The sequence below is a fragment of the Thermodesulfovibrionia bacterium genome, from assembly GCA_030646035.1.
Classification (GTDB): Bacteria; Nitrospirota; Thermodesulfovibrionia; order UBA6902; family UBA6902; genus JACQZG01.
Genome location: JAUSMY010000046.1, coordinates 57672 through 115342, shown reverse-complemented (window position 1 = coordinate 115342; position 57671 = coordinate 57672). Strand labels below are relative to the sequence as shown.

Here is a 57671-nt window from a genome sequence, read left to right as displayed (position 1 = left end):
CTTCAGGAGGTTTAGCGCCTCAACGATCTCTGCGGTAAAAGCGGTTGTCCCAATAACATCAGGTTTCTCTTCTCTAATCCTCTTCCCGATCTCATCATATCCATGCCAGTGGCTCATGGCATCATAATAAATCGGGTCATATCCCGCAACCCTGAGGCTCCCTGCAATATAGACAAAACCAACATTCAGCCAGACACCTGCGGATTCAACAACTCCGGAGTGGTAAGGCGGAGTAATAAGCATAACTTTTCTTATCTTTTTCATAGTGTCACTATTTTAAGCAATTCAGATACCATTGAGCAAGTAAATGACCGGTGGTTTGATAATGTTTTAGGAAGATAGGAGTGCTCTACCAAAAAACCATCGTGTACTGCCAGAAAATACCGGAGCCAAAAACAACAATAAGGATAACGTGTTTTATGATCAGCAGCCTTCTTCTTGCCTTTTCCGCATCCTTGCCGTAGACATTATCAACATAGGTAAAAGATCTGCCCGTGCCTGTGGCAAAAACTATAACAACACATGCTATCCCTGCCCAGAAGAGCTGCTTTTTCAGTTCAAACATTATGCCGCTGACTTCAACCGGAAAGGAATGACTGCTTAGCCAATATATCGCAAGAACAGTCGCTGCCCAGCAGCCGGCAGCAAAGTCATGCACAAAACCGATAATTATGGTCAATGTTTTTTTCATAGTTCAATAAAGACCAAATACATTATCCTAAACCTCCCCTGCCCTGCTTAAAGCACCTACTGTTGGCCCCTTGGATAAGAGGGGATTTACAATTCGCCCCTTTACAAGGGGAGATACAGAGGGGTGTCTTTTCTTTATTCTTTATTCTTTGCCTTATTCTTCGAAGCGTCTTTCTCATGCTTCTCAGACTTTAGACCGGCAGGATGGTCTGCAAGCACCTGCTTCTTCTCCTCATCAGCATACCAGTCCAGAGGACGCTCGGTCTGATCCTTAAATGCGCCCAGAGATCTGTCCCTGAGTTCGGCTGCCTCGGCATCAGCCTGCGCTACAAGTATCTCGTCAACAACCTGCGGGCATGACGCGACAGAACCGGGCCTCGCCTCTATCTCCTCACGCACGCTCGGTTCAACCTTAGGGTCCTTTGCCATCTGCATCTTAAGGTCGATCGTGAAATGCACATACTTCTCAAGCATACGGAAGATGGCCGAATCTCCCATCGGGCTTGCGGCCTCCTCATCAGGCAGCGGAGATACCTTACCTCCCTCGATCTTCGCGCGGCCCACCATCTCGCAGCCGCGGCCGTCATCTGTCGTATAGCCGAGGTTATCAGTGATCACTGCCAGAACAGTAGGAACATTTGCAAGATCCCAATGCGCAAAGAGGCCGACCTCACCATCCGGCAGAGGGCTGAGGTCGTCAATACTCATTGCCCGGACACGCGCCCATGGCGGCACAGGCCTCGTGCGCTTGCGCGGCGGAAGTCCCTTTATGTGGCGGCGCAAAGCATCGTCAAAAAGGTTGGTCGCAGTCTCAGCTTCACCTAAAACATTTACACAATGGGATTCCGGTATGTTAAGTATCTCCTGCACCATCCCGTAATAATCCTCACGGCTAACAGGCCCGAATCTGCCGCGGTATCCTCCCCCGTCGCATATGCGGCTTCCGGGCGGCAGGCAGAACTTCATCTTCTTTCTGCGGCATGCCTGAAAAAAGTACACATATGCAGATGTCGCTCCTATCAGCGCAACCGGCACTCCGCTCGCTTCAGACTCCCGCAGGGCCTTTAAAAGTTCATTGATATGTATCCCTGACTTGCCTAACAAAAACATACTGTCAGGCGTTCCGAAAGCTCTGCGCGTCTGGTCCATGCCTATCGCCATTCCCATTGACGGAGCAAGCTCCGGGCTCGGTGCAAGGATAAGGATACGGCAGCGCTTCCCATCTTCGAAATCAGGAAACAGATAAGAACCGGTCATCATCTTGTTTGCCGCAAATACGAGGCGCTTGCCATCCTCATCCCGGAAGATGCGTCCACGCTGGGTAAGGCTTGTTGTCCCTCCTGTAAGACAGGACATAACAGACTGCTCCAGAGGAAATGAGGCAACAAGATGCGTCTTGAACATATCGTTATAGACCATGGGAACATCTTCCCATCGGCTGATGTCGCCAGGCTTGACCTTCTTCACGTCGCAGAACTCACGGAATATTTTATTGCTCTCATAGTGCATGGCGAACATCCTCATGCAGTAATCATTAAAATCCGGAATATCGGCATCAACCCCGGCTTCTATAAATCTGAGGACATCTTCTGTCAGGCGATGACGTTCATTCTCCATATCTTTATTGGTCATAATAGGTTCTCCTTTAATTCCCAAGGCAATAAATTCAGTTAGAACACAAACCTGTCATACATAACAACAAAATTGTTACATAATTGTAAGCCAATTCCTACTATCTGTAACTAAATCTCTTTTTATTTACAGATTCTTTTGAATCTTTCCATTTATTATACGCAATCTTCATGCCATGCCGTACAGGTATTTGGGACATGAGTGAAAGGATGTGGGCATGAGGAAAGCCGGCCAATGGAACCTTGAACATATGGCGCAACACCCTCGGCAGGCTCAAAATTTCAAGCGCGCTTTCATAGAACTTTTGCTCACGCACCTCAGGCGTCATAGCGGGGTCAGGATGCTCGAAAAGCGCGTATGCGCCGGTATAATATTCCCAGCCAAGCTCCTTATAAAGATAAGGTTCATACTGCTCACGAAGTTTTGTCCCGGGATAAGGCACAACCAATGACGGATGCATGCTTACTCCGAGCCGGTCTGCAACCTCTATGGAACGCTTGAAATCATCAAGAGAATCCTCACGCGACCCAAGCATGTAAAACAGCGACACATCAATTCCATGATCCCTGAGAGTGCGCAGCGCTGCCTCGCGGTCAACACCGATCTTGCCGTCGGCTGCATATCCCTTCAACCCTTCGTCTGAGATGGAATCCCAACCGACCCACAGAGATAGCATGCCACTCTCACGGGCCGCGTTCAGCATTCGCTTCCCCGCAGGCGACTGCACAGGGCGGAGACTGCCGAAGCCCATCCACTTCTTGCCGCTTCCCTTGAGCGCTGTGAAGAGGTCTATCGCCCTCTGCTCCTTGCCTGCCCACCAGATGTTCTCGTCACCGTTTATATACATCTTCTCAGGAATAGCAGCCACATCGCGCACCACATGTTCAATGGGACGGAAACGTATCTTTGAGCCGTAGAAGGGTTTGACCGAGCAAAAGGTGCAGTTGTACGGACAGCCCCGGGATGTATTCACTATCCTGAATTGATGTTTGCGGCTACCTTGCAAAAGCCCGTAAAGAGGTGTGGGCAGGTCATCAAGAGAGATCTGTTCACCACGGTAAAACGGCTTCATCTTACCGGCGCGGAAATCACGCAGCACCTCAGGCCAGACAGATTCTGCCTCGCCTATCACCACCGCATCTCCATGATGCTTGGCCTCCTCAGGCATGGCAGAAGCGTGCATATTGCCGAAGACAACTTTAATTCCACGCGCCCGAAGCTTCTCAGCGATTCGATAACCCGGCACTGCCGTAGGAGTCAGGATGCTGATGGCTGCGAGGTCACACTCAAGCTTGTCAAAGGCATCAGGAGTGGCGCTGGCGCTGATCAGCTCGATCTCAATACTCGGATCAGCTCTACGTGTAAGCGCTGCCAGATATTCAAGTATCGGAGGCGCCACAGGCGTCCAGCCGAAAGGCAACGGAGGGAAGATAATCGCTAATTTCATTAGCAGCTATTAGCCATCAGCTTTTCATTTAATATCATTAACATTATTATTAACCTCCCCTACCCTGCTTAAAGCACCTACTGTTGGCCCCTTGGTAAAGAGGGGATTTACAATTCGCCCCTTTACAAGGGGAGATACAGAGGGGTTATCAGTTATGTCTGTTTTTTAGTGTTCAATACGGAACCCTGCATGAAACGTCTCCACAGTGAATGGAATTCCCCAGTAACTGATGATCATCGCTGCCAGCGCGATAAGCGCATACCACGCCAGCTTCCTGCCGCGCCAGCCGAAGGTCGCCCGCAAATGGAGATATATCCCGTACGTAAGCCAGGAGATAAGAGACCAGACCTCAACCGGGTCCCAGTTCCAGTAACTGCCCTTCACCGTATTCGACCAGAAGGCGCCGGATACTATCATGAGACCATACATGATAAAACCTCCGGCAACAAACCTGTAACTAAGATTTTCAATTATCTGAGTCTCCGGCAGTTGTTCATATATGCCGCCGGAATATTTATCTTTGAGCAGATACATCAAGCCCAAGCCCGCTGCTGCCAGAACTGAACCGAAGCCTGTTGCCGCGCCTATTATATGTACCCAGATCCACCAACTCTGAAGCGCAGGCACAAGATTTGTTGCCGCGTCTTTGATAAGTGTCCCTGCCCATCCCATGAGGACAAATGCTACCGGCATGATAAGCACGCCGAGAGGCCGTATTTTTTTTGTAGTGAATTGAAATATCAGGAAGATAAGCACCGCCACGAAGATTCCGAAGGTGATCGACTCGGATATCGTAATAAACGGTTCAACCCCTGTCTCCATCCAACGGCGTCCGATGGAAACAAGATGAGGGACAAACCCGGCAAGGGCGCTATACAGGCCGAATGTGAAGAGTTTCTCCTGCTTTGCAATAAGACCGAAGATATAACTGCATGCGCTAACGCCGTAGAGTCCCACAGCGATCCAAAAATACATGTATTCGAGCTTCATTTGATCACCTCAAAAAGATAACTTATTTAATTTCTTATTAAACCACAAATAAGCACACTAAGACAATTCCAAGACAGGCTGAAGCGTTCACTGGCAATTTTGACACAAGCCTATCAGGCATACCGGCAGCTCAAATGGCGGGTTGTGCCAAACATCATGATTATGATAATGTCAAGTATGCAAAACAATTTTCAGTACTCATGAACTGCCTGATACTCAACCCGCCTAGGCGAGACAATATAGTCATGGTAAAGGAAGGGCGTTGCATGCAGCGCAAAGGTGCCTGGGGCTATATCATGGCGCCTGTCACCATGGTCACCATAGCGACCTTGCTGCGAGAACGGGGACACACAGTCAATGTTATGGACTGCCCGGCGACATCAGACACGGTTCACACCATGCTGACAAATGTCCGTTCATTTGATCCGCACATTGTCTTTATTAACACGTCCACCCCCACAATTGAGGACGATATATATGCCGCGGCATGCATAAAAGAAGAGAGCCCTAACTCCATAGCTACTGTTCTCTTCGGCATCCATCCCTCATGCCAATATAAAGAAATTCTGCAAGCAGAAAACGGCGTGGACTACTGCATCATCGGAGAACCTGAATTCGCCGCCCGTGACCTTGTTGAAGCACTTGCTGGCGGAGACAAACTTCACAGCACACCAGGTATAGCCTTTCTTGACGATAAAGAGCAGCTGGTGGTAACGGCACCTCGTGAACCGATTAAGGATCTTGACGACCTGCCGGTTCCAGATTGGTCTTTCATCAATACTGAAAACTACCGTCTCCCCCTGAATAACGATAAGTTCCTGCTCGTCAACACAAACCGGGGTTGCCCCTACCGCTGTATCTTCTGTAATGCCTACGTTTACTACGGCCGCACTCCCCGCCGGCACAGTGCAGGTCGCATCATGCAGGAACTGCATAACAATGTAACACGATTCGGGATCACGAACTTCATGTTCTGGGCTGAGGAATTCATCCTTGACAAGAATTTTGTCAGGGAGCTCTGTCAGGCTATCATCAGATCGGGCTTGCAAATCAAATGGGTCTGCAATAGCCGGGTTGATGCCGTTGATGCCGAAACACTAAAGGCTATAAAAGATGCAGGCTGCTGGAACATCGCCTTCGGGATAGAATCAGGCGATCAAAACATTCTCAACCAGATCAACAAACAGACATCTCTTGAACAGATCAGCCACGCTGTCACCCTGGCAAAAAAAGCGGGATTGCAAGTAACAGGACATGTCATAATCGGCTTTCCTGCTGACACATATGCGACAATTGCAACTACCTCTAAATTCATTAATTCCCTTAATCTCGACTTTGTGCAATACTATTGTGCAATGCCGTATCCCGGGACGCAGCTTTATAATGATGCCGTACAAAACAGTTGGCTATCCGCAGCAGATTGGAGTCAATGGGAACACAACAGCTCTGTTCTTGACTATCCGCAGCTGACTGCCAGGGAGATCATGAAACTCCGCCGCAGACTCATGCTGCGCTGGTATTTCACCCCGAAAAGAATTATTAACACTCTGAAGAACCATATTAAACGCCCTTCCGACATCTGGGCGCTGATCTCAAAACTTTATGGATTCATACGATGGATGTAACAACTATAAGCAACCGTAGCGCGTGGAAGGTCACTGTCATTGTGCCTGCCCTGAATGAAGAGGCTACTATCAGACAGGTGCTGAACGACGTCAGGAACTACGCCGATGAACTATTGGTAATAGACGGCAACTCCATCGACCAGACAAGACAGATCGCTGAGGATATGGGAGTAACCGTTATCTGTGATAATGGCAGAGGAAAAGGCGCGGCTCTACGCCAAGGTCTTCAGGTTGCCTCCCATCCGATCGTGGTCTTTATCGATGCAGACGGGTCCCACGAGGCATCCGACATACCAAAATTAATTGAACCGATACGTAACGGTCAGGCAGACATCGTCATCGGTTGTCGCATGACCGGCGGCAGCGACGAACTATTTTCAGATGCCAAAGAATTTATCCGCCTGACCGGCAGCATGATCATTAACCTTGCCATCAATTATCGATGGAAATCGCGTTTGAGTGATACCCAGAACGGCTTTCGCGCGGTGGTTCGTGATATAGGGCAAGCCCTCAATATGAGAGAGGACAGCACCACCATAGAGCAGGAGATGACGATGAAGGCGCTGGCAAGAGGCTACCGTGTCATCAATGTCGCCAGCCACGAATACCGCCGTAAGGGAGGAGAGACTAAAGTGCGCGTAACCAGAGTATGGTTACGGTATGTAATAAATATTTTAAAACACATCATAAAGCCGGATGTAAAAAACAGCGGCACTGCATCTGAACAATGAATAAAGCACTCTCGAACGATTCACTATTTGTAAACAGTTGGAAACTTGCCCTGCTGATCCTGATCCTGGCTGCTGTTTTAAGATTGTGGGGGGCTTTTGAACTGAACGAATATATCGAAGATGAGGCCATCCACGTGCCGAATGCGATAAGCCTGGGCACATATGGCACAACCGACAACTGGAACTGGCAGCACCCCCAGTTGAGCGGCCTGATCATGTATGGCACCATTCTAATTTTTGGCGATAACCCTGTCGGTTGGCGGAGCAGCAATATATTCTTCGGGACAGCCTCTGTTGCCTTGATCTTTCTGATTGGGAGCCTGCTATATCCCGGCAGCGCAGTTCCACTCATCTCCACCGCACTGCTTGCGTTTGATCCGTACCATATCTATCTTTCCCGCACTACGTTCATGGAAATACCGGTTACTTTTTTCTTTTTGCTCTATCTGTATCTACTGCTTGAATATACTGAAAACAAACGGCCAGTCCTGCCGCTGGCAGGTATCGCCATGGGACTGACTATGGCTCTTAAGGCCTATTTTGTCTTTGCGATCCCGCTGGTGGTGATGTACGCATTGTATAGAATTCGCCAACGTGGAGAACTGACCCGCCCGGTCATTACAGATTTTACAGTTTCGCTCCTGTTATTGCCTTTTGCCGTCTACCTCCTGTCCTACTCCCAGTGGTTTGGCCGTGGCTATACGTTTTTTGAATTCATTCAGATGAAGATGGATGCAGTCTGGGGATTGCAGCGTATGAGCACTTTTGTCAACAATGCCTTTCTGGAGGCCGGAGGTAAACCGTGGGAATGGTTCATCAAGCCGATGTTTTGGGGGCACCAGAGGCTGCTGAACAATGAGGAAGGGGTCTTTCTGCTGCAATCCAATAATCCACCGTTTCGCTTGCTCGTCCTGCCGTCATTATTCGCCGCATCCGTCTATGCGTGGAAAAAACATTTGTCACGGGAACTGCTTACGCCATTGCTGTTTGGTAGTTGCTATCTGCTGGTACTCGTGGCGCAGCGTCCTATGTTCAGTTATTCTTCTATAGCTTTGCTTCCCTTTGCCTATCTTGCACTTGCCCGGGCAGTGACACTATGCGCCATAAAGATGAAAAAAGAAATCGTGGTCTACACATGTTTCCTCTCAGCCACACTCATCTGGGGAGTATACATGTTCCCCCTTGTTTCGGCGCGGCTCGTTCCCCTTGTCCCCTTTCGTCCCATACTTTCCATGGTCAGATATATGGGTAACTTCTGATGCCTTTTCGAAACTTGAGCATAACGGCAATTATGCTGTTCTTCTTCTGCGTGCTTGTATGGACTTTTACATATGGGCCAGCTAAAAGGTCATTTATCATTCCTGACAAGACGGTTGCGGTCAAATCAGCAGAGGATATTGACAGTATTTGGCACTCATCCGGTGTTCATGGCAGAGTAGCGGTTCTCTTTACCCGTCACCTGAACAGGCAATTTTCAGGCATTGCTATTCCGGAAACGGACTACCTTGACAGAGCCATGCGTCATGGCATCGTGAGAACAGCCTACCATATCGTTCCAGATATATTTTGGTCTGAAGTTGTATTAGAGATAATGGCAAGGCAAGAGTTAATTGTACCGCTTATTGCTACTGATACCGGATATATTTTTTTACATGAGGGAGGACGCGTACACGTCATGCCTCTCTCAAAATATATCCCCGGGCAGGAGAAGGCACTGGTGGTTATTGAGCCGGGAGTGTGGACTCAAAAAGAAGATTCCAGGATAGACGGCTTCATAAAGTCCGGGCAGCTGTCAACGGATCTCGTGTTGATCATCAACGGGAAGTGACCGGGCCTTTTCTCCGCACCATCCTGCCGACAGTCGTAATTATCATCCCTGCCAAAGCAACCCAGAGGGATGTCAGCACGATCGGCTTGCCCGGTTCATAGCTTACCTTCATACCAACCCAGTAACGCACCTCTTTGACTGTCAGAAAATACTCTCCGGCAGCAAATGATTCGCCGATAGCTGCCATGCCTTCTGCTAACGGCTTGTCAAGATTAGGAAGGCCTACTTCATTAAGTGGATATAGAAGGTAGTGAACATCCCCTGCACGCTCTTTGACCTTCGATGGAATATACTCGGTCTTCAAGGCAAAGATCGTTTCCGGAGGAGCAGGAAACGGGATAACATCCTTCTTGACCTTACCTTCAACTTTGAAGCCGGTAGAATACTCAAACATGTCTTTCCCTAACACTATGCTCTGCAGTGGGACATGCGCTCCATACAGATCCTGCCCCCTTTTGTCAGAGAGCATTATTAGTAAAGAATATCCTTCTTTATCGTTAAAATAATCGAAACCTCGATGGGTCAATTTATGAGTTATGTAAATAATTCCCTGCTTTTTGTTGTTCTCTTCTCCAACTGATATTTCATAGGCAGCGCGTTTATCGTTTCCCGAAACTTTATAATCAGCGTGCATTTTAATAAGAGATGTTTCTCCACGGAGTTGCGAAAAATTGAAAAAAAGCCCTTTTTCGACACTATCATAACTTTGCAAGTCACCGCTGGGGATTGATTCGCCTTCAGTTAACCTGATGTCCCCACGAAAACAGAACAGGGTATTGTAGACAATAGCAAGGAACATACAGACAAAGCTTAAGTGAAACAGGATCATCCCGAAGGAAATGACCGTCACCCGCCGTCCCCAGATCCTGCCAAAAAAGCAGCAGGCTACATTGATAACCAGCAGAAACAGAAGTCCGTTAAACCAGAGCGAATTAAATATCAGCATCCATGCTTCAGCGCCGCGCCATATCGTAACCCCTGACAGGCAGCAGGCAAGAATAATGACCAGAAGCGCCATAGCCAGCTTATAGGATGAGAGGAATTTATATATATTGTTTAGTATGGTCATGCCGTCATTCCTGCGAAAGCAGGAATCCAGTTATAATAAAATGTTTTCATATAAATCATTCCATTCAGGATTCTCTTTTTCAATAAGTTCCAATTTCCAGATCCTTTTCCATTTCTTTATCTGCTTTTCTCTGGTGATAGCTGCTTCTGGTGATTTATGGTTTTCATACCATATTAATCGGTGAATATTATGTTTTTTGGTAAATCCATCAACAAGATTATTCTTATGCTCATAAACTCGTTTAATAAGGTCAGAAGTTATACCTGTATACAATGTGCCATTTCTCTTATTGGAAAGAATATATACATAGAAATCCTTCATATAATATTCTGGATTCCTGCTCAAAAGACCGCAGGAATGACAAAACTACATTAGGTAACCAGCCTACAACTTTTCAACTTTCCACCAGAACTCATTGCCATCAAGGACAATATAGGCTACAGATTTTCCGTCATCAACAAAAATCGGTTGAAAAACCATGTCGTAATACCGATGCTGGCGTATAATTTTCCCGTTCAGGTCAGATATGACAATAAACCGCTTTCCCGATTGTCTCGCGCGATACACAAGAAATTTACCATCAGGGCTGAAGACCGGTGAAACTATCTTGTCAAACTTTATGCCTTCATTCCCATCCACAACAATATACTGCCGCTCTTCATTATGATTAACCGCAATAAACGCATAATGACGCCTGTCTTTGCTGCTGACAAAATCTGATGTGTAGCCGTAACCTTTTCCATCTTTATTCTGCTTCTGAAATGCGCGATGGAGGCGTGCCTCAAAAACATCGCCGATAATGACGCCGACAGATTCCGGATCAGACAATACTAACGGCTCTGATAAAAATTCATCTCCCACCGGGATCTGTTCTTCCCTGCCATTGCAGACAATGTATCTCTGTTTTTCGCTTTTGAAATAGGTATATGCCCACGAACGATTATCCGGGGAAAACCTCAAATGAGTTATAGTCCCATCATATTTGCTGTCAGAAATAACGGTGCGATTCAAAAAATCTATTACCTTAACGCTGCCTTTACCACCTTCGGAACAAACAACCGCAAGCAGTGAGGTGTCATCATTAGGAACGATATACTCTCCGCAGGAATCGAATACCTTCTTATTCTTTAATTCAATATCTGTGATGATAAGTTGTTTACTGTTGCCATCAGGAGACTTGATGGAAAAAGCAAGGGCGCTGGAATCAGGGCTTATGACAAGACCTTGCTCCATTCGATAATCATGGTTGACCTTATTGTCAATGACAATATATCTGTTATCGCCTTCAGTAACAGTTGACAGATGATGCTTACCGTCAGGAGTAAACCAGTGGTTGTCATTTGCACCAAATGGAAGTCCCTCCTTACTATCAATAACCATCTTGTAGGTACTATCAGAAATGCGTGCAACGTAAGCAACCCGCTTTCCGTCACTGCTGATGCTCAACTCACTAATGGCAAGATACGGATTGCCGGTTTTGCCGTTATGAACTACACGGAATTTATCCTTAACAGGTTCAATATAAACAACTCCTGAACCGTCCTTTGTAAATTCGATCGTAGAATTATGCGTCTCTTGGCGCGCCTGCTCCATTTCCGGGGATAAAAATGCTGCTGAAACAACCGACAGCTTTCTTGATACTGTCGTATCAATGGGCTTGCGCGATTTTTCGGGCGGCTGTGTGGAAGTATTACAGCCTGAAACAAACAATACCGTAACAGCAATAATAAATGTAAATATCAGCCTCATGTAACCCATACAATAACCTCTCGAAATATTATTTGAGACTCTTGCAAATGTCTTAGTTTGTCATTCCCGAGTTCCTTTATCGGGAATCCAGTTTCTTTGAAAAACAAAGACTTCTGGATACCCGCCTTCGCCAACAGTAGGTGTCTTAAGCACGGGTATGACGACAAAACAACTTCTTCTATTATACGTTTCATTACCAGAAAAAAAGCCCCACCTGCATTGAGGTGGGGCTTTTACAACTTACAAAACTACATCAGTAATATGATCAGTATGAACCACCCGGTGAGTATGGGGTATGCTTACCTGTCTGACCAGAACAAGAGCCATTAGTAAGATCGCCTGTTCCGGCACAAGAGGATTGACCTCCGGCAAGGGTAAACTGGCCCGGGCCTGCAAGTGTCGCACTATAAGGACGAGGTGATGCAGTTGCAAAATTAGCTACGTTACGCATAAATGCAACCGGCCGCATACCAGATATAGTACCCCATGCCCATGCTGCGCCTGTTGTCTGCATCCCATTGAAGCCGTGAATATCCTGAGCCTTGATAGGTCTGACCGGTGTTGTTAAAGCGCTAAAGTGGCAGTATCCGCAATTACTTATAAAACTATTGACTCTGGTCGTGCCGACCGCATAGGCTGAGCCGGGATTGTGATCTCCGTTGGTGGTATCGATCTGTGCAGTTGTTGTATTTGGAGTAGTAGTCCCACCATGACATGACAGACACAACACAGGAGTCGCAACCATAAATGTACCACGCACGTTATCTGTTTGAGCAGTACCGTGTGCCGTAATAGTACGATTCGTTAAGCTCGGCAACGAGCCTGCGGCAGTAGTTACGGTATGGCAATCATCACAGACGAGAACAACGCTGTTTGCCGCGACACGTGGCGTTGCGGTATTGCCAACTTGTGTATTAGCATCCCTTGTTGTTCCAATATTATTATATGGAGAAGCGAGCCGTGTTGAATATGGATACCTCCTCGAGTTCGGAGCGCCTACAGGATGCCGTGAAGAGTTGGCTGCGGCAAACTGGGTGCTTACATCGATGAGCCCATTAACGGCTGCAGCGCCGTTAATTACGGAATATCCGGTGCTTATGCCGCCAAACGGCTGTGTAGCAGTACCGGTACCGCCGTTGTTCGATCGTGCGGTTGTATTGGTAGCGCCATTACTGTCATGACATTTCATACAGAACTTAACCGTGATAACTTCAGGAATTGTGTTACCCAAGGTCGTCGTACGGGAGCCGGCAGCATATGATATCGAGTACTTAGTGAAGGTAAATGCACCGCCGCTATTATTTGTGATCGCAGTCTCACCAGCCCCGTCAGGATCACGCAGGTCTATGTTGCCATTAGGAGCTCCGGAATGATAGGCTGTCTTCGCGACTGCTGAACCTACGCCGGAAGTATACGCACCTTCAAGATGACAGACGATACAATCAGCATCGGTCACAGTTCCACGTGCGGATTTCTTATGTCCCCATGCCAAACCGAATTCACCAGAAGCGCCGGTGATAATACTACGAGTTCCCTGTGCCGAGGCATGGCAGTCAACGCAGCCGAGTGAGGTGCCCCAGGTTGATGAACCGTGGCAGCCGGGTGTTGAGCATGTGCCTGTAGCCTGCGTATATCCAAATGTCCCAGACAGGTTATATACCCCGTTGTTATGTGTTGCAGGATCAACTGTATATGAACCTGCAGTCCCTGATACACCTGTATGGCACGTTGTACATGCAGTAGCTTTGTGTGTAACGCCATAGCTTGCGCCATCACCGTGCGTATTACGTTTAGGGCTATTGTTTGTGTAATTAGGCCTGCCATCATCTAAGGCCGTGCCATGACAACTGCCGCATGTAGCGGTTGTTCCCCATGTTATCGATGTGTTGGACGGAATTGTGCCGGAGAGAACACCTACTCCGCTGCTATGGCAATAAGTGTTGGTACATCCCGTATAAGCAGCAGGTATGGTTGTCTGTGTCCAGCTTGTGCCTTTAACATATACAGCCCCGGATGTTCCGTTAATAGAGCCAGACATCTCAATGGTGTTGTTACGGTGTGTATAATTCGCGCCTGTTTCAGTTGCTGGCACAGCATGGCATACTGAACATGCCTTGCCATAAGTATTTACATGTTTATTATGAGAACCGGGGAACTTGCCATCCGGAACATTACGCGCTGTGCCATCTGTAAGTGTGGCTCCATAGCCATGACAGCCGGCGCATGATGTAATAGTTGACGGGTCAGCGCTTAGTGTGATCGCATTTGAGTTCAATGTAAGGCCTGTCTGTCCGGCATCAGGGCTGACAGCGCCTACAGATGTGATACTTGACTGAACGGTCTGGGTCGCGCCTGCCGGCAGATCATAGACAATATATATGTACCTCGGAGTTGCGTTAGTTACTGTTCTGTCACCTGCGGTTCCCTGATTCAGGGTTATCGTTGTGGGAGCGCCTGTCCATGAAGAGAGAGTCCCGATGAGCACCGCTGTTCCGGGAAGCGTTGCAGAGCTTGTTGTATCAATATACGCCTTTGCGGTCCTGGCTCCGGTTGCAGTGCCGAGGTCGTCAATGCCGAGAGAGTTAAGCTCAAGCTGATTGTCCTGCGCGCCTGCGCTGCTGGTTGCGCTCGAAACCTGAAAACGCTGCATCAGAATGCCTGTTCCGCCTTCAAGCTGAGGACTTGCAGCTATTGCTGTATTTGATGCCGTACCTGCATCTTCATGCGGCAGATCAATAATGGTAAGCCTTGTTGGATTGGATGCGTCTGATATAGTGCCCTGCACATCAGGAGACGTAACCGTAACAGCGGTTACAGAGGTATCAATTGTCTGCGCCAAAGTAGCGCCGCCTGCGATATCAACTAAAATCAGGTAGTTTGCCGCTGTTGTTGTAAGGTTTTCAGTAAAGCCCGTAAAGCTTACTGATGCACCGGGTGTTCCGGTCGAAAGCAGCGTATCAGTCCCGGGCTCATATGTCCCTGCAACCCCGTTATCTTTATATAGCCTGACGCCCGAGATGTTTGCACTGTTTGTAAAGCTTGAAGTAACACCGGTTACATCTGCCAGGCCATCCAGGGTATTGACTGCGACCATCGTAAAGCTGTCAGCTATATTATTTGTACTGCCGCGGCCTGCGTTAGCATTCGCTGGGTCAGTACCATCTGCGACATTCACTGAATCACCTAGTACCCCGCCGATGGCCCAATAGATTAAGTTACGGGCCGTGGCGTCTGAGGTGGTCCAGTTTATCGTAAATCCGTCTGTGTTGAAGGACGTAAACGTGGCCTCGCCGTAGTTAGTTACAGTGGCGTTAGTATTTATGCCCATCTTCATAATATTCGTGTTATATGTAAATGTGTTGGTGTCTGTTGTGGCGATTGACCGATAGTGCATCCATGTCGAACCGGATGTTGTGCCGTCTGTGGCGCCGATGGAGAGGTTTGAGGCCGGGTTGGCACTGGCGCGGGCCGTGGCCGCTGCCACGTTGTCGCTCTCGCTTAAAAGCATCAGGCCGCTGGGCTGGAATCCTAAGCCGGTGACGCTCTGCGCGCCTGCCGCTGTGTTTTTATTGAACGTGCCCATTTTAAAAAGTCCGCCCTTGAGGGCCAAATAAATATAATTAGAAGCACCGCCTGTTTGTGTGAAGTTTAAGGTGAATCCGTCAGCGTCCATGGAGGTGAAGGCTGCCTGTTGGTCAAGGGCGTTACGCCTGAGCCCTGTAATGGCCTGCGCCCCGGACCATGCATGAGCGTTTGATAGCGCGGTCTGAGCATCTCTGGCAGACCAGCCTATTGACGCTTGTGATGTGGCAGACGACATGAAGCCTATCGTCTGCGCGCCCTCAGCGACAATTGTGTCCCATGTAACTCCGGTCCTATTGCCCGCAACAAACAACACCGCGTCCGGTTGAAAGCCAACCCCTGTGACCGCTGCTGAGCCTGCTACAGCAGGTCCGGCAAAGGTGCCAACCCTGGCATCCGTTATATCCGCGCCTCCGATAGCCATATAGTGTATCTGGTTGGCCTGCGCCTCGTTGGTTTGCCAGTTAAGGGTGAAGCCGTCAGCTCCGAATGCAGTGACCGAGGCCCTGGCAACCATCGGCGTGCCCGTAGCGCCGGGATTAAGTATAACGATAGAGTATGTGATTGACTCCATGAAATTGTTGTCAGTTGTCGCCAGATTATCCCTTGCCGCTGCGGCAACTGATCCCTGAGTGATTGTCGGCAAGGCAGCGGCATAGCCGTAACCTGTGGAAATGCCGGCGTTGTTCGCGTTAAATGTGTTCTGCCTCGTCCACCAGAACACCACAGCCTTGGGCTGGAACCCCACTCCGGTGACAGCCTGCGCGCCGGTGGCCGTGTTCTTTACAATAGTGCCCTTCTTTACCAGCGGCATCGCATCTGCAGATTTCAAGCCGATCCAGCCCTGAAGCATAAAGATACTTAATATTATAGTGAAGATCAGCACGAGACTGATCTTGGGCTTCCTCAAGTTCATGCCTCCGGTCTTTTTATCTTTTGTCCCTCTCATGTTGATCTCCCTCACTTTTATAATTTTCATATTCTACCCCTCACTCTAAAATGCTTCCCATACCGGGGTTGTGCTGTAATGACAACTAATGTTCGAGCAGGTCTTCGGATTCACCAATGAAGACGTCGCGCTCACACCGTTATAAGTCGGGTTGGTTGAGCTCATCAAGGCGATGCTGGTGCCTGAAGCTCCGCCGTATTTATATGTTCCGTCGCCAAAGTTAATAGAACGTACTGTGCTGCCGCCTGTTGAATGGTTGCCGCCCGTGTTAGTATGACAGGTTCCGCAAACATTGGCAGGCTCGCCTGTACCAAAGGTCTGGTTTGATGTTGAAAGAACATATGTGATAGCAAGCCTTGTCTTAATATGATTTATATGCTCTGCGTGCGCGCCCCATCCTTCATTTGTCGGGTCGTCCCTATGGGGAAGTTTGCCCCAGGTGCCGCCTGTCCAGACACCGCCGGCATAGTTTGATCCGGCATTATCATAATCATGGCATCCGCCGCATCCGCCGCCGGCAGCGTCAACTAAACCATTGATATGCAGAGAAGGATCCAGGAAGGTTCCGTCATTATTCAAATGTGTATGACAGCCGATACAATCAGCTATCACCATACCGCCGGCATGGCTCGATGGAGGTGACGCATGACACTTATTACAGTCACCGGCAAGGCTTGGCGTGCCGCTGAGATAAGCTGTATTTATCCATGAGACTGCTGCATTGGCAGTAGTAGGACTATAGCCGCCCCATGATTTACCATAATGGCAATATGTATTTGTACAGCTCGGACTTGCATAGTTCGGAGCTGTGGTTGAACCCACGTTAGTTGAGGCAAGTGTGCCAAAGGTCAATTCAGCAGGAAGAGTTGAGTCTATATGCCCTGATGCATTGACTGATGCAGGAACCGCATGGCACTCATTACAGGCTATATCACTACTGTAATTGCTTACTGAGTTAAGATGCGAATTATGCGCTCCTACCTGACTGTCAGTATCAGAGGCTTCGCCATTAGTGTCAAGCCCTGTGCCGTTAAAGCCGGGCGCTGCTGTAGCTGTCATCGAAGCATACTGGACTGATGTCGTGCCGACAACACCATGACACTTCACACATGTAGCGTCAGTTGTCTGTGTACCCCACTTCACAGTCTTTGTCCCATGGCATTTTGTCGTACATGTGCCGCCGTCAGATACATATGAATATGTAGTCACACTTGCGCCTGAAACATCATAAGCCTTGTTAAGATGCTTTGAAGTATCAGAGATAGTGTTAGAGCCGGTGACCGTGCCGCTATGGCAGTCAACGCAGACATAGCCAGAAGTGGTCACATGCTGTGCGTGCGTATTGGTCTTAGGTGAATTGTTTGTATAGCTCGGTCCTGTTGATATGCCGCCTGTATGACAACCAGCGCAATCCTTGGTACCGCTCCATGATATTGCCGAATGTGTTGCTGAAGCAACTGTGAATGTTGTGCCAGCGCTGTGACAATAGGTATTGGAGCACTGAGTGCTTGCCCATGAGCCGCCTACTGAAGAAGCGTCAAAGTCAACATTCCTTGTGCCGTTCACATGTGTTGTTGTATAGGTGCCGTTAAGAGTAGCTGATGTTGTTGAATCCGCTGTTACAGCTACATTAGTATGACACTTGTAGCAGGCGTACTTGTAATTCGCCGCTGTGCCGACATGCTTGGTATGCGGCGTAGACGCAGGCGGTGTAGCCGCTGCGACTCCATGACATGTGCCGCAGGCTGCTGTGCCGCCCCATGCGGGATTCGTATAAGTAGATGGTGTTGCCTTGCCGTCGCTGTGACAGTTATTGGTAGAACAGCTTCCATATCCGCCGCCCGAAGCATGGTCACCCGGTGTGGTGCCTCCGGAATAGGTGCCAGAAGCTAATGTGACATTTATAGTGTTGTTTGCATGTACAGAAGCGTTTGTTGTGCTTGCTGTATAGCCGGTGTGGCAATTCGAACATGTCATACCATATGAATTTGCATGTTTAATATGGCTTGCGGTGCCAGATGCGCTTGTCATATCAACATGACAGCCTGCACAGCCAAGCGTTCCTGCGCCCCATAATGGCGACTTATATGATGAAGGAACTCCGACCCCGCTTGCGCCCTGTGCATTACTGTGGCAATAAAGTGTCGTACATGTCTGATACGATGAACTCGGAGCCAAGTTGTTCTTAGTACCGGATGCTGCTGAGTTGTATTGTGCGCTCGTTCCAAATAGCGCGCTTGAAGTATTCAAACCCCATTGTACTGTTCCGCCAACATGTCCGCCACCGCCTGCGCCGTTAGCTCCGTGACAATCTGAACAGGCTATATTCACCTGAGTGCTGCCCGCATGACGTGCATGGTTGCCAAGTGTAGGCGTATTAGCTGCTGTTGCCTTATGGCAATTACCGCATGCGACCGTCCCATTCCACTGAGCAGTGGTTGAAGTGCCGTCAAGTGTTGCTCCGTGACAATATAAGGCTGAGCAGTTAAGGCCTCCGGTACCTGCAACATCATTATAGCTTACACCTGTCTGGCCGCTGTATGTTCCAGATGTTGAGCCAAAAGCGCTAAATCCGATATTAATATCTCCCTGTCCCGGCAAAGCAGTACTCTCATGAGGCATTACAGAGCCGGTATGGCAAGTATAACATCCATATCCAAGTGTGGTGTAATGAGTATTATGCGCTCCAACAGTCACAGAACCTGTTGTATTTGGACTGCTGGCAAGCGAACCCGCGGGAGTACCTGCTCCCGGAGGATTACCATGACAGCTTCCGCAGTCAGGAGGCATAAATCCGACTTTATGCTTGTGACAGGCTATGCAGTCAGTTGCATTTGCGTTCTGATGATTATTGGTTACAGATTCTGAAACATAGGTCACCTGATCATACGCATGAACTACAACACCATTCACTCCAGAGACATCATATGTATGGCACACCTCACAGATCCTGTTTGAACTCGTTCTCGTAGCATCTGAATCATCACCTAACACTCCGGATGTTCCTGAGACTGCGCTGATTGTAGTAAAAACAATAGACTGACCGTCACCGGGCAATGTTCCTGATGCCGGATTAGGCGTTGTAATGGAACTGCTGATCTTCTTTATGTTAGTCGCGTCAGATGTAGTATGGCATGTCGTGCAGTCAAACTCACCGTATCTGCCGCCCGGAACACCCCATCCGCCGGATGATGACCACTTGGTTGAGCCTGTATTTATTGAGTTATGCAGGATACGGTTACCCACTGTTGTTGTTGCAGTTGCGTCAGCAGGAGATGTATGACCGGTAGCTGTCACACCTATCGTAGTGATATTGATCTCATCAAGTACAGCTCCAATCTTTGAGGTTACTGTAATTGTAACACTGCCTTTCTGTCCCGGAGAGAGAGTCTTGCTCGGAAGACTTAGTGTTGAAGGGAGAATAAAGTTAGCTGAATTTGTTTCACTGTCTATATTTATATTATATATTACTGCTGAACACCCTGACCCGGTGTCAGTATTCTGCACTGTAACAGTATATTGAATGTCTCCACCGATTGCCACATTACCTGAGTCAGGCCCAATGATAAGATATGGCACATTTGCATTGCAATCTACAACATTTATGAATGTCGTAACATTATTGGAATTAACAACATTCAGATGATTTGGATCAATACCGTCATAGTTTACATACGTCAGGCTCTGCCCTGTTGTCTTGCCGGCAGTAGCTGTAACAGTAACTGTCCTGATAGTCTGCGCCCCCGGCGCAAGAGTAGCAATTAAAGAACTCAATATGGGAGCATCAAAGTTATTGCCACCATCAGTATCTGTTACAGTGAAATCAAAAGTTGTATCTCCGCATCCACCGTTATCATTATTAATAACCGTTAATATGTAATCTTTTGTGCCGCCGTTAGTAGTGATAAACCCTTGAACAGCTCCTGTGTCAGTTTCCAGTGTTAAAGTCGGGTCATTGCGCGTACAAGACGCCAGAGTTGAAAAACTTCTTGGCGTTGTCCATGCGGTTGCATTTCCAATGACATCCCGTGCCTTTACGCGCCAGAAATATGTCGGGCCGCTTGCAAGAGTTGGCGCATAGCTTGTGCCTGCCTGCCACCCGCCTGTCTGAGGAGCGGAAAAGCCCGGATCTGTATCAACTTCAAAATAATATTCAATAGAACCGCTTCCGTTATCTGTTGCTGTTGTAGAATCGACTGTAGTGCTGGTCGGCAGATCTAATGCCTCATCAGCAGGGCTTGAAGCGGCAAGTCCAGCAGGAGCCGCTCTGTCAACCAATACCTGAAAAGCGGATGTCACAGTAGACTCAGTCCAATTGAGATTGTCCTTGGAATAATACCTAACATCAAGCCAACATTCATTGCCGGCTCCGCAGGCAGACGTCATAGTGTTCCCGCCAAGAACAACCGGTGTACAGCCTGTGCCGAAACATCCATATATGCCTGTTGCCGCAGTAACGCCAGAACCGCCATCAACCGGGTATAGTGTTACAGTATCTTCTGTTGAAACCCAATTAAATGACACCAAACTATCAGTTGTTATTGGAACAGCAACATCCACTGTCCTTGCCTGTGATACGCCGGTGCCATAGCCAGGTGCTGAAGATGTCCCGCGTATATTAAGTGTAAGAGAACCGGTAAGACCAGTCGGGCTTCCGGTGCAGGTCCATGGTGAGCTTGAGCCTGTAAGTACACCCGTAACCCATGTTGAGCCGTTCGTTGTATATTCACACCCTGTCACTGTTGATTCAGCATCCGTAAGTATTGCCGTGATAACAGGTGCGCTCGTTGTGTATGATGTGGGGCCATTAGTATATGTCGGATCCACATTCACAGTGCTGACATTCGGAGGTGTGGAATCGACAGGGGCAACTTGAATGCTCATTGCTGTCATTGAATCGAATGCGGCAGCATTGCTCTCTGTATGCTGGGAGCCGTCATTAGCGGTAGTCAGCAGATTTCTGTCTCTAATATACATTGTTGCTGTTGGACCACTCGTAACAATACTCGCAGGAGCAACTCCTGCAGTAGTCCAGCCTGTAGCCCATGTGGTAATTGTGCGGGCAGTTACGTTTGCAGTACTTCTGGCAAGGTTAACGATCTCTATCGCCTGGTCATTTACATTTATTGTCAGGGTCGGACTAAAAGGGCCTACAGCTGTTGAGGCTGCAACGCTATTAAAATTTTTGGCATCAGTATAAGGTGTGCCTGTCTGATCCACGCCTGCATAAACCGCTGCATAAACCCAGTTATAGTAAGATGTGCCGCCTGAGATGGTGACATTAAGAGCTGTGCCTGAAGCGGCCTGTATACCGGCCTCATTCAGGTAATAGAGATATGTATGGTTCCAGGTAACAGTAGAAGACCCGTCACCGGCCGCTAATGTAAGAGGCTGTCCGCCATAAGTGATGCTGCTCACTGTCTGCGCAGTGCCGACCGCGGTTTGTGTGGATGATATAGCCACAACCAGCAGGCGGTTAGTGCCAGCGGCTACCGTGTAAGCGGCATTTATTGTGCCGGCAGGATATGCGACAGCGGCATACTGTGATGCCCAGTTAGACGGTTTCGATATAGCAGCCTGAACGATTTTTGGACTATACCAACCTTGAATGCTGAAAAACATAGTGAAGACCAGCACGAGACTGATCTTTGCCATCCAGTTCATGCTACTGACCTTATTTGATATTATCCTTCCCATACTGATCTCTCCTCACTTTGTATTCTATTTTCAATTATTATCATTCGCATATTCGTCATAAACCTACTGTGCCAGCCCCTTATGGCATGCATTACAGGAGAGCGGACCGGCCTGCTCCCATTCCATCGGGGTGCCATTATGGCAGGCAGTTGTCAGACATGTGCCCGCACTGTAATTCGGAGTACTCTTACTGGCTTCAGTAGTATCATATGAATTAGACGCCTTGTACCCGTTAGTCCTGGTCCAGTTGTTATTGATCTCGGTAACTGTCGTAATGTAGTCGCGTACCTGCGCCCTTGACTTTATAGTAGTGGCGCTTGCAAATGATACGTTAACTGTTCCGTTAATGTGCGATTGATTATCCAGCTTAACGTACATAGTACCCTCTGGAGAAGCAGTATGACAGGTTGAACAAATCGTGTTCTTGTCATTAAACCCGTCTGAAACCGTATTGCTATGGCATATATTACAGTTAATTGTTGTTGAGGACAATGGATCTCCGTGTGCCGCGCCTGACGAGCCGGTTGCGCTCATCTCACCGGTAGTGCCGGAGTATAGATCCTTGTAATGTACGCCCACAACATGCTTTGCGTGAGCTGTCGAGCCCTCGGTCCCTCCGGTGTTAGGAGAGTTGCCGTGGCACTGAGCACACCTGTCAACAGAACTCCATGGCTCAGAAGTAACTGTACCGCTTGCAGTAATTGTGACATCGTACCAGTCAGGAGTCTCCTTAAAAGCATAAGTACCTGAAGTCACATATCCATTGCTGTGGCAATATATACCATTACATATAACACTCACTCCAGTAGTCCGCTGGAACCACTCGCCAGTGCTGCTCATCGGCGGGTACGGGCCAATCGGAGCGTTCTTCGTTTTAACTGTCCCTGCTGCTGCATGTGACGGATCCAGGTCAAGCTCAACTATGCCGTTATTACGTATTGTAGGATCATCCATAGGATGACATGTGCCGCAGGCATATTTCGGGAAGCCATTCTTGTACGATATGCTATATATCCATGACGGATCACCATAATCTCCAGCAGTCAACAGCTTGGCAGCGCGTACTTCATAAGTGTTGCCATTTGCGATACTGAAAGGCAATGCCGCAGCAATTGTTATTGTTGTAGCTGTATTTGCAGTGATTTTAGCCTGGTCATAGATATTTGAACCGCTATTTAGTCTGACATACTTTCCAACCAAAATATTAACAACCCAACTCTGCGAAGTGTCTTCGAGTGTAGTTGTAGTTCCGCCTGTAGCAGTTCCGGAGAATTGGAAAGTGGAAAGCATATAATCCGGATCAGTGTGCAATACATGCGCGCCGATCAGCGGCCTGCTGCTCTCAAAGGAATGACAATCTATACACGCGTCAACATCCCATTCCAGAGAGCCGTTCAAATGCTTGGTCTTATCAGTAAATCCAATGTTATTACCTGCCACATGTGTATGGCAAGCAGTACAGTTTGCTGAATAATTCTCATGCGGATATGCAGGAGGATTTCCATGACATTTACCGCAACCTGAGCCGCCAAGATAAGCAGGGTCTCCCCATACAGGACTCGGCCCAGATCCATCAGGCCCGAGGTCGTCACCGCCATCATTAGTTGCACGAACTCCTGCATGACAATAAGTATTTGAACACTGCCTTGTCGGACTTCCAGAGTATGTCGGCGCCATTGCAGATGTATATACTGTTCCAACCAATCTATTATGCGTTGCCATGCTGGCAAAAGTGAGTTCGGCAGGCACTGCCGTATCATTGTGACCAGCATCAGACGGGTTTGTCGGCGTAATATGACACTTATCACATGTAATAGGTATTGAATAGTTATGTATACCTACAATATGCGATACGTGTGTGCCGGCATATACACTTCCTGTGCTGCCGGCAGTATCCTTGAATGCTAAGGTTGCTGATGCTGTATCTGCTGAACCATGGCACTTCTCACATGTCGGAGATTCTGTGGAAAAACCCCAGTTCTTAGTCCCGCGGCCATGGCAATTACTTGTTGAACAGGTGCCGTAACCATTGCCCGGAGGATTTGATCCTACCTGAGAGTAGTATGTCCCTGAGGCCTGGCCTGTGAATGACAGGTCAATATTGTTATTAACATGAGGCGGATAAGTTACAGTAGCTGACGAGTATCCGATCCCATGGCACATAGAACATGCAAATTGCGCGACACCCGGTGTATTTGTATGCCTCTTATGTGTGCCGAGAGTAAGGTCTTCCGTTGTGGACATATCTGTATGACAGCTTGAACAGGACAAAGCGCCTGAGCCCCATGTAGGCGTTGCGAATATTGTAGCGCCTGAAGCTCCACCCGGAGCCTGTACATTGCTGTGGCAGTATATAGAAGAGCATGATGAATATCCTGAGCCTGCAGCATGTTTTGCGACATTTGATGCATAGTTATTTGTTACATCAATGTTGCCGTCAATATGCGCTGTACCGCCGCTTGTATCCTTTACAGAGCCATTATGGCAGTTACCGCATAATGCGCTGGATGCGAGATGTTTATCATGACTTCCGGTAGCAGGCGCGCCATTGACATCTATTGTATGACAGGTTCCACAAGTGGAGGTCGTTCCCCATATTTCCGTGGTTATCATACCGGTACCGTATGCGCTTACATGGCAACTTGCGTTTGTACATGCTGAATATCCAGAACCCGAAGTATGCTTTGCTACATTGGCCGGATAGCCAAGGTCACCGTCAACTACATCCTTTACGTCAACATTACCGTCAAGATGGTCGGGGGACGAAGGCGGTGACACTGACTGTACCGCATCTTTATGACAATTTCCGCAGACTATACTGCTGCCATTAACTGTTGTAGTAAGGTGAGCCGTATGGCTGCCTGTTGCCGGTGCAGCGCCATGACATTGTGAACACATCGGTGTAATGTTTCCCCATGTAGGAGAACTTAGAGAATTAGTTGTGCCATCATTATGACAGGCCGCTTCAGCGCATGTTCCATAGCCATTGCCTCGGGCGCCGCCTGCAGAATATGAGTTAGCTACGTCAATTAAAAAGTTAACATGTGTTGAAGAAGCATATGATGAAGCATCATTTGACGCTCCTGTATGACAGTCTCCGCAACCATTTACTCCACTTATTGTTAGATGTTGAACATGACTGCCTGTATCGATCATTTCATATGGAGCATTAGTTTTATGACAGCCGCCGCAAACTACATTACTGTCCCATACAGGAGCCGCATAAAATGCAGGCTCAGTTGAGCTTCCATCAGCAGACTGAACAGAACTATGACAGTAAACTGTGCATGTCTTAGCGCCGGTTGCAGGTGTAGTTACGGTAGTTGGAGCACTTGTGGTTAAAGCGTCATATCCTACGCCTGACTGGCCATTATAATTTCCACCCTGAATACTGCCGCTTGCAATATAAAATCCAATAGATATATCTCGTGAACCGCCATTATTATGCTCAACAGAGGAAATATTATTATAGTGACAGGTGTCACAAATATATGACTTGGTGTTTACGTGTAAATTATGCGCTCCGGCAATAGCTGAGCCTGTTGTCCCTGGTATACTTACCATTGTGTTGATTGTGTCTGACATAATAGGAGGCTGTCCGTGACATGTATCACATGCTACCTTATAACCTACTGAATGACGGTGACACTCATTGCAATCCTGCCCCGCGAGATGCCCGTCAGATGAATTATAGGAGTAGTGATCATGATTTGCATTGTCATGACAAACATTACAGACTCCAGTCCAACCGCCGGTAGAGCTTGCGTCTCCTGTATCAGCGTACGTACCAGTTGCTGACGTGAAGATTATAGATCCTGTATTTATACTGCCGTTCGGCCATGTATCCGAGGCATTAGGCGAAGTGATGGTTTGCTTTACCATCTTTATATTTGTTGTTGAGCCTGATTTTGTATGGCATGTCGCGCAGACAAACTCACCATATTTCCCACCGTCAACACCCCATGCCCCATATGATGCATTACCGAGATTAGCGCTGTTATGCAATATACGGTTAGAAGAGATTGTAACATCAGGGTTTGTAGCTCCAAACTGAACCCAGGCACTTGTGCCTGTGCCGTCATTTGCCCTTACCTGCCATTTATATGACGTTCCCACTTGAAGGCCGGTGCAGGATGCGGTTGCGACCTCTTCATTTAAAACAAAACTGCTGGCGCAGTTCGGCGTATTAGTATATGAGGCTGAACTATCTATTATCTCAACCTGGATTTGAACATTATTAAGATCCGGGTCGGAGACGGAAGCCTTTATCCTGATAGTGCTCTCGTCGGTTGTCCCCCCCTGAGTTATTGCTATATCGCCTTTACTTACGTACTGTTCAGGACCTACGGGGAGATCTGGATTTGCAGCAAAAGCCGCACCGGTAATGAAAACAGCCAAAACCATTGAAAGAACAATGAATAGCACCGGCCCTGTATTATTGAATCTTTTTGTCTTCATCATTTTACCGTTTCCCTTAGATCTATTATTTATTTTAATCATCTCAGATCACCTAATTTAAGTTTGGGATATCTGTGTGACAGTTATTACAGCTTATGCCTGTATCGCCCCATTTAACCGAGTTGCCATTATGACAGGCGACTGTTGAACATGTGCTGCTTACCCTGTCAAACATTATGGCAGTATTAAGAGCGTTATTCGCAAGGTCATATGACCCAGGCACCTTATAAGCGCCAGACCTGACCCATGTCTCATCAAGATCAGTAATAATTTGCGTGTTATCTCTAAGCTGAGCCTTTGACTTAACATTGATCGCATTGAACGCTATATCCGGCGTCCCGTTAATATGGGTTGTGGCGGAAGCGTATATAACAGCGAACTCGTTGCCGGTTGCCGGTGAATTAGTATCAGTGTGGCATATTGTACAAGTATTGTTTCCGGCATTTGCAGTCTGTGTCACGGTGCTGTTGTGACATGTGCTGCAGCTTATTGTTGTTGAGTATGATGAACTTCCGTGAGCGTTTGTATTACCTGATCCGGCAGATGCGAGACCTGTTGAACCTGTGTAAACACCTTCATAATGTATGCCAACAACATGGCTGTCGTGTGAATTACTGGCCGGTGAGTTGCCGTGACAGTCATCACACTTATCACCGACAAAGTTACCTAGAAACCATTCAGGAGATGTCTGATATCCATAACCAGGATTTGCGTAACCGTCACTATGACAGTACACGCTCGAGCAGGTTACGCTTGTACGCTCTGTTTGAGCATAGGTTGAGGAAGCATCATTCTTAAACTTCAATGTGGCAGAAGCCCCTGTGTCTGATGGATCAAAGTTCAGGTTAACAACTCCGTTATTATGTGTAGCGTCTGACTGCGGATGACAGAATCCGCAACCCATATCAGGAGTTCCGCCTGTATTGCTATATGCGTACCAGTCATTGCCGGTATAGTCACCGTATGAACTTGCAGTAATTGCTCCAATATATGCTGTCTGAACATGGAAACCATGACCCCTGTCGCTGCCTGAAGGCCCGCCAAGGTTAGAGTGACAGTCTTCACATGCGTCACCCATCTGTCCCCATGTTCTTGTTGCGCCGCCACCGTGGCAGGAGACCGTTGAACATGATCCATAACCATATCCGGGTGCATGATTGCCGGAACCGTTGCCATCATAACCGAAGGTTACAACTCCGCCCTGCGCAACGTTGATTACATTATTAATATGAAGAGGTGAATTAAGATCAGGCTCTGTTGTGTTATCTCCATAAACATCATGACACTGCACACATGTGCCTCCTGTGCGTGTTATATGTGTTGTATGATTTGCCGTTGTGGGCTGCATTGAACCGTTGAAGTCATGGCATGTTGTACATGTGGCTGGTGTTCCCCATGTTGCCGTTACCTTCTGCGTAATTGTTGTGCCAGAAGCATCCTGGCCGTTTGTATGACAGTATGCCGTTGAACAGGTTGTGGGTGCGCTGCCCTTAGCCTTGTTGTCTGTGTAGCCTAAGCTGGCTGATGTGTCTATGTCTCCGTCAGCATGCTCTGTTGACGGCTTGGTTGCTGAGGTCGTGCCTGCGTTATGGCAGTTGACGCAGACGATGCTGCTGCCGTTAACCTTTACAGTTGCAGACATGTGTGCGCTGTGGCTGCCTGTTGCCGGGCCTGTTGGGTCTATCGCTGGTGTATGACATGCTGAACATCCGTTGCCTGTGCTGCCCCATATCGGTGTTGGTATTGTTCCTGATGCGTAGACATTTGCATGGCAGCTTGCTGTTGAACATGTTGTGTATATGCTGCCTTTGGCCTTATTGTCTGAATAACCGACATTGTTTGTGTCTATGTCTCCATCCGCATGTTCAGTTGACGGCATGGTTGCTGAAGTTGTGCCTGCATTATGGCAGAGCGTACAGGTTGTCTCGGCGTGTAACGCATGGCCGCCTGTTGCCGGGCCTGTTGCATCTATCACTGTGGTATGACATGCCGAACATCCGTTGTCTGTGCTGCCCCATACCGGTGTCGCTATTGTGCCTGAGGTATATACATTGGAATGACAGCTTGCTGCTGAACATGTGCCGTATCCGTTACCCGGAGCGCCTGCGGCACCATATGTGTTTGCAACATCTATTAATCTATTTACGTGATTAGCTGAATTATATGTAGATGCGTCGTTTGCCGCTCCGGTATGACAGTCAGCACAGCCGTTGACTCCTGCTGTTCCAAGATGCGCTCCGTGAGATCCGCTGGTAAGACCTTCTCCTTCAGCTTTCGCATGACAGGTGCCGCAGACTGCGGTTCCATTCCATGCCGGTGCAGCATAAGATGAAGGAATAGGAGAAGCCCCGTTTGAAGACTGCCCCGTACTATGACAATATAAATTTGAACACTGCAAAGTCCCTAATGTTGTAACCGTTGTAGACGCTGAACCGACATAATTAAATACTGTTCTTGATGCAGTACCGTCATAATTACCGCCCAGATTACTATTAAGATAAAAACCTATGTTAATGAGGTCATCACCCTGAGAAGCACCGCCAATCATGCCTCCGGTGTGACAGTTGGTACATTCAAATTTGGTGTTATGCGCAATATGCGCGCCAGGGCCCTGAGAATCGCTTGTAGCAGATGCTCCTGTTTTATCCAATGAGATCAATGAGCCTGTATCTACTGGATAGCCATGACAGGAACTGCATCCTGACGGCTGGAACCCGTCACTTGACACATGACAAGCACCGGTACAATTTTGACCGGGGATGCCTGAGCCTAAAAGAGTATGATTTTGATCCGGAGCAGAACCGGAATTTCTGAAGTGTGAAGTCTGATTATGACAAACCTCACATATACCATCATATGTTGTATCTCCGTCTGCAAATGATTTCGTGCCGGAAGCATTAAAGAACCTGACAGTCATTCTGCCTGTTTGTGAAACCTCTTGATTGACAATATCATTAAGCTTTATCTGGTTCCTGATAAGCTTTCCACGAAATATTGCAAATGTTTTACCGGGTAATCCTGTAGCAGGGTTAAGCGGCCCTTTTACTGTTAAAGTATCTGATGTATTGGCTGTAATTTTATATGAAACAGGGTACTTTGTATTGACATCAGGTATAACATGCATACCAACATATGCATTAGTAGCCCAAGCAGGATTAACCGATGCCTGAATGGTTGAAGAAGTGGCAGATGAAATAACTGTCCCTACAATCAATTTGACCTTCCAGTATGTATCGCCTGTCTTAATGTATGCCTTGGCCTGATCTTGGTAATGAGGGTTATGACAGGTGGAGCATCTAACCTGCCAGCCTCCATAGGGGCTTGCGGTAGATGATGAATATCCAACTCCGAGATAGGAATGCGTATCATGCGCAGGGGCGGATCCGCCTCCGTAATGACAGCTTCTGCATAGGTGATTTAATGGGGTGTCATCATCATCTTGCATCGTATATCCACCAGTCCAGTCAGTCATAAGATAAGGATTAGAACTGGAGAAATCATGACAAGTCGCACAATCCTGCAGGTTTGCAGGTGAGTGCGGAGCGTCAAGAGAATATGCAAAAGATGATATTAATGCCAAACAAATTACAAGTAATAGTATTGCCCTTTTTTTGATGTTTTTTATCATAGTTATATCCTCATATTACCTGAGATTATCTGGCTTGAATATTAAGGAGGTTAAAACTGCCTCCCTCAAAATGAAGTACAGATTCAGAATAGGGAGCGTAAATCGTATCTCCGACTGATGGCGCTGTGATACTCACACCACTTCCAGAGTAAAGAGTATCTGTAGATGCCTGCCATACGCTGATATAAAGAATTTCACCTTCTTGGGCACCTTCATCATCAGAGCTTGCTGAATAATCGCCTGAGATATTCATATCACCGTATGCGCCTTCATCATCCACAACAAACAACCCCAGAACCTTTCCACTGTTGTCTAAGATGGCAACTTCATCACCAAAAGCTGCCGCATTCCCATTTATTGTTAATGAACCGGCAATATGCATGCTTATAACAGAAGAGACAGGACTGCCAAAACTGCCGGCATAAATAGGGCTGGCCATAAAGAGCAATACTGATGCTATTAATAATGATATTTTCATGCTCTTTTTCATAATATTATCTCCTAGCAATTTATTTTAAGGACAATCATACGTCAACGTCCCTGTTGTCGTCATATAGATGAAGTAACCCTGCCCCTGGTGCAGTGAAGTTAAATTGTTATATGGGAATCCCTTAATAAACAGCTTGCCCTTCCCGCTTACAACAATATTGTAATTACCTTCAATACATCTTAACGCATCTGCAGGATTCAATCCCTCATCACCCCTGTAACCAACCTGCACCCAGCCTGCTGCAAGTGTGCTCGTAGCAGCCTTTGAAATCTTATTACCAGGAAGAGTTATTAATATATCCTGATTTGCATATATCCAGTAAGCCCTGTCAGGAAGCAGCTTTTTAAGCGTATTAAATGGAGATCCCGGTATATGAACCTTTCCTTCAGGCCCGATAATTAGCAGATAATCTGCTGAAGACAACCCTATGTCAGTCATTGCAGCATCAATATTTGCCACGGAATTCATTGTTGCACCTGAAGCATATTCTGTGACCAGAGGCTGCGAGCCAGCCTTATAATAACCGATATCGCTTACCCATCCCACAAGATTCCATCCGGCATTAAGGGAAATATCAATCCCGGGTACTACAACTACTGCAGCGGTAACAGTAATATGTGCTGTATCTATACCAACACCGCCGTCATCATCTGTAACCCTAAGCCCAACTGTATAATTACCGACAGTGTTATATGTTATCTGCACATCCTTGCCGGATGTTTCATATGAACCATCGCCATTAAGATCCCATGCATAACCAAGAACATCAGCACTGCCGGAATCTGCAGATGAACCTGTAAGAACAACAGCAGTACCTGTTAAGCCGGAATAAGGCCCTCCGGCATCTGCCGCAGGAGGAACATTGTTTATCATTATAGTGGTACTGTCTGTGCCTGTAGCACCGAGATTATCAGTAACCTTAAGACCTATTGTAAACGGCCCAAGGGGACCATCAATCGAAGCTGCATCAAATCCCATAGGGTTGCCAATCGTTTCATAAACTCCGTCGTTGTCAAGGTCCCATGAATATGTGCCTATTGAACCATCAGCATCAGATGAACCTGAGGCATCAAGCAGTGCAGTTGTTCCCTCATTAACATTATAAGGCCCGCCTGCATCAGCTACAGGAGACTGATTTGGCGCCGCAACACCGTTGCCGCTCAGAGTAACCACAAGTGGGCTTGAAGGGTCATTGGAGAATATATTAATTTCAGCACTCTTCGATGCAACTGAAACAGGCGACATGGCAACTATTACATCGCATGTACCTGCAGGAACAAGATTATTTCCATTACATGAATCAATCTGAATAATAAAATCGCCCGCATCTGCACCGGCAAGCACAACAGACCCTAATTGCAAATCTCCATTACCTATATTATATACCGTGAATTTCTGGGTAGTTGAAGAACTGCCAACATATGCACTACCAAAATCATGAGACTGAGGAACAACAGTTGCGTAAGCAGGCTTGTCATCTGTGATTCTATAAACCTCTACACCGTAAGTATAAAATGATGCAACATAAATTTTATTGCTATTGCTGATCGTTATATCAACAGGCGTCCTCATAGGATTAGCAGAGTCATAAAGCGCGCCAAGATGAGTACCATCATTATTATATACCTGAACTACATTCTGGAATACATCTGTCACATATACCCTTCCTTCTTCATCAACAGCCACACCGGAAGGCCTGAACAGCTTACTTGCTCCAATACCGTAATCGCCAAAACTGCGCTTGTGGTTCCCACTCATGTCAAAAACCTGAATCCTTGCACCTTCAAAGGTACCTGCTGCTGATGATATTACCTGAAGGTCAGTTACTATAATCTCACCGGCTGATGCATTAATAGCCATTGCAGTAGGATAGTGGAAGAGTCCGTTAGTATTGCCGGAGCCGCCGAATGAAAAACTGGAAGTGCCATCAGAATTGTATACATAAACCATATCTCTTTCAGAATCCACAACATAAATCTTTCCCGCAGCATCAACTGCTATAGATGAAGGCTTTAAGAAATTGCCGATACTATTTATATAGTTACGGTTTTTATCATAAACCTTCACTGTTCCGCTGCCGCTATCTCCTACATAAATAATGCCATTCCCAACTGCGACACTAATGGGTTCATTAAAACCATGAATAGTGTCAATATATGTTCCGTCACTGCTGTAGATTACAAGCTTATTGCTTTTAGAATCAGTCACATATAAATTATCATAAGCATCAAGAGCTACACCTGAAGGTGCCTGAAGCTTGTTGCTTATCGACTGCAGCCTGGCATAATCAGGCATGGCCGCTGCTTGGGTTTTAGCGGCAAAAGAAAGGGTTGACAATAAAATTAGTGCAGAAATTGTAAAAATGTTTTGTATTTTATGTTTATATGTGGTCTTCATGTAATATAATAAAGCAAAAATGATACCAAAAAGGATAACCTAATAAAAACAACAAGTTAAACTCAACAAGCATATCAGAAAAAGTCTTAAATAGCCCCCACATGGGTGTTTTCACACACTAATGACAATAAATTGAAATTATGGCCGATTTTTTCTGGATTTCATTTCTTCCAGCCTTGCTTTAGAGGTAATACCGTCACCGAAATTAGGAAACAGCCTGATAACGGCATTATACCCGGCTTCAGCTTCTTTTAAATTGTTAAGATTGTAGTTTGATTCTGCATACATAAATAAGAGTGTCGGGCTTCCTGCAGAACCGGACTTGGAGTAATCATCGAATGCATCTCTGGCCAACACTGAAAGTTTTTCCCACTGCCCGCTTTTAAGGTAATACGTGCCTAATGTTGTATCAATCAGATATTTAAATTTTGATCTGGGATATCTTTTTAAAAAATCATTATAATGCGACTCAGCCTTTACAAATTCAGGCGGGTAGTAATCAGTTAATAAAATATTGATCAGCCTGTAATAACTTTCCTGAGCAAGCGGCGCATCCGGATAATTATTTATGATCTCAAGATACTTCTTCTGCATCTCAAGAAGCACATCATCCCTGTCATCTGCCGATGCTGACATATCAAGCAGTTCACGAAAAACATTAATAGACTTTGTCTCCTGCTCCTCCTGCGGTATCGGTGACTTTCTGGCAGCACCGCCCTCCGGCACTGGCATCTCTTTTACCGGTGAAGTCGCGCATCCATACAAAAGAAAAACAAAAGCAATTAAACTGATAACTATTTTTTTCATCAATATCGTTTTCGGTTGTATTATTGTTTTTTCAAAGAAACTGATTGGTTAGTATTGATATTTTACACTGTCTGATAAATATTTTCATATGGAATAAATACAAGCACATTTTTAACGGGTTAAGCCAATGTTATGCTGAATCTGCCCCAGCCATTCTATTAACCCGATTAATCTGTTGCTTATGTTTGTGCTGAAAGATTATAATTTCACGTATTTTTTAGACCCCTTCAGAATAAATTGATTTAATTTTATCAAATACCATTTCCGACAATTTGGAGGATTTAATGAACTTAACCGGACAGATAACCGATGTAAACAAGCTTGACAATATCGCCAGAGAGGTGCGTATCGATATACTGAAGATGCTCACATCTGCCGGCTCAGGCCATACCGGCGGGTCACTCTCTGCTACTGATATTGCGGTTGCAATATATTTCTCAAAAATGAGATTCAACCCTCATGATCCTTTATGGAATGAGAGAGACAGGTTCATAATGTCCAAGGGCCACGCAGCACCATTGCTGTACGCCGTCCTTGCAAAGGCAGGGTACTTTTCAAAAGATATCCTCGATGACCTGAGGAAGATCGAGTCTCCGCTTCAGGGACACCCATGCTGCAAGAGCCTCGCAGGAGTTGAGGTATCCACCGGTTCTCTCGGCCAGGGGCTTTCTGTCTCCAATGGCATGGCGCTGGGACTGAAGCTGGATAAAAATCCGGCAAGGATCTACTGCATTATGGGTGACGGCGAGGTACAGGAAGGCCAGGTATGGGAAGCTGCCATGACATCCGCACATTATCACCTCGACAATCTGTGTGCGGTCATTGACAGGAACGGCCTCCAGATCGACGGTCCTGTTGAGAAGGTAATGGGGATTGAACCGCTTACTGACAAGTGGGCTGCTTTCGGCTGGCATGTCATTAATATCGATGGGCATGACATAAAAGCGATACTCGGCGCTCTTAATGAAGCAGAGAAGACCAGGGGAAAACCCACAATGATCATCGCCAATACGGTTAAGGGCAAAGGCGTGTCATTCTTTGAAGGCAAGGTCGAGTACCACGGCACTACCCCGTCTGTTGAGCAATTAGATAAAGCAATTAAGGAGATAAACAATGTCTGATACCATAAAAAAACCTAAGGCAACGAGAGATGCATACGGCGAAGCGCTTCTGGAGCTTGGAAGAAAAAGGACTGACATAGTCGCACTTGACGCAGACCTCTCGGGTTCTACAAAAACAAACAAGTTTGCTAAAGAATTCCCTGAAAGGTTCTTTAACATGGGTATAGCCGAGCAGGATATGATAGGGACTGCCGCAGGCCTCTCCCTTACCGGTAAGGTTCCCTTTGCTTCAACATTTGCAGTCTTTGCAACAGGACGGGCTTGGGACCAGATAAGGCTTACACTATGTTATTCACGCACAAACGTAAAGATCGTCGCAACTCATGGAGGCATTACCGTAGGAGAGGACGGCGCATCACATCAGGCGCTTGAGGATATTGCCATTATGAGGGCGCTTCCCAATATGAACGTTGTAGTTCCTGCGGATGCCGCAGAGACCACCTCAGCGATTAACGCCGTAGCAGCCATGAAAGGGCCTGTCTATGTAAGGCTCGGCAGGTCCAATGTGCCGTATGTGATGCCTGATGATTACAGCTTCACTCTCGGCAAGGCATATGTCTTTCATATGGGAAAAGATGCAAATATTATAGCCTGCGGCATCATGGTCGACCTTGCGCTCAAGGCGGCTGACATTCTAAGGAAAGACGGAATAGATGCAGGTGTCATCAATATGTCAACGATCAAACCTCTTGATGCGGCTGTACTTCTTGAGGCCGCAAAGAGCTCTAAAATAATTGTTACAGCGGAAGAGCATTCTGTTATCGGAGGGCTGGGCGGCGCTGTTGCTGAGTTCATTTCGGAAAATCATCCTGTAACAGTTAAACGCATAGGTATCCAGGATACATTCGGATGTTCAGGACTTCCTTCAGAACTCCTTACGTACCATGGCCTTACAGTTGAAAAGATCGTCGAAACAGTAAAGACGTATCTGGGATAATGATCCGTTTCTCGAACGTTTCAAAATATTTCGGCAAAGAAGCTGTACTCACTGATATATCATTCACTATAACTGTATGAGGACGCTGCTGAATCCATATGATACCGCTCTTCAGAATCTCTGGCGTGAAAAGTGGATAAACCTCCTTGCCGCTCTCTCAATAAGCACGGTTATGCTGATACTCGCCGCATTCCTTATATTAACAGCCAACATCGAATCATTTATCAACAAATGGTTTAATGATTTCCGCATTATTGTCTATATGGATGAAGGCATCGGCAAAGATGAAGAAGAGGCGATCAAAACATTGTTCCGGCAAGACAGCGACATATCAAGTGTAAAGTATATATCAAAGGAAGATGCCTTAGCAGAGCTGCAGAAGGCCCTGGGCACGGACAACTCACTCCTTGAATCTGTTGACAGCAATCCGCTGCCCTCCTCTTTTGAGCTTAAACTGAAACGTATGGCGTTAAACCCTGCCTTTGTTAAACGAAAAGCAGCTGCAATACTTCAAATCCCCGGCGTGGATGATGTTCAGTCAGGAGAAAAATGGCTCACATCCTTTATCAGGATCACCAGGGCATTAAGGGCATTTGCATTGATAATCGGCTCAGCATTATTGACCGCGGTCATCTTTATATCATTCAGTACAATAAAGATACTCTTTTCCAGAAGAGAGGAAGAGGTCAATAACCTGAAGACGCTTGGCGCAACAAGAGGGTCTATAAGGCTGACGTTTCTGATCGAAGGCATTGTCATAGGAGCGCTCGGAGGCGCTGTCTGCTCATCTGTCATCTTGTTTTCCTATCCTTTAATTACCTCAAAATTAATTGAACTTTTGCCGGAAATAGGGGCATCCCTCTTCCATCTGCCTTTAGATATGTTATTGTTTGGCCCCATTGCCGGTGCATTGCTAAGCCTTACAGGCAGTTTCATTGCGGTCGAAAAGATTAAATACTGACAAATGGGAATAAGAGAAGCAAAGACATTCCTTCTTATAGTTTCTATCTCACTGTTGGCCTTCTGTTTTTCACTTCTTCATGCAGCAGCCCCTGAAAAAGAACTTACCGATATCAGCAAAAAAATTGAAGAAAGAAAAGAAAAGGTTAAAAAGACCAAAGCGGAAGAAAAGTCATTGGCCACAAATCTCAAGACGATAGGCTTCTCAATAAAAAAGAATGCCGATGATATCCGTAAATACAATCAGATGATATCTGAAAAATCAGCCAATATAGATTCTGTTAATCAAAGCACCGGTTCACTGCAGGCCGGCCTGGCAAAGAGGAAGGAGTATCTTTATGAACGCCTTAGAACAATATATAAGTTCAGGCAAAATGAAATAGCATTGTTTTTTGTATCTGCGGCAGACTATCAGGACTTTGGAAGAAAAAGAAAATATCTGGAATATATTGCCGGGTACGACCGAAGATTGATCGAAGATATCAGAGCCGGCCTTGTTAAGCTTGACGTTAACAAACAGGAGCTTGAGACCCTTAAGAACAGCCTTGAGTCAGACAGGAAGATTCTTAGTAAAAAGACGAAAGAATTAGAGGCGCAGAAACGCAAAAAAAACAGCCTGCTCACATCAGTGAAAGAGAGGCGCAGCAATTACGAAAAAGAGCTTGAGGAGCTGACAAAGGCATCAAAGAGGCTGCGAGCAATGATGAAGAGAATTTCAAGAATGGGAAGTTCAAAGCCTTCTGTAGATAAAGGCTTCAGCTCCATGAAAGGCAGACTCCCGTGGCCTGTAAACGGCAGTATTGTTCTTCCTTTTGGCAAATACATCGACCCTGAGCTTAAGATCCCTGTTTATAAGAACGGGGTGGAGATCAAGACAAGCCTGGGGAGTCCGGTAGAGGCGATAATGGGCGGCAAGATAGTATTCGCTGACAAGTTCAAGGGGTATGGGCTGCTGGTAATTATTGATCACGGCGGAGGATATCACTCTCTCTACGGGCAGCTGTCAGAGATTTTTCATGAAACAGGTGCTATAATAAAAAAGGGTTCAGTCATTGGTAAAGCAGGCATGTCAAAGTCACTGGGAATTCCCACTCTTTATTTTGAGATTAGAGATAAAGGAAAGCCTGTTGACCCAGTTAATTGGCTGATGAAAAACCGAATTGATAAGACTTCAAAAAAATAAAATCATTTAATGTAATTATGAGGGGAAATGCTGAAAAATAAATCTTATTTCTGGTGGGCACTTATACTTCTTCTAATGATGACGCCTCTTGTGCTGAGCAAATGGGGGGCTGTTGAAACTGTGAGCGCTTATGAGGGGGAAGCATATAAAAGGATCAAGACCTTTGTAGAGGTGCTGTCGCTTGTAAAACAGAATTATGTTGAAGAAGTAGATGACAAGGAACTGGTATACGGCGCTATAAGAGGAATGCTGAGTTCCCTTGACCCGCACTCATCCTTCATGACCCCTGATTCCTATCATGAGATGCAGATAGAGACCAAGGGAGAGTTCGGAGGGCTCGGCATACAGATCGGCATGAAAGACAATATGCTTACCGTTATAGCACCTATTGAGGACACCCCGGCCTTTGTCGCAGGAGTCAAGGCAGGCGACTTTATTATAAAGATAAATAATGAGACTACAAAAGACCTGACACTTATGGAAGCAGTTAATAAGCTCAGGGGAGAGAAAGGCACCTCTGTAACTATTACAATAGTCAGAGCCGGCCTTGATAAACCGATAGATTTCACCATCATAAGAGACATAATAAAGACAAAGAGCGTGAAGCATAAAATAATAGATAATGAAATAGGATATGTAAGGCTCATGCAGTTTCAGGAGCAGTCAGCTGCTGACCTTGAGACTGCTTTAGTGGAAATATCCAAGACTAAAGGCATCACCGGGCTTGTTCTTGACCTGAGAAATAACCCCGGCGGACTTCTTAACAGCGCAGTTGATGTATCAAGCAAGTTCCTCCCGGCAAACAAGCTTGTCGTCTATATTAAGGGAAGGGTCGGAGAAAAGACTGAATACAAAACTAAAAACGGCAATAAACCTTATGACTATCCAATGATAGTACTCGTTAACGAAGGAAGCGCCAGCGCTTCCGAGATAGTTGCAGGCGCTCTGCAAGACTGGGGACGTGCCGTAATCCTGGGTACCAAGACATTCGGAAAGGGTTCAGTGCAGACTGTTATGGAACTAAGTGACGGTTCAGGCCTTAGGCTGACAACCGCTCGTTATTACACACCCAAGGACAGGTCGATCCAGACCACAGGTATTGAGCCTGATATCGCAGTAAAGTCTGAGAACGGATCAGGTACCCACCCTATTGTAAGAGAAAAGGACCTTGCAAGGCACCTTGAAAACGATTTAATAAAAACTAAAGACAAAGAAGTGAAGAAAGATGAAGCAGCAGACAATCCAGTCATTACCGAAGAAGACGCTCCTGAAGCAGTTGTTAAAGATGAAAAAGCTGAAGATATTCAGCTTCAGCGTGCGGTTGACCTTCTTAAGGGATGGCAGGTATTTAAAGACTTGAAAAAGGCATCATAGCAATACGCATCAAGTTAAACACCGCAAAAGACTCAATGACATTCGGTCATTGAGTCTTTTTTTTATTCTTAATCTAATGGATCCTTTAAGGATTCTGATTCAATATTAATAGCGGCTGCTCCTTCAGTTTCCTGGGGAGAATCTTTAACGCTGCTCTTCCGTTTCAGTCTCTTCTCATCCTGCTTTTTCTTCCGATCCAGTTCTTTTCTCCTCTTATTGGCACCATACATGCCCGCGCGTACCGCCATAGTCGCCTCTCCTTTTAATCCAGAAAATATTTAAAAAAGTTAAATGAAACCGTCAAACTAAATATGTAAATTTCACTGCGGAACAGCTAATGTGATGAGTGCTTAACTTTATTATTGTACTTGATATTTATCTTATAGGAGATCCCGACATCGCCTGAGATATATGAATCTTTACTTACCTTGAATACTTCCCTGCCAGTTCCGTTCTTTTTATGTTCTTTAACCATAGAACTGATCAATGGGGTCAGGTTAAGATTTCCATAAACACAATCCTTAATAATGCAGTTTATATCAAAATAGGCATAACTGGATTGAGAAAAATTAAGAGTGCGTTCAAGAGAAAAAGAACTCGATGTCTTCCGGTCATACGTCATATGGATCACAATATCCAAAACATCAGGAAAACATTTGGAAACAAGGCCTACTGCTTTCATCTTTTCATCCATCTGAACCTTTTTTGCCATATAGCTTTGATTTTTCATCTACCCATCCTTTTAGAATGTATTTTTTACTGATGAAAACTTTTTTGCTTATCTATTATACGCCCTTCATCGTTTTAATTCTTTTTTTGACTGATTATCTTTTTCCCCTCTATCAAGAGGGGTGCAGGGGTGTGTATCAAGAGGACTTAGAAAGTTATGTTATAGAACTAAACTCTATGTTTCTGAAGAAGTTCGATCCTTGTCGGGCAATGACAGCTGAAAGAAGATCCATAACAGAGGATGTATGGGCAATGCTGTTTAAGCGCCTCATTTTCCTTAAGAAAAATGCCGTTCCCTAATAAATAACGGTCTATAGAGCAGGAACAGTTTTCAAAATTACCGTCTAAACAAGCAAAATCATGGTCACATTTTTTTGTTTTCCTGACTGTTTCTTCACTTATCGGATAACGCATTGTTGCTCCTATAAGTAAACAGTATGAAATTTCTACAAAAAATACAAGAAGAAAATGCCGGGGCGGTATTGAGAATTATAATTGGATAATAAAAAAGGCTGAGAAGTATCTTTTATTTATGATAGACTCGATAAATTTCAACTCTTACAGGACAGGTACAAATGAGGCCGTCACCCATTGTTTTCATATATGGGCATTCCTCCAGCGTTCTTCGGGCAATATGAAGAAAACCGGAACGAGGTTTATCAATAACACAGAGGCAGGGATCTTCGGAATCCTCACACATGAAATCATGCGGACATTCAAAAGCCCGCTCAAAAAATATTTTATCGATATCAAAAGACATTGGATTATATTTCCTTGCGATAAGCTTAACATTTTCATTGAAGGGCTATCTACTTGGACAGAAGTTAAATTACTTCTTGTCCCCGGGCATACAGATCCACAACACCACATACAGCAATAATCCAGCACCGAAAGCCAGCATAGAGAATAAAAACCCGGCTCTCCACATCCAGGATGGGATTGGTGTCGCTTCACCCAATCCTCCGCACACGCCGCCGATCAAACGATCCGTAGAAGACCTCTTCGCCATCTTTAAATTCTCCCAGACGCCCATATCTTCCTCCTATGTGCTGCCCAGACTACTTTCTTTTTAGCTGCTTTTTAACTACCTTAACTGCTTTCGCTACTTTCTTCTCAGCTACCTTCACTACCTTAGCTGTTTTCTTCTCAACTACCTTTGCCACTTTAGCCACCTTCTTCTCAGTTGCCTTAACTGCCTTAGCCGTTTTCTTCTCAACTGCCTTTGCTACTTTAGCTACTTTCTTCTTGATAGACATTTAGCCTCCTGTGAAAAATTAAGATGTTTACGATTTATGTGCTTGTTAATGTTGCCATACCGGCGAACGTTATGATTTATATATGGTTAAAATGCAAATAAAAACCATTAATTGATGTATTATTTTTCCTTAATACAAGAAAATGGTGTTCCATCTTGAGTGTTACCTGTAGCCTCTGTTCCCTGTGCATTAAGCATAACTTTGTAATCATGTCCACTTGAATAGCTTTGAAGATGGATATATGCACGCCCTGCACCGTTGTATCTGTAATCCGCAAGTCCTTCGGCACGGCAGCTCCATTTTGCTCCATTTCCAGTTGTAGCACAGCCAACCACTGCGAACAGCAAAGACAAACAAAGTATCATGTTTTTCATAACATCCTCCTATTGTGATTAAATATTTATTAGCCTCTATCTGGGCTTGTTAATAGTGCCATATCATAAGACACAATGTAAACAAATGATAAATTTGTCAATACATTTTTTATGAATATTGGCAAGCAGAGAGGTGTATGAAGAAGGGCAGATGACATGGTTAAAACCTGAAAAAATATGGTGCCCCCTGCAAGAATCGAACTTGCGACACCAGGTTTAGGAAACCTGTGCTCTATCCGACTGAGCTAAGGGGGCTGCCATAAAACATACTATTAATGGTCGGGGCGAGAGGATTCGAACCTCCGGCCTCACGGTCCCGAACCGTGCGCGCTACCAGGCTGCGCTACGCCCCGTGACAGAAATAATACCATATACGCAGGAAGAAATTCTAAGGGAGATACTAAACTTCAAACGCATCCCTGATAAGCTCGATCTCAGGCTTCATATTCTCATAGCAGATGCTGACAATGTCAAACCTGCACGGCGGGGTCTCTTTAAGCTTCTTCAGGTAAAGAAGCGCGACATTTGCTATCTTGCGCCTTTTTGTCTTGTTCACCGCTTCAAACGGCTGGCCGTATAAAAGACTTTCTCTCGTCTTGACCTCAATAAATACGAGCGTCTCACCGTCCTGCGCTATGATGTCTATCTCTCCAAGAAAGGTCTTGAAGTTCTGCTCTAATATTTTATAACCGCTCTTCTGAAGAAAAGTTACGGCAACGCCCTCGCCCTTCTCGCCTAACTTCACTATTGGCCGCCGCTCCCATCAACATCTATACTCCTGTAAAAGCATGTTCTATTTCCCGTGTGGCAGGCTCCCTTTCCTACCTGCTCCACCTTGATAAGCAGAGTGTCCTCATCACAGTCATAGAGTATCTCCTTCACAAGCTGAACATTTCCCGATGTCTCGCCCTTCATCCAGTACTTCTGGCGCGAGCGGCTCCAGAAATGCGTCTTGCCTGTATCAACTGTTTTTCTAAGAGATGTTTCATTCATATAAGCAAGCATAAGAACTGCGTTGTCGCTGACATCCTGGATAATGACAGGTATCAGACCGTTTTCTTTGTATTTCAGTTCAGGTATCATCCGTTCTCCTTAACTCTCAACTTTTAACTTTTCACTTTTTTGTGTATCTTATAATCTCAATGTTATTTCGTATATATAATATAGATATGAAGAAAAGCCTTTTTGTTTTTGCAGCAACCATTCTGTTGGCGCTCGCGCCCTCTTTTGTTAATGCCGCTTCAATGAAGATCATAGGCCCGGACGCAATGATAAAAGAGAATGATATCATTGTAACCACCGGGGTAGTTAATGTCAAAGACCTTGAAAAGAGCGTTAACTCAGGCATTGAGAAGGAGGTCATCTTTACCGTTGAGCTCTTCCGCGTATGGGCATTCTGGCCTGACGAGTTCGTATCAGCCAAAAAGATAAAGATGATGATCAGATATGATAATCTCCGGGACCAGTACTGGGCATCCTCCTCTGACAATAAAGATATGGAGACTAAAAGGTTTAAGGATTTTGAATCAATACAAAACTGGTTATCCTCAATAAGCCCTATATCATTGGGAAATGTAAAAGGCTTTGACAAGGGCGAATATTATGTCAGGGTCGTTATTGAATCAAAGAGCAGGGAGTATCCTCTATTTATCGGCATGCTGATGCACCTCATACCTGAGACCGAGATGAGCCTTGCAAAAGAGTCCGGAACATTCATTGTCGGAGAGGCTAAGTGAAGAACCTTAAGATAGTCCTCGGCCTTCTCGGAATGAGCATCTTAGGAATATTCATCACCGGAATAGTGCTCAATTATCTCGGGATCGAGCACGGCCCGCTGCTTATAAAAATAGGGCTGGTCTTTATCTCTGTAAATATAATCCTCTTCCTGTTTCTCCTGATATTCTTCGTAGCGCGCAACCTATACCATCTTTACTCAGAGAAGAAGCAGAAGACCATCGGATCAAAGTTCAGGATAAAACTTGTAAGCTCCTTTATGGGGTTGACACTTGTCCCTTCCATACTGCTTTTCATACTCTCCCATGAACTGATTAAAAGCTCTATTGACACATGGTTCTCGATAGAGGTGCAGAAACCTATATACGACACTATGGACATAGCCAAGACTTTCTATCTTAAAGAACGGCAGCACGCTGTTATCTATGCCGAACTCATAGCATCCAACAAGGGTATTATCCTGACTGACGGAAAAACTAATTATCATACCGATAAGTTCAGCACTCAACTGATCAAGGGGATGGACGACTCAGATTCAGACCTTGTAAGAGAAGCATTTAAGGGAAAGTCTGATACTGAGGTAATATCTAACGAAAACGGCGATACGATTAGGGCGGCGGTGCCGGTCTATGATAACGGAAAGGTCACCTCAGTTGTGATCGTTGAAACCCTGATCTCAAAAAATATAGTTAACAAAATGGAGTCTATCAAGAAAGCATACAATGAGTATGTGCAGATAAGCGCCCAGCAGAATCCCGTAAGGTTTATCTATTTCATGATGCTGACCGTGGCGACACTGATCATCATCTTCCTCGCCCTCTGGATATCACTCAGGATAGCAAAGAGCATAACGGTTCCTATCCGTTCACTTGCAGAAGCGACAAGCACTGTTGCGCACGGCGACCTTGACTTCAGGATCGACCTTAAGAGAGACGATGAGATAGGCATGCTGATAAACTCCTTTAATCAGATGCTTGATGAGATAAAGGAGGGGAAACTCTCACTTGAAACCGCATACAAGGAGTCAGACCGCAGAAGGCTCAGCATGGAGGCTATCCTTGAGACTATCAACACAGGTGTCATAGTCTTTAATCGGCCGGGGAGGATAATAACCCTGAACAAGGCAGCCTCGTTAATGCTGGACATCGATAAAGACAAATTCTCAGATAAGGGCTACCGGGAACTCCTTGATAAGCTTAATTCTGAAGAGATCGACTCAATGGTAAAGCGCCTTGGTGAAAAGGGCTTCGGTTCGGTAGAGAAAGAGATACATCTGTATATCAACGGCAGGCCTATGGATCTTCGCGTATATATTGCGGCGTTGAAAGATTCTGCCGATAACTTCTTGGGCACCCTCGTGGTTTTTGATAACCTCACTGAGACGATATTGGCCCAGAGAGCGCTTGCATGGCAGGAGGTTGCAAAGAGGATAGCCCACGAGATAAAGAACCCCCTTACCCCTATCCGCCTTTCCGCTGAGAGGCTGCTCAAGAAATGGAACAGCAAGTCCGAAGATTTTGACGATGTTCTCAGAAGATCGACAAAGACGATAGTGAAAGAGGTGAACAGCCTGAGATCTCTGGTTGACGAGTTCTCAAGGTTCGGTAAGATGCCGAAGATAAATCTGGAGTCATCAAATATAAAAGAGATACTGGACGAAGTCGTTGAGCTCTACAGCAATCTCAGGGATATAAAGATCATAACCTCAATTAAAGAGATGCCTGATATAGAGATCGACAGGGAGCAGATAAAGAGGGCATTGATTAATCTGATAGACAACGCCGTCCAGGCGCAAACAAACAGCATATGGCTGAATGCCTATCACAACACGTCTCTTGACCTTATAAGAATCGAGGTGATTGACGACGGCACGGGAATTAAAGAGTCTGACAAGGATAAGCTCTTCTTCCCTTACTTCTCTACAAAGAAAGAAGGCACAGGGCTCGGGCTTGCCATAGTGAACAGTATCATCTCAAAACACAGGGGATATATCAGAGTTCAGGACAACGCGCCCAAAGGCACTCAGTTCATCATTGAACTGCCTGTAGGATAACAAAACTTTCAGGTCAGGATGTATAATTAATAAACCTCATTATATAAAAAACGATATGGCGAACTTTCCAAAAGCAAAGATACTTGTAGTAGATGACGAAGAGAGCATACTGGAGACCGTTTCCGGAATTCTTGAAGATGAAGGCTATGAAGTCGCCACAGCCGCTTCAGGAAAAGAGGGCATAAGGCAATTCAAGGAAACCTCGCCTGATGTCGTGCTGCTCGATGTCTGGCTGCCTGACACCGACGGTCTGGAGGTCTTAAGAAGCATTAAGGAAGATGCTGACGCTGTATCAGTGATAATGATATCAGGCCACAGCAACATTGAAAAAGCGGTCGAGGCGATCAAGCTGGGCGCATACGACTTTCTTGAAAAGCCGTTGTCTCTCGATAAAGTGATAATCCCCATAAAAAATGCGCTTGAAAAGCAGAGGCTTGAGAGGGAGAACATAGAGCTAAGAAACACTATCTCAAAAAAATGGGAGATCATCGGCGAAGGCCCTGCCATGAAAACTATTAAACATGAGATAGCAACAGCCGGCGCCTCTCAAAGCAGGGTCATAATATACGGCGAGAGCGGGACCGGCAAGGAACTGGTTGCCCGTTCGCTTCATGAGGCGAGCGACAGAAAGGACAGGGATTTCATCGAGGTTAATTGCGCAGCCATACCGCAGGAACTGATCGAAAGCGAACTCTTCGGGCATGAGAAAGGCTCTTTCACCGGAGCTTCTGACAGGAAAAAAGGCAAGTTCGAGCTTGCAAACAGAGGCACCCTCTTCCTCGATGAGATCGGGGACATGTCAATGACAACACAGGCAAAGGTGCTCAGGATAATAGAGACCCAGGAGTTCCAGAGCGTAGGCGGGAGCAAAAATATCAAGGTGGATGTGAGGATAATCGCTGCTACAAACAAAGACCTTCTTAAAGAGATCAAGAACGCAAATTTCAGGGAAGACCTTTATTTTAGGCTGAATGTCATACCCATACATATGCCGCCTCTCAGGGAGAGGAAAGAGGATATACCACTGCTTGTCGATCATTTTCTCGCCAGCCTTGCAAGGCAGTACGGGCAGAAGAAGAAGGTAATTAGCAAGCCGACGCTGAACTCGCTCATGGGCTATGACTGGCCGGGAAATGTAAGAGAGCTCAAAAACACCATCGAGCGTTTTGTCATAATGAATCCTACCGAGATCATCGATGTTGTTGACATCCCTTCGGCAAAAAGCTCCGGTATCGACATGTCAGGCGACAGGACATTAAAAGACGCCAGGGAAGAATTTGAAAAAGAGTTCATCCTGAAAAAACTGCAGGAGAACAACTGGAACATCTCAAAGACCGCCGAGATACTTGAGATTGAAAGAAGCAACCTTCACAGAAAGATGAAGGCGTTAGGAATAGAGACCCCATAGGATCATTTAATAACGTTGGGGTCTTCCTCAGAGTCCTCCGCACGCGTCGGAGTCTCTACCTTAGGTATTAGCTTACGATCCATAGTATCTCCCACACGTGTCGGAGTCTCTATCTTAGTATTTGGGTCAGGCATTATCTTACGCTCCCTTATAGTCGAAGTCGGGATTGTAGTCTTAGTTGCGCCCTTATCATCTCTCAGCTTTATTTCTATCGTCTCGTCACCCCTTAACAGGACGACCCCTTCCTCATGTATATCTTTTATCACAAAGTCTCCTATCGTATCATTGATAAAGTAGCGCTTTGTGTTCTTTGTCTCAGGGTCCTTAAGCATGGCGGACTTACTGCTGCCTATGATCAAAGTACCGAAGAGCTTTGGAACCTCGCTTGATACCGCCTGCCCTAAGACATTGTCAGTTTTTTTGACCGGCAATGCCCTTGTAGGGCTGAATATGTTCCTGTCTGATATCACCTGAAAAACCGGCTCCCCGGGAAATCCGATCTTAGGTGCTATCGGCACGCTTTCCTGTTTAACTTCCGCAGGCCTGGCCTCTAAAGGCAGATCAACAGAGACCCTGAGTGCATTAAAAGCCTTTAAGCCGAGAAAGCTTATCAATATAAGCAGCACAAGATTTATAAGAAAATAATTTCGGAATATCATTTCTCTTTTTTAACCGCCTCTTCATCTGCAGGCTTCTTGATAAAGCCGGTTATCACCAATGTAATATATGTATCTTCAGGATTATTTGCATTAGTCACCCTTGCTTTCAGATCTGTGACATTAAGCAGAAGCGCAGACACTCTGAGCCTGTAAAGAAAGCCCTTCAGCTTTTCCGTATCCGAAATAAAACCTATCTCAACCGGAACACCAAGATAATAGCCGGCGTCAACAGCCGCAAGTGTGCGTTCAGACTTCATATCGATCTGCAGGGAAGTGAGCATATCCTTCAGAATGCTCTGAAGTTCGGCAGCCGCGACCGGCGGCTTATTACCATTCAGCAGGGACTTCTGCCCTGTTGAGGCGCTCTGCTTTATATTGTCCAATTTCTCCTGAAGAAGTCCCATGTCAGACAGGTTCTTCATCTGCTTTTGAAGCATCATCTGCTTCGCATCGGTCAGGTCGGCCATCTCCGTTTTGATATCCCCGTACCATCCCGTGATCCAATAAATAATTATCAGAACGGCCAAGACCGTACCTGTAATAAAAACCCTCTTCTCCCTTGCGCTGACTCTAAATGGCAGGTTCATTATTTGTCTCCACTACAGGTTTTACAATGTCAGATTCATCATTTGCCGCCACAACGGGTTTAATAACAGAGGCTTTTATCTTGAATCCCTCTTTATCCTTCGTCTTGTTTATAGACCCTACAAACTGGACATTCTCAAACATTGGAGAAGCCTCTAACAAAGATATAAGTTTTGAAGCTGAATCCGAATACCCGCCGATAATAAGCTCACCCGGGGCATTTTCCTTGTCACTGTGAATGGCCTTGCCATACTGCAGGTTGGATATCCATGTATCATCCGGCAATATTTTTGAAAGCTCAGCCAGCACTTCGATAGTTAAATCGCTTCCCTCAACAGCAGCCAGAAAATCGTCCTGTTTCCTGTAGGATTCCAGCTCGGCGGAAAGCGCCCTGTATTGGATGATCATAGGCTCATTCTTCTTTATTTCTTCGTCTATCCTTTTAAGCAATCCCCTCAGCTTCAAAAACTCCGATGCCCCAATAAGAACAACAAGGGATATTGCAATACATGCTAATATCTTTGCCGCAAAGGAGGCACCCCTGTTCTTCTCATAGTCAAGCTTATGAGGAAGTATATTTATCCTGTATCTTCCTATGCCGAGCTCGCCGAAACAGCCGCCCACGGATGGGGCAAGATCCTTTGCATCTTTAGAACCCGATGCGCCTGAAAAACGCGGAAGCGCTTTAACCGCGACCGTAACTGCTCCAATCCTGGAGGAGAGGTCACCGGCAAGCCTGGGGAATACAGAGTCATCACCTGAAACGATCAGCTTTTTATATCCTTCAAGGTCAAGCTCGGTCTTTATCTCAGAAAGATAGCTGTCGATATCGCCGGATAAAACATCTGAAGCATCACCTGAACCGCAGGGGAATGACCTGACACGCAAAGCGTAACCATTTCTGATAACAGCAAGGCTGGCCCCTGCTTTATCAATATAAAGAGAGACATTTGTTTCGCCCTTCTGCGCCAGATGCCCGGCTCCAGGCTTGATACCTATGACGCTCTTCCAGCCGCCTGCATGAATACCGCCAAGTTCAACAGAATTAAGCACGGCAAATGAAGAGACAGTTATGCCTTGCGGCTCCAGGGAAAGCTTCTTGAGAAATTCACGCACCTTTTCAGCCCTGTTCTTCTGTACGGTCACAAAAACAACAGTACAGGTTGAATCTGTCTCTTCGACTACCTGGAAATCATAGAGCACAGTATCCATATCAAAGGGTATGTGGCGCTCGATCTCATACTTCATCATATTGGGAAGCGCCTTTCTGCCCCTGCCTTTTGTAGACGGTACATCTGCGAACTTGATAAGCGCCCATCTGTCAGGGATAGTGACAAAGACCCTGCCTGCTCCGGCGGCGTTCTTCTTAACATATCCCCTGATGGCGGCTATCGTTATATCATCATCCTTAAAAGGAAATGATGATGAAGACAGCAGCCTCATGCCGGATAACCCGTTCTTCAGTATTGATACTGTAAGCGAGTCATCCCTGAACTCTACTCCTGTAAAGACACCGAAAAGCTTATCCAGCATAGTTATCATTCCAGTATAATGTCTCCAGCCCTTTAGCTGTCTTCTGCGCGGTCACCTTTATGCTCCTCTTTATCGTGCTGTCCCTGTTAAAGCCTGTCGAAATGATCGTAAAGTAATTCGATGTCACCTTGCCCCCTGGAACTGCACTCGGTATTAAACCTGCATTCAGCTGACTTTTTATATTATTCGCAGTATCAAATCCAAAGACAGCCTCAAGCACCCCGGATACTGAAGTGCTGAGAGTTATCTCGTTCGAGCCCCATACAGTGAAATAGTCCTTGATCCCTTGATATTCGTTCTCTCCGCCTGTTGCGCCTGAGCCGTAATATATCTCCGGGGTGACCCCTTTCACAAGCAGCAGCTCCTCAACAGCATCAAAGTTATCATCCTTGCAGCTGTAAGGAAGAGGCAATGACCGGTAATATTCTTCCTCTGCCCCGTTTATCATATGCAGGCTGTTAGGGTCGCGCCAATCAATGATAGAGTCAACAACGATATCCGTTATTTCTGTCTCAACACCTGTGTTCTCAATTATATACCTCAACTGGGTTACAGAAGCTGTATTAAGATTAAGTTTTCCGCTCTCATCAATAATAGTATATTTAAAACTTCCTTTGCCAAGCTGGACATCCCTCTTAAAGATGAAACCCTCGTCAGCGCCGTTATTTAAATCCCCGCCCTGTTTTTCGAAAGAGAGAACCCCGTCCCCGTCAAAATATACATAAGCATCACCCGGCACAGACATTATCTCAACCTTCGCCTGTTCAAAGCCGGCAAGCGCCAGCTGGTAAGCCTCCTCCTCCTCTTTGAAGTTGCTGGTGATCTTCAGCTCGGTCCTCATGGTGTTGGAGAACTCGGCAACAATAACAAGCAGCATGACGACTATCCATATCACAAGTATGAATGCCGCGCCGCCCTTCTCATTCAGAAGAGGATTGATTTCAGCCTTCTCAATCTTATCACACATTACAGGAACCATCATCATTTAAGCCTTAATGAGGCAGGCATCGTAATTATAAACGGCTCGAACGGGTCTATCTCAACCCGTACAGCTTCAGGGAAGCCCTCCCATGACTCCCATGACTGAAGCCACTCCTCCTCTTCAGGGGAGAAGTAAGAGAAAGTGACCTTACCTATCTCAGGGTCAAACACCTCTTCATCACCTGATATCTTGTCATGAAACTCCTTGTCCGGAAGAGGCCCCTCCTTATAGTAAAGCACGCCGTCCTTATAAAAATATCTCACCCATTTAAAGCCTGAAGAGGATGCGTCAGTAAGGGCGGTGACAAACATTAAAGAGTCGCTCTCTCCTTCAAATATCACTGCCCTCTCATCTTCAAACATCATCCAGTAAGGATAAGCTGACTTTATCTGCTGTGAGATCAGGCCGGATAATATCCTAAGCTTCTGTGTCTGGGCTGTCTCGGATTCTCCCCTTTCCCAGGCATTCATCCCAAGCCTGAAAACACTGCCCACTACCAGAGTAACAATGCTCATTATCGTCATGGCAAGCAGGATCTCAACCAGCGTAAATCCGTTACAGTTTAATCTCCCTGCATTATGTCGCCTCATCATTGGTCAATGCCTTTAAGCTGACAAGCTCTATTGAACTCTCCTTTGTAACCGCTGTTGTCCATGATATCTTTACCTTCAGCTGCCATAAGTTATACCTTGCCTCTTCAGAAAACATATAAGGGACAAGCTCCGCCTCCCACTTGAAACCGTCATCAAAATCCCCGCTGCCTGCTTCAGGCTTAAAAGAAAGCTCTTCCATCTTTTCCTTTGCATGAACCATAGCCCTCGTATAGTCACACGATGACCTGCTTGCCCGCAGCCCTGCGGAAAAGAGGCGCATCACCATTACAAGGCATATCGACATGATCGCTACCGAAACGATCACCTCGATAAGGGTGAACCCCCTGCTTCTACAGTTTCGGATTGTCAACATTGACCCTCCCGGTGAGCCTGCTGACCGATATAACATATCTCCTGCTGTCATTCATGATCTCTATCACCCCTGCTGATGAACTGCCCTGGGGAGTAAATTCTATCTGAAAGAGGTTCGGCACTATTTTGTTATACGTGATCCGCCGCAGATCCTTGGGCAGATCCTTTTTAAGGCGCAAGTTCTCAAGGTCTTCCTTTTTGTCGATCCCGGCATCATACAGTCCGTATGTCATGGTCACATTATTTACTATAAAAAAATAAGATCTCTTCTCTGATATCGCACGGCTTCTTGCAAATCTCAGAGACGCTGATATCTCTCTCGCTGCCTTCTTGATCTCAGCGCCGCCGGACTTCTTGCCCACCACTATACCGGTGACACCCGCCGCTATACCCATGATCAGCATTACAATAACAAGCTCAACAAGTGTGAAGCCGCTTCGGGAGGGATCAGGTCTCATATTACAGGCCTAATTGGCCTTCCAGCTGACTATGTCGGCATTATCCCCTTCGCCGCCTTCTGTAGCATCTGCGCCGTAAGAATAGATATCATAGTCGCCATGGCTTCCGGGTGATACATAATGATATGGGTTCTTCCACGGATCAGTGGGGACTTCTGACTTCTTAAGATACGGGCCGTTCCATTCAGGAACACCTCCGGGCGAGGTGATCAAAGCAGCAAGCCCCTCTGAGGTAGTTGGATAATGCCCTACATCAAGGTAGAAGGAATCAAGCGCTATCTCAAAATAGCTGATCTGTGTAGCTGCCGCCTTATTCTTGGCCTGCCCTATCTTCCCCATGAACCTCGGCAGAACAATAGCTCCCAAAAGGCCTAATATCACCATAACCACCATCAGTTCAAGAAGGGTAAACCCTTTTGTCTTCTCTGATCTTTGCTTTGATATATTCTCCATAATAACCTCCGATATTTATTTTATATAAGCCTTGATAGAATTCATCTCAAACCTAAAACGGCAATTCATTAATGGTCAGCATTGCAAGAAGTATGGAGATCAGTATAAAAGTAACTATGACTCCCATAGCAAGTATCAGGATCGGGCCGAAAAGCGTAAGCAGCCGCTTCGTAGTTATCTTGACCTCTATATCAAAGCGTTCGGCTATCTTGATGAGCATATGGTCGAGCTTGCCGGTATCCTCTCCTATGGTAACCATGTGAACCGCCAGCGTGGGGAATATATCGTTGTTTCTCAGAGGCTCGGATATGCCCCTCCCTTTTCTAACAGACTCCCTTACTGATGCTATTATACTGGACATCTTTTCGCTCCCAAGCGCTCCGCCGACTATCTGCAGCGAGTTCAAGATCGGTACGCCGCTTGCCAGCAAAGTCCCAAGTGTCCTTGCAAAACGTGAGACTATGATCTCCTTGAAAAGCTTGCCTATAACGGGCAGCTTGAACCTGAAAGAATCCCACCACCTCTTCCCAGGCTCGCTCTTCAGATAAGCCCTTGCTGTCACAAAAGCTGCTGAAAGGAGCAGCAGAAATGCCCACCAGTAATTCCTGAACCAGTTGCTGACAACAAGCAGTATCTTGGTAGGCAGCGGAAGCGTTGCTTCCATATCGGCAAATATCTGCGTGAACATCGGCACTACGAATGTAAGCAGGATTATGATAGTCCCGCTTCCAACCACAACAAGTATTGCAGGATAAATAAGAGCAGACTGCACATCATCTTTCATCGTCTGAGTACTCTCAAGGTATGATGTCATCTTTGATATGGTATCTTCAAGAAATCCTCCGGCCTCTCCGGCCCTTACCATATTGACGTAAAATGCAGGGAAAACCAGGGGGAACCTTGAAAGCGCGTCTGAAAAGGACTTCCCGTTCCTGACATGGTTGAGTATCTCGTCAACTATATCTTTTAATGCCTTCTTCTCTGTAAGTTCCGACTGGATGGAGAGAGACTTCTCGAGGGGGAAACCAGCTTCAAGAAGTACACCGAGCTGGTATGTGAAGTTCATCAGGTCCTTACTGCCGACACCTGATGTTACAGGAGTTAAAAGTTTTGATAGAATTCCTTGTGTTCCTTCTTTAGCTTTATCAACCTTTAAAGGGAAATAGCCCATCTCCTGGATGCGCTGTACAGCAGTGCGTTCATCATCAGCCTCGATCGTGCCTGTGATGTCCCTGCCGTCTTTTGTGGTCGCGTCGTAAGAGTAAGTCCCCACTAACTACCCTCCTGCGTCACCCTCATGACCTCTTCTATGGTAGTGATCCCTTCCCTGACCTTCTGCCATCCGTTCTGAGAAAGGGTCTGCATACCTCCTGCTATCGCCTTATCTCTTATAACATCAGAGCTTGCCTTATCAAGTATCATCCTTCTAATCGCCTCATTCACTTTCATCAGTTCAAAGATACCTATCCTGCCTCTGTATCCGGTCTGCCTGCACTCTCCGCAGCCCGCGCCATGATAGGCAGGTGCATCGCCAATATTGGGCCTGACCTTATCCATAAGCTGGACAGGAGGGGTAAAGACCTCTTTGCATGCAGGACAGATGACCCTGACAAGCCTCTGCGCAAGAACACCTATAAGAGATGACGAGACCAGAAACCCCTCTATGCCCATGTCAAGAAGCCTTGTTACAGCGCCGGATGCGTCATTAGTGTGTAGTGTACTGAATACAAGATGACCGGTCAGCGCGGAATGGATGGATATCTCAGCTGTCTCTATATCCCTTATCTCACCGACCATGATAACATCAGGGTCCTGACGCACAATATGCCTGAGCCCGTTGGCAAAGGTGAGCCCTATCTTCGGGTTGACCTGTATCTGGTTTATGCCGTCGGTCTGGTACTCGATAGGGTCCTCTATCGTTATTATCTTTTTGTCTTCGGAATTGATCTTGCTCAATGACGCGTAAAGAGTGGTCGTCTTGCCGCTTCCGGTAGGGCCGGTGACGAGTATCATTCCGTAGGGAGTTGTGATCATGCTCATGTAGTCCTGGAGCGTCTTTTCAGGAAAACCGAGATACCTGAGGTCTATCAAAGAGGCTCCGCTGTCAAGTATCCTCATGACTATGCTCTCGCCATGCGCCGTTGGCATGGTCGATACCCTGAGGTCTATCTCCCTGCCTGATACCCTGAGCTTTATCCTTCCGTCCTGCGGAAGCCGCACCTCGGCGATATTAAGCCTCGACATTATCTTTATCCTTGAGATGACCGCTGCCTGTATTCTTTTCGGCAGCAGCTCCACCTCGCTCAATGCGCCGTCTATCCTGTATCTGACCTTTACATTATTCTCAAAAGGCTCTATATGAATATCACTCACCCTGCTCTCAACAGCGCGGGTCAGGACCATATTGACAAGCTTTACTATCGGCGCCTCAAACGCCATATCCCTTAAGTGATGGACATCTTCATGCATCTCAACAGCATCTGTCTCTACATCTTCCTCCCGCATCCCCTCCATAATGCTGGTCATATGCACGTCTGTGCCAAAGTACTGCTCTATCGCTTCCATGATATCCTTCCCGCTGCTGAGCACTATCTCCAGCTTTTTGTCGGAAAAGCTCATTATGGAACTGAGAGCATACTCATCAAGAGGATCAGCCATAGCGAACCTGATTGAATCAGCGCCTGAACCTATAGGAACAAGATTGTACTCCTTCATGAACTTTACGGTAGGGTAATTATCTTCAGGAAGCATCTTGGGGAATTGGGTGAACTTGATAAACTGCAGGCCAAGCTGGGAAGCAAGCGCCAGCAGCATGTCATCCTCAGCAATAAACCCGAGACTAATGAGAATCTCGCCGATGCGGCGGTGGTTCTTGCCGAGGGAAGACTGCTCCTTCAATGCTATACTCAGCTTCTCCGGAGTTATAAGATTTTTTTCGACAAGTGTTTCGCCCAGCAGGCTGTCACTCTTTTTTATTAATGAATTTCTGAGTGCCATGAAGTGGAGTTATCCGGCTATTCCCGGGTGTAAGGTTTGAATATATCTGAACTGATATCTTCCTTCTTAACCGACTTCTTAAGGTTTTTAAGCTGACTCACAAAATCACTGGTAACCATATCCGCTTCAGTGCTGTTCGTCACAACATGAGGGGTCAGGAAGATAACAAGTTCGGTCTTGCTCTTTGTCATGGTAGTATAGCGGAAGAGGCTTCCGAGATAAGGTATTGCACTCAGGAGCGGAATGCCCTGGTACCCCTTTTCATTCCTCTCCTTTATTATCCCTCCTATTAAGATGCCCTTGTTATCCGGCACAACTACAGATGTCTTTGTAAGCCTTGTTGAGAAAGAAGGGTATGTATAACCTTCTGGTCCGATAGATTGGTCAGCCCCGGTATCAGAGACCTCCTGCTCAACATTGAGAACGACCGTCTTTTCATCATTAATACTCGGCTTTATCTTGAGCTTTATGCCGACAGTCTTATACTCGATATTCTGTGTAGCTGTAGTTGTCCCGCTTATCGAGGTGGTGCTTGTGGCTATGGGTATGTCACTGCCGACCTCTATGCTCGCCTCCTCCTTGTCTCTGACCAGAAGCCTCGGGCTTGAGAGAATATTGAGCTTTGTCGTGCTTGCAAGCGCGTGTATCATCGCTGTGATCCGGCCCGGATCAAAGAGTATTAACGAAAGGCCGCTGTTCCCGGCAGCCCCCAATGTTGGCAATGCCGTTCCTAATGGAGGAATTTTTGCACTGTTCTGCACAAGCCCTTGAGCATCCGGAGATGTAATGCCTTCGATATTAATATTGCGCAATAAAGACCACTGAATCCCAAACTGGTTATCATCATCAAGATTGACCTCGGCTATGACAACCTCAATAAGAACCTGTTTCGGATACATATCAAGCTTCTTGATCGTATCGCTGATCTCCTTGTATACTCCCGGCGAGGCGAGTATGACAAGCGAGTTTGTCGACTCAAAAGTATCAATCTCTACCCTGCCGGATGATTCGACTGTCGACTGTGACAATGATTGTGCCGTGCCGGATTTGGTGGTTGGAGTTGCATCTTTTTTTATCTCTTTTGGGGGGGCGGATTCCCCTACTGTGGGTATCGAAGCGCTTTTCTCATATATCGTCTTCAGGACAGCGGCTATCTTTTTTGCATCGACGTTCTGCACATTGTAAACAAATATGTTCTGGCCTGTAGTGACCTCGTCATCAAGCTTATGTATCCATGCCTCAATCGTCTTTAAAAGTCCCGGGCCTGAGGAGAAGACAACAAGGCTGTTGAGCCTTTCAATAGGTATAATGGAAAGGCCTTCCCTGCCTATATTCAGCGCGTTTATGATATCGAGCAGTTCTTTGGAAAGGGTGGCGACATCAGAGTTCTTGAGCCTGTAGAACGACATCCTCGTATCCTTGAAAGCATCGACATCAACCTCATCTATGATCCTAAGGACATTCTTTAAGTTTGATGCAAGGTCGTTTATGATGAGCATGTTAAGCCTCGGGTGCGGAGTGATAGACCCTACCTTTGAAATCATATCCTTGAGCAGTCCTGACATATCCTTAATAGGGATATGTTCCAGATATATAAGCTGTGTTATCAGCCTGTCACCGTAAGGGACTGTCTTCGCATCTTTGTACTGAAATATCTCAAGCGGGTTCTGCCTCGCCTCAGAGCTCGGGAGCACCTTGAAGAAACTGCCTGACTTCACAAGCGACAAATTGTTGACCTGAAGGATAGTTTCAAAGACCGAGAAGACCTCGCTGACAGGTATCTTCTCTGCAGAATGGATAGTTATCTTGCCGGAGACATTTGTACCGAGAATAAAGTTAACTTTGGTTATCGCGCTTACAGTCGCAAGGATATCCTTGATGTCAGCGTCATCGAAATTCAGGATCATGAATTCTTCCTCTTCAGCCTTCTCGCCTGGCTTTGTGAAGAATGACCTGACCTGATCGGGAGTCATGTTTGAAGGAGGAAGAATAGGCGGCAAGGCCGGCCTTTCGTTCAGGAGCTGTTCCTGCTCAGTAAGTACCTCTTCAGTAACTACATCCTGTGTTATGGCCTTATCTTTTAATATCTGGCCTTCAGTTTCTGAAGCAACCTGAACTTCTGCAACAGGCTCCTGTGCAAA

General features: G+C 46.2%; 45 protein-coding genes and 2 tRNA genes (2 of these 47 cut by a window edge). 13 read left to right on the top strand and 34 right to left on the bottom strand.

What is annotated here, in order from left to right:
- From Q7U10_07435 to ccsA, 5 genes are all read right to left on the bottom strand, one after another.
- Positions 1-264 carry the 5' portion of a radical SAM protein gene (locus Q7U10_07435; GenBank protein ID MDO8282439.1) on the bottom strand. Its footprint begins 1197 nt before the window's first position, so 264 of the gene's 1461 nt are visible here — the first part of the coding sequence; it begins with the start codon at positions 262-264; the stop codon falls past the left edge of the window.
- 85 nt (positions 265-349) lie between these two features.
- A complete protein-coding gene (locus tag Q7U10_07430) occupies positions 350-691 on the bottom strand; it encodes a hypothetical protein (GenBank protein ID MDO8282438.1) in 342 nt (113 codons plus the stop codon).
- Positions 692-825: 134 nt separating this feature from the next.
- Complete coding sequence (locus Q7U10_07425) at positions 826-2322, bottom strand: acyl-protein synthetase (GenBank protein ID MDO8282437.1); 1497 nt, start codon at positions 2320-2322, stop codon at positions 826-828.
- A 100-nt stretch (positions 2323-2422) separates the two neighbouring features.
- Positions 2423-3769, bottom strand: coding sequence for a radical SAM protein (locus Q7U10_07420; GenBank protein ID MDO8282436.1), 1347 nt, complete (start codon positions 3767-3769; stop codon positions 2423-2425).
- A 165-nt stretch (positions 3770-3934) separates the two neighbouring features.
- A complete protein-coding gene (ccsA, locus tag Q7U10_07415) occupies positions 3935-4759 on the bottom strand; it encodes a cytochrome c biogenesis protein CcsA (protein MDO8282435.1) in 825 nt (274 codons plus the stop codon).
- Between the two features lie 134 nt (positions 4760-4893).
- Here ccsA and Q7U10_07410 point away from each other — a divergent pair, with 134 nt between their 5' ends.
- From Q7U10_07410 to Q7U10_07395, 4 genes are read left to right on the top strand one after another with little or no spacing between them, the layout of a single operon-like run.
- Positions 4894-6384 carry a radical SAM protein gene (locus Q7U10_07410; GenBank protein ID MDO8282434.1) on the top strand — a complete coding sequence of 497 codons (1491 nt, stop codon included), beginning with the start codon at positions 4894-4896 and terminating at the stop codon, positions 6382-6384.
- Positions 6375-7115 (top strand): glycosyltransferase family 2 protein, encoded by a 741-nt coding sequence (locus tag Q7U10_07405; GenBank protein ID MDO8282433.1) that lies wholly within the window; start codon positions 6375-6377, stop codon positions 7113-7115. The genes Q7U10_07410 and Q7U10_07405 overlap by 10 nt, the downstream gene beginning before the upstream one ends.
- On the top strand, positions 7112-8374 hold the full coding sequence (locus Q7U10_07400) for a phospholipid carrier-dependent glycosyltransferase (protein MDO8282432.1): 1263 nt from the start codon (positions 7112-7114) through the stop codon (positions 8372-8374). Before Q7U10_07405 ends, Q7U10_07400 begins: the two co-directional genes overlap by 4 nt.
- A 14-nt stretch (positions 8375-8388) precedes the next feature.
- On the top strand, positions 8389-8943 hold the full coding sequence (locus tag Q7U10_07395; GenBank protein MDO8282431.1) for a hypothetical protein: 555 nt from the start codon (positions 8389-8391) through the stop codon (positions 8941-8943).
- On the opposite strand, the gene Q7U10_07390 is transcribed toward Q7U10_07395, so the two are convergent.
- The 10 genes from Q7U10_07390 to Q7U10_07345 form a co-directional block, all read right to left on the bottom strand.
- A complete protein-coding gene (locus Q7U10_07390; GenBank protein ID MDO8282430.1) occupies positions 8930-10012 on the bottom strand; it encodes a hypothetical protein in 1083 nt (360 codons plus the stop codon). The genes Q7U10_07395 and Q7U10_07390 overlap by 14 nt on opposite strands.
- Before the next feature lie 30 nt (positions 10013-10042).
- Positions 10043-10333, bottom strand: a complete 291-nt coding sequence (locus Q7U10_07385; GenBank protein ID MDO8282429.1) for a GIY-YIG nuclease family protein — start codon at positions 10331-10333, stop codon at positions 10043-10045.
- 63 nt (positions 10334-10396) lie between these two features.
- Positions 10397-11770: a hypothetical protein gene (locus tag Q7U10_07380; GenBank protein MDO8282428.1), complete on the bottom strand. Its 1374-nt coding sequence runs from the start codon at positions 11768-11770 to the stop codon at positions 10397-10399.
- Between the two features lie 256 nt (positions 11771-12026).
- Positions 12027-16322, bottom strand: a complete 4296-nt coding sequence (locus Q7U10_07375) for a CxxxxCH/CxxCH domain-containing protein (GenBank protein MDO8282427.1) — start codon at positions 16320-16322, stop codon at positions 12027-12029.
- A 15-nt stretch (positions 16323-16337) separates the two neighbouring features.
- Positions 16338-21989 (bottom strand): CxxxxCH/CxxCH domain-containing protein, encoded by a 5652-nt coding sequence (locus Q7U10_07370; protein MDO8282426.1) that lies wholly within the window; start codon positions 21987-21989, stop codon positions 16338-16340.
- 63 nt (positions 21990-22052) lie between these two features.
- Positions 22053-26450 (bottom strand): CxxxxCH/CxxCH domain-containing protein, encoded by a 4398-nt coding sequence (locus Q7U10_07365; protein MDO8282425.1) that lies wholly within the window; start codon positions 26448-26450, stop codon positions 22053-22055.
- A gap of 49 nt (positions 26451-26499) precedes the next feature.
- On the bottom strand, positions 26500-30075 hold the full coding sequence (locus tag Q7U10_07360; GenBank protein MDO8282424.1) for a CxxxxCH/CxxCH domain-containing protein: 3576 nt from the start codon (positions 30073-30075) through the stop codon (positions 26500-26502).
- A gap of 25 nt (positions 30076-30100) precedes the next feature.
- A complete protein-coding gene (locus Q7U10_07355; protein ID MDO8282423.1) occupies positions 30101-30565 on the bottom strand; it encodes a hypothetical protein in 465 nt (154 codons plus the stop codon).
- 24 nt (positions 30566-30589) lie between these two features.
- Positions 30590-32860 carry a PKD domain-containing protein gene (locus Q7U10_07350; GenBank protein MDO8282422.1) on the bottom strand — a complete coding sequence of 757 codons (2271 nt, stop codon included), beginning with the start codon at positions 32858-32860 and terminating at the stop codon, positions 30590-30592.
- A gap of 240 nt (positions 32861-33100) precedes the next feature.
- A complete protein-coding gene (locus tag Q7U10_07345; GenBank protein MDO8282421.1) occupies positions 33101-33769 on the bottom strand; it encodes a hypothetical protein in 669 nt (222 codons plus the stop codon).
- Positions 33770-34053: 284 nt separating this feature from the next.
- Between Q7U10_07345 and Q7U10_07340 the strand changes: the two genes are divergently transcribed.
- The 5 genes from Q7U10_07340 (at position 34054) to Q7U10_07320 (ending at position 39344) form a co-directional block, all read left to right on the top strand.
- A complete protein-coding gene (locus Q7U10_07340) occupies positions 34054-34890 on the top strand; it encodes a transketolase (protein MDO8282420.1) in 837 nt (278 codons plus the stop codon).
- Positions 34883-35827 (top strand): transketolase family protein, encoded by a 945-nt coding sequence (locus Q7U10_07335; protein ID MDO8282419.1) that lies wholly within the window; start codon positions 34883-34885, stop codon positions 35825-35827. Before Q7U10_07340 ends, Q7U10_07335 begins: the two co-directional genes overlap by 8 nt.
- A 76-nt stretch (positions 35828-35903) precedes the next feature.
- A complete protein-coding gene (locus Q7U10_07330) occupies positions 35904-36788 on the top strand; it encodes a permease-like cell division protein FtsX (protein ID MDO8282418.1) in 885 nt (294 codons plus the stop codon).
- Positions 36789-36791: 3 nt separating this feature from the next.
- Positions 36792-37970: a peptidoglycan DD-metalloendopeptidase family protein gene (locus tag Q7U10_07325; GenBank protein ID MDO8282417.1), complete on the top strand. Its 1179-nt coding sequence runs from the start codon at positions 36792-36794 to the stop codon at positions 37968-37970.
- A gap of 27 nt (positions 37971-37997) precedes the next feature.
- Positions 37998-39344, top strand: a complete 1347-nt coding sequence (locus Q7U10_07320) for a S41 family peptidase (protein MDO8282416.1) — start codon at positions 37998-38000, stop codon at positions 39342-39344.
- 68 nt (positions 39345-39412) lie between these two features.
- Here Q7U10_07320 and Q7U10_07315 read toward each other — a convergent pair whose 3' ends face one another.
- On the bottom strand, positions 39413-39592 hold the full coding sequence (locus tag Q7U10_07315; protein ID MDO8282415.1) for a hypothetical protein: 180 nt from the start codon (positions 39590-39592) through the stop codon (positions 39413-39415).
- A gap of 86 nt (positions 39593-39678) precedes the next feature.
- On the bottom strand, positions 39679-40074 hold the full coding sequence (locus tag Q7U10_07310; GenBank protein ID MDO8282414.1) for a hypothetical protein: 396 nt from the start codon (positions 40072-40074) through the stop codon (positions 39679-39681).
- Positions 40075-40771: 697 nt separating this feature from the next.
- On the opposite strand from Q7U10_07310, the gene Q7U10_07305 reads away from it, so the two are divergent.
- On the top strand, positions 40772-41146 hold the full coding sequence (locus Q7U10_07305) for a hypothetical protein (GenBank protein MDO8282413.1): 375 nt from the start codon (positions 40772-40774) through the stop codon (positions 41144-41146).
- Here the strand turns inward: Q7U10_07305 and Q7U10_07300 are convergent.
- The 6 genes from Q7U10_07300 to hisI form a co-directional block, all read right to left on the bottom strand.
- Positions 41132-41329: a hypothetical protein gene (locus Q7U10_07300; GenBank protein ID MDO8282412.1), complete on the bottom strand. Its 198-nt coding sequence runs from the start codon at positions 41327-41329 to the stop codon at positions 41132-41134. The genes Q7U10_07305 and Q7U10_07300 overlap by 15 nt on opposite strands.
- 119 nt (positions 41330-41448) lie before the next feature.
- Positions 41449-41703, bottom strand: a complete 255-nt coding sequence (locus Q7U10_07295) for a hypothetical protein (GenBank protein MDO8282411.1) — start codon at positions 41701-41703, stop codon at positions 41449-41451.
- Between the two features lie 178 nt (positions 41704-41881).
- Positions 41882-41958, bottom strand: a tRNA-Arg gene (locus Q7U10_07290).
- 21 nt (positions 41959-41979) lie between these two features.
- Positions 41980-42056 (bottom strand) — tRNA-Pro (locus Q7U10_07285).
- A 47-nt stretch (positions 42057-42103) separates the two neighbouring features.
- A complete protein-coding gene (locus Q7U10_07280; GenBank protein MDO8282410.1) occupies positions 42104-42448 on the bottom strand; it encodes a YraN family protein in 345 nt (114 codons plus the stop codon).
- The gene (hisI, locus tag Q7U10_07275; GenBank protein ID MDO8282409.1) at positions 42448-42786 is read right to left on the bottom strand and encodes a phosphoribosyl-AMP cyclohydrolase; all 339 of its coding nucleotides are present in this window, start codon (positions 42784-42786) and stop codon (positions 42448-42450) included. Before hisI ends, Q7U10_07280 begins: the two co-directional genes overlap by 1 nt.
- 86 nt (positions 42787-42872) lie before the next feature.
- Between hisI and Q7U10_07270 the strand changes: the two genes are divergently transcribed.
- From Q7U10_07270 to Q7U10_07260, 3 genes are read left to right on the top strand one after another with little or no spacing between them, the layout of a single operon-like run.
- A complete protein-coding gene (locus Q7U10_07270) occupies positions 42873-43439 on the top strand; it encodes a DUF4390 domain-containing protein (protein ID MDO8282408.1) in 567 nt (188 codons plus the stop codon).
- Complete coding sequence (locus Q7U10_07265) at positions 43436-45490, top strand: ATP-binding protein (GenBank protein MDO8282407.1); 2055 nt, start codon at positions 43436-43438, stop codon at positions 45488-45490. The genes Q7U10_07270 and Q7U10_07265 overlap by 4 nt, the downstream gene beginning before the upstream one ends.
- Before the next feature lie 55 nt (positions 45491-45545).
- Positions 45546-46898 (top strand): sigma-54 dependent transcriptional regulator, encoded by a 1353-nt coding sequence (locus Q7U10_07260; GenBank protein MDO8282406.1) that lies wholly within the window; start codon positions 45546-45548, stop codon positions 46896-46898.
- 2 nt (positions 46899-46900) lie between these two features.
- Here Q7U10_07260 and Q7U10_07255 read toward each other — a convergent pair whose 3' ends face one another.
- The 11 genes in view from Q7U10_07255 to gspD are tightly spaced (at most 52 nt apart) and all read right to left on the bottom strand, a layout consistent with a single transcriptional unit that may run on beyond the window.
- Positions 46901-47557 (bottom strand): hypothetical protein, encoded by a 657-nt coding sequence (locus Q7U10_07255; GenBank protein ID MDO8282405.1) that lies wholly within the window; start codon positions 47555-47557, stop codon positions 46901-46903.
- Entirely contained in the window at positions 47554-48144 is a 591-nt protein-coding gene (locus tag Q7U10_07250; protein MDO8282404.1) for a GspMb/PilO family protein, read from the bottom strand. Before Q7U10_07250 ends, Q7U10_07255 begins: the two co-directional genes overlap by 4 nt.
- Positions 48128-49684 carry a PilN domain-containing protein gene (locus Q7U10_07245; GenBank protein ID MDO8282403.1) on the bottom strand — a complete coding sequence of 519 codons (1557 nt, stop codon included), beginning with the start codon at positions 49682-49684 and terminating at the stop codon, positions 48128-48130. The genes Q7U10_07250 and Q7U10_07245 overlap by 17 nt, the downstream gene beginning before the upstream one ends.
- Positions 49665-50642: a type II secretion system protein GspK gene (locus Q7U10_07240; protein MDO8282402.1), complete on the bottom strand. Its 978-nt coding sequence runs from the start codon at positions 50640-50642 to the stop codon at positions 49665-49667. Before Q7U10_07240 ends, Q7U10_07245 begins: the two co-directional genes overlap by 20 nt.
- 14 nt (positions 50643-50656) lie before the next feature.
- Positions 50657-51250: a prepilin-type N-terminal cleavage/methylation domain-containing protein gene (locus Q7U10_07235; GenBank protein MDO8282401.1), complete on the bottom strand. Its 594-nt coding sequence runs from the start codon at positions 51248-51250 to the stop codon at positions 50657-50659.
- Positions 51234-51623 (bottom strand): type II secretion system protein, encoded by a 390-nt coding sequence (locus Q7U10_07230; GenBank protein ID MDO8282400.1) that lies wholly within the window; start codon positions 51621-51623, stop codon positions 51234-51236. The genes Q7U10_07235 and Q7U10_07230 overlap by 17 nt, the downstream gene beginning before the upstream one ends.
- The gene (locus Q7U10_07225; protein MDO8282399.1) at positions 51601-52080 is read right to left on the bottom strand and encodes a GspH/FimT family pseudopilin; all 480 of its coding nucleotides are present in this window, start codon (positions 52078-52080) and stop codon (positions 51601-51603) included. The genes Q7U10_07230 and Q7U10_07225 overlap by 23 nt, the downstream gene beginning before the upstream one ends.
- Before the next feature lie 9 nt (positions 52081-52089).
- Positions 52090-52533: a type II secretion system major pseudopilin GspG gene (gene gspG / locus Q7U10_07220; protein ID MDO8282398.1), complete on the bottom strand. Its 444-nt coding sequence runs from the start codon at positions 52531-52533 to the stop codon at positions 52090-52092.
- Between the two features lie 52 nt (positions 52534-52585).
- A complete protein-coding gene (locus Q7U10_07215) occupies positions 52586-53806 on the bottom strand; it encodes a type II secretion system F family protein (protein ID MDO8282397.1) in 1221 nt (406 codons plus the stop codon).
- Complete coding sequence (gene gspE / locus Q7U10_07210; GenBank protein MDO8282396.1) at positions 53806-55530, bottom strand: type II secretion system ATPase GspE; 1725 nt, start codon at positions 55528-55530, stop codon at positions 53806-53808. Before gspE ends, Q7U10_07215 begins: the two co-directional genes overlap by 1 nt.
- 17 nt (positions 55531-55547) lie before the next feature.
- Positions 55548-57671, bottom strand: partial view of a type II secretion system secretin GspD gene (gene gspD / locus Q7U10_07205; GenBank protein MDO8282395.1) — the 3' portion only. It continues 63 nt past the right edge of the window; the window shows 2124 of its 2187 coding nt (coding positions 64-2187); the start codon falls outside the window, past its right edge; the stop codon is at positions 55548-55550.

What these genes read in the sequence shown, in the direction of transcription:
- Q7U10_07430 (MDO8282438.1), bottom strand. Translation starts at nt 691, where the DNA reads ATGAAAAAAACATTGACCATAATTATCGGTTTTGTGCATGACTTTGCT.
- Q7U10_07425 (MDO8282437.1), bottom strand. Translation starts at nt 2,322, where the DNA reads ATGACCAATAAAGATATGGAGAATGAACGTCATCGCCTGACAGAAGAT.
- Q7U10_07420 (MDO8282436.1), bottom strand. Translation starts at nt 3,769, where the DNA reads ATGAAATTAGCGATTATCTTCCCTCCGTTGCCTTTCGGCTGGACGCCT.
- ccsA (MDO8282435.1), bottom strand. Translation starts at nt 4,759, where the DNA reads ATGAAGCTCGAATACATGTATTTTTGGATCGCTGTGGGACTCTACGGC.
- Q7U10_07410 (MDO8282434.1), top strand. Translation starts at nt 4,894, where the DNA reads ATGGCGGGTTGTGCCAAACATCATGATTATGATAATGTCAAGTATGCA.
- Q7U10_07405 (MDO8282433.1), top strand. Translation starts at nt 6,375, where the DNA reads ATGGATGTAACAACTATAAGCAACCGTAGCGCGTGGAAGGTCACTGTC.
- Q7U10_07400 (MDO8282432.1), top strand. Translation starts at nt 7,112, where the DNA reads ATGAATAAAGCACTCTCGAACGATTCACTATTTGTAAACAGTTGGAAA.
- Q7U10_07390 (MDO8282430.1), bottom strand. Translation starts at nt 10,012, where the DNA reads ATGACCATACTAAACAATATATATAAATTCCTCTCATCCTATAAGCTG.
- Q7U10_07385 (MDO8282429.1), bottom strand. Translation starts at nt 10,333, where the DNA reads ATGAAGGATTTCTATGTATATATTCTTTCCAATAAGAGAAATGGCACA.
- Q7U10_07380 (MDO8282428.1), bottom strand. Translation starts at nt 11,770, where the DNA reads ATGGGTTACATGAGGCTGATATTTACATTTATTATTGCTGTTACGGTA.
- Q7U10_07375 (MDO8282427.1), bottom strand. Translation starts at nt 16,322, where the DNA reads ATGAAAATTATAAAAGTGAGGGAGATCAACATGAGAGGGACAAAAGAT.
- Q7U10_07370 (MDO8282426.1), bottom strand. Translation starts at nt 21,989, where the DNA reads ATGGGAAGGATAATATCAAATAAGGTCAGTAGCATGAACTGGATGGCA.
- Q7U10_07365 (MDO8282425.1), bottom strand. Translation starts at nt 26,450, where the DNA reads ATGATGAAGACAAAAAGATTCAATAATACAGGGCCGGTGCTATTCATT.
- Q7U10_07360 (MDO8282424.1), bottom strand. Translation starts at nt 30,075, where the DNA reads ATGATAAAAAACATCAAAAAAAGGGCAATACTATTACTTGTAATTTGT.
- Q7U10_07355 (MDO8282423.1), bottom strand. Translation starts at nt 30,565, where the DNA reads ATGAAAAAGAGCATGAAAATATCATTATTAATAGCATCAGTATTGCTC.
- Q7U10_07350 (MDO8282422.1), bottom strand. Translation starts at nt 32,860, where the DNA reads ATGCCTGATTATGCCAGGCTGCAGTCGATAAGCAACAAGCTTCAGGCA.
- Q7U10_07345 (MDO8282421.1), bottom strand. Translation starts at nt 33,769, where the DNA reads ATGAAAAAAATAGTTATCAGTTTAATTGCTTTTGTTTTTCTTTTGTAT.
- Q7U10_07340 (MDO8282420.1), top strand. Translation starts at nt 34,054, where the DNA reads ATGAACTTAACCGGACAGATAACCGATGTAAACAAGCTTGACAATATC.
- Q7U10_07335 (MDO8282419.1), top strand. Translation starts at nt 34,883, where the DNA reads ATGTCTGATACCATAAAAAAACCTAAGGCAACGAGAGATGCATACGGC.
- Q7U10_07330 (MDO8282418.1), top strand. Translation starts at nt 35,904, where the DNA reads ATGAGGACGCTGCTGAATCCATATGATACCGCTCTTCAGAATCTCTGG.
- Q7U10_07325 (MDO8282417.1), top strand. Translation starts at nt 36,792, where the DNA reads ATGGGAATAAGAGAAGCAAAGACATTCCTTCTTATAGTTTCTATCTCA.
- Q7U10_07320 (MDO8282416.1), top strand. Translation starts at nt 37,998, where the DNA reads ATGCTGAAAAATAAATCTTATTTCTGGTGGGCACTTATACTTCTTCTA.
- Q7U10_07315 (MDO8282415.1), bottom strand. Translation starts at nt 39,592, where the DNA reads ATGGCGGTACGCGCGGGCATGTATGGTGCCAATAAGAGGAGAAAAGAA.
- Q7U10_07310 (MDO8282414.1), bottom strand. Translation starts at nt 40,074, where the DNA reads ATGAAAAATCAAAGCTATATGGCAAAAAAGGTTCAGATGGATGAAAAG.
- Q7U10_07305 (MDO8282413.1), top strand. Translation starts at nt 40,772, where the DNA reads ATGAAATCATGCGGACATTCAAAAGCCCGCTCAAAAAATATTTTATCG.
- Q7U10_07300 (MDO8282412.1), bottom strand. Translation starts at nt 41,329, where the DNA reads ATGTCTATCAAGAAGAAAGTAGCTAAAGTAGCAAAGGCAGTTGAGAAG.
- Q7U10_07295 (MDO8282411.1), bottom strand. Translation starts at nt 41,703, where the DNA reads ATGAAAAACATGATACTTTGTTTGTCTTTGCTGTTCGCAGTGGTTGGC.
- hisI (MDO8282409.1), bottom strand. Translation starts at nt 42,786, where the DNA reads ATGATACCTGAACTGAAATACAAAGAAAACGGTCTGATACCTGTCATT.
- Q7U10_07270 (MDO8282408.1), top strand. Translation starts at nt 42,873, where the DNA reads ATGAAGAAAAGCCTTTTTGTTTTTGCAGCAACCATTCTGTTGGCGCTC.
- Q7U10_07260 (MDO8282406.1), top strand. Translation starts at nt 45,546, where the DNA reads ATGGCGAACTTTCCAAAAGCAAAGATACTTGTAGTAGATGACGAAGAG.
- Q7U10_07255 (MDO8282405.1), bottom strand. Translation starts at nt 47,557, where the DNA reads ATGATATTCCGAAATTATTTTCTTATAAATCTTGTGCTGCTTATATTG.
- Q7U10_07250 (MDO8282404.1), bottom strand. Translation starts at nt 48,144, where the DNA reads ATGAACCTGCCATTTAGAGTCAGCGCAAGGGAGAAGAGGGTTTTTATT.
- Q7U10_07245 (MDO8282403.1), bottom strand. Translation starts at nt 49,684, where the DNA reads ATGATAACTATGCTGGATAAGCTTTTCGGTGTCTTTACAGGAGTAGAG.
- Q7U10_07240 (MDO8282402.1), bottom strand. Translation starts at nt 50,642, where the DNA reads ATGTGTGATAAGATTGAGAAGGCTGAAATCAATCCTCTTCTGAATGAG.
- Q7U10_07235 (MDO8282401.1), bottom strand. Translation starts at nt 51,250, where the DNA reads ATGATGAGGCGACATAATGCAGGGAGATTAAACTGTAACGGATTTACG.
- Q7U10_07230 (MDO8282400.1), bottom strand. Translation starts at nt 51,623, where the DNA reads ATGTTGACAATCCGAAACTGTAGAAGCAGGGGGTTCACCCTTATCGAG.
- Q7U10_07225 (MDO8282399.1), bottom strand. Translation starts at nt 52,080, where the DNA reads ATGAGACCTGATCCCTCCCGAAGCGGCTTCACACTTGTTGAGCTTGTT.
- gspG (MDO8282398.1), bottom strand. Translation starts at nt 52,533, where the DNA reads ATGGAGAATATATCAAAGCAAAGATCAGAGAAGACAAAAGGGTTTACC.
- gspE (MDO8282396.1), bottom strand. Translation starts at nt 55,530, where the DNA reads ATGGCACTCAGAAATTCATTAATAAAAAAGAGTGACAGCCTGCTGGGC.